Origin of the sequence: Rossellomorea sp. NRS-1567 (genome assembly GCF_050467885.1) — a bacterium.
Classification (GTDB): Bacteria; Bacillota; Bacilli; order Bacillales; family Bacillaceae_B; genus Rossellomorea; species Rossellomorea aquimaris_C.
Genome location: NZ_JBITPL010000027.1, coordinates 1 through 56,392 on the forward strand (window position 1 = coordinate 1; position 56,392 = coordinate 56,392).

Here is a 56,392-nt window from a genome sequence, read left to right on the forward strand (position 1 = left end):
GTTTTCAAGGTTCAATGTGTATGTGCTTCTGTTTGAAGCGACTTTTTAAATATTACATTATCGACTCGTTCAAGTCAATAACTTTTTTTAAAAGTTTTTATTAAGTTTGTCTCCTTTTTGCGGCAACAGATAATACTATACCACCTTCCAAATATGGGCGCAAGAGTTTTTTCAAATCTTTTTTACCACATAATAATTATAAGACAAAAGACATCCGTTTCATTCTTTTTACCGTAATCTTATAGTGTAAATAAGATGACTATAGACCTAAACTGCGCTTTTGCATCATTATTCTCCATATTATTATCAACCCATCATTCATTAAATTTCAAAAAAGAACAGCAGGAGCGTTGAGCCCCTGCTGTTCTTTGACACACGATTAATCACGATGACGCATTAATGGGAAGAGTAAAACGTCCCGAATAGATGGAGAGTTGGTTAACAGCATAACAAGTCTGTCGATACCGATACCAAGACCACCTGTTGGCGGCATACCATATTCAAGAGCCTCGATGAAATCATTATCCATCATGTGGGCTTCGTCGTTTCCTTCTTCTCTTTCTTTCAATTGCGCTTCAAAACGTTCTCTTTGATCGATTGGGTCATTAAGCTCCGTGAAGGCATTCGCATGTTCACGGCCTACGATGAATAACTCAAAGCGATCTGTGAATCGCGGATCTTCATCATTTTTCTTGGCAAGTGGAGAAATTTCCACCGGGTGACCATAGATGAATGTAGGCTGGATAAGTTTGTCTTCCACTTTTTGTTCGAAGAATTCATTTACCACATGGCCGTATTGCATATTGTCTTTGATTTCGATGCCGTGTTCTTTCGCAAGGGCACGTGCTTCTTCATCGGACATTTCTTTCCAGAAATCCACACCAGTCTGTTCTTTAACCGCGTCCACCATATGAAGACGAGTCCACTGCGGCTCCAGATTTATTTCATAGTCTGCATACTGAACCGTAGTAGTGCCGAATACTTCCTTGGCAATATGAGCTACAAGATTTTCAGTAAGAGCCATGATATCTCGGTAATCTGCGTATGCTTCATAAAGCTCGATCATCGTGAATTCCGGGTTATGTCTTGTAGACACACCTTCGTTACGGAATACACGGCCGATTTCGTATACTTTCTCAAGTCCACCGACAATCAGGCGCTTTAAGTGCAGCTCGATTGCGATACGCATGAATAACGGCATATCGAGGGCGTTATGATGTGTATTGAATGGACGGGCAGATGCTCCCCCTGCGATGGCATGCATCATCGGTGTTTCTACTTCTAAGTAACCGTTGTTGTCCAGGTATCTTCTCATCGATTGGATGATACGGCTGCGGGCGATGAACGTCTCTTTGCTCTCCTGGCTCGTAATCAGATCCAGATAACGCTGACGGTAACGCTGTTCAACGTCTTTTAAACCATGGAACTTTTCAGGAAGCGGGCGCAGTGCTTTCGTTAGAAGGTGGAATTCTTTCGCTTTTACTGAAAGCTCTCCTACCTTTGTTTTGAATATTGTACCTGTAACCCCTACGATATCTCCAAGGTCTGCTGTATTGAATAGTTCGTATGCTTCTTCACCAATGGCATCTTTACGCACATAGATTTGGACTTGTCCGGCTAAGTCCTGCAGGTGGGCGAATCCCGCTTTCCCTTTTCCACGCTTTGTCATGATACGACCTGCGATGGTTACTGCAATGTCTTTCTCTTCTAATTCTTCTTTAGAAAATTCATCGAATTGAGATTTGATCTCGGATGAACTGTGGGTACGATCATAGCGTTTACCGAATGGATCCATTCCTTTATCACGGATCGATTCCATTTTTTCGCGTCTGACTCGAAGCTGGTCATTGATTTCTTCGTGACTCATGTGTTTCACTCCTATTCTATCTACTTGCTTTACTAGACTAATACGATTATATACCATACTATTTTACACAATATCTATGTTTGTAACACCCCTAAAGTATGAGTTATTTCAGAAACGTACTTTAGTTCGTGAAAACATATTGAAAAAAATCTAAAAAAGGCCGCTCCAACTTTGTGACAATGTCACGTATTGGTTCCAGCCTTTTCTAGGATAACATAAAAGGATATACAGGTGAATTCACCGGGATTCGCTTGGCTATACTGCCTCAAGCAAAGCCCTTTCCCCCTAATTCATTTCCTACCTATATATTACTCGACTATATTGACATTCACTCACTACGTTCATAATCATCCTGCGGCATCAGATCGTGCAGCGGGATGTTCAGCACTTCTGCAACGTTCACTAAGAAATCTTCTTTCGGTATTCGACTGCCTCTTTCAACTTCTCCAAGGACAGAAACGGAGATGGCTAATTCCTTAGCTAACCCTTCCTGTGTATACCCTTTTAGCTTTCTGAATGCACGAATGCGTCTTCCCCATTTATCTGTTTCCATAACCGAACTCCTTCTTTGTCAGGTATTTCGTCCAGAAATTCAACGAACGGGGCATTAAAAGATGGATGCTCTAAACGTGGAGCAACCTCTAATAACGGGATTAACACAAATGCTCTTTCTTGCATCCTTGGGTGAGGAATGAGAAGGTTCTCTGACTCAATCGTTTCGTGATTATAGAGTAAAATGTCAAGGTCTATTATTCGCGGACCCCATTTGAACTCCCTTTCTCTTCCAAGGTCGATTTCCACTTGCAAGCACTGATGTAATAGAGTTTCTGGACTTAAACTGGTACGAATTTCGATGACCATATTCAAAAATTTACCTTGTTCTGTAAATCCTACCGGGTCTGTTTCATACATAGAGGATCGTTTCGTTACCTCTATCTTACCATGACTACCTAAGATGTTTATGGCTTTTTCTAAATAACCCGCCCTGTCCCCCATATTGGAACCAAGGGAAATATATGCAGTATTCATCCTATCGACTCCTATTAATCTCCACCGCCACCGATTGGTAATGTCCAGGAATAGGTGGATCAGGCTTGATTAGTGTAATTTTACAGCTCTTTACGACTTGGAATGTTTCTAAAATCCGGGAAGAGATGTCTTCAGCGACCGCTTCCACTAAATTCTTCGGTTCTCCCTCAACAACAGTTTTGGTGATGGAATAGATCTCCGCATAGTTTACGGAGTCCTCAAGCTGATCACTTTGACCGGACTTCCTTAAATCTAAATGCAACTCTACACTAACACGAAAACGTTGTCCAAGTTTGTTTTCTTCCTGGAATACACCGTGATAGCCGTAAAACTCCATTTCATTCAATAGAATCTTATCCATACATTTTCTCCTTTCCAACGAGGGCATCCATCATTTTAGCCATGCGGGCCATTTCCTTTACGTCATGAACACGTACGATGTGACACCCTTTTTGAATCCCGTAGCATACCGTCGCTCCCGTGCCTTCCATCCGTTCCTCTACGGGCAGATCCAGGACATGTCCGATGATAGACTTTCGTGACGTCCCCAGGAGCACAGGATATCCTAGGGAAACAAGAACATCCAAGTGTCTCATCATCTCTATGTTTAATTGTACTGTTTTGGCAAACCCGATTCCAGGATCCAGAATGATTTGGTCGTCTTTCACCCCTGCTTCTTTTACTAAGAAGATGCTTTCCTGCAGATCTTGTATCGCATCCCGAACGAAATGGCTGTACCCCTGGTTATCCCGGTTATGCATGAGAATGATCGGGGCACCCGTTTCCGCCGCTACTTGTGCCATTTCAGGATCTTTTTTCGCACCCCATACATCATTAATGATGCTTGCTCCTGCTTCCAAAGCTTTACGGGCCGTCTCTGACTTATACGTGTCGATGGAGATTGGTACGTTCACTTCTTGGGAGATTGCCTCTATAATCGGCACGACTCGTGAAATTTCTTCTTCAGCAGCTACGATTTGGTGCCCTGGCCGAGTAGACTCTCCACCTATATCTATAATGTCTGCCCCCATCTCAACCATTTCTTTCGCACGCTCTACAGCCCGGTTCAATTCATTGAACGAACCACCGTCCGAGAATGAATCAGGTGTGATATTTAAAATCCCCATAATAAGGGTTTTCTCTGAAAAATTAAGTTCGTATTTTCCGCACTTCATTGCACGACTCCCCCTGCTATAATTCCTCTATTGAATTCAAGTGGCCTGTGTATTGGCTGTATCGTTCATGTAACAGCCCGGTATACATTCCGTTGCGACCCGGAAAACTCATAGAGTCAATTCTGTTTACCGGTATGATTTCTTGCACAGAGTTTGTAAAAAAAACTTCATCCGCTCCCAGTAATCGCTCTTGCTCGAACAACCCTTCCCGAACCCCCATTTGTATTCGATCTGCCAGGGCAAGGATGAACTGACGTGTTATCCCGTTTAAGAGCCCGGTCTCTACAGCTGGTGTATACAATTCTGCGTCTTTTACCCAGAAAAGATTGGACGTTATTCCTTCACAGAGATAGCCTTCCTTTGTAAGAAATATCCCTTCCCGTTGAGGAGATAGTCCAATTTCCCGTTTAGCCGCCATATTGTTCAGGTAATGATGGGATTTCAAACGTTCACCGGTCTCCGGTGTATTTCTTCTTAACTGAAGTAACACACCTTCTTTTTCCTTTAATGGCATAGAAGGAGGCAATTCTTTTTGAAAAAGGATCACTGTCGCATCCTCATAGGGAGCCGTTTGTAAACCTATCTCACCTGGCCCACCGGAAACATTGAACCGGCAATAGGCATCTTTCAAGCCATTTTTATCTAAAAGTGTTGTTATTGCGTTCCTGATCTTTTCTTCATCCAGGTCCGTTGCAATATTCAATTCCTTCAATCCATGAGAAAGCCTCTTTAAGTGATCCTTTAGCAAAAACGGATGACCATCATACGTCCGAAAGGTTTCAAACACGCCCAATCCATATAAATATCCGTGATCGAATGGGGAAATGACAGCCTCTGATGCATGAACGATTTCACCGTTAAGATATAGGTACATTTATAAAACCATCTCGATTTTTTTATAAGTCGTTAAAAAGTTAAGGAGCAGCTGTTTCCCTTGTTCCGTCATGATCGATTCAGGATGGAACTGCACCCCTTCGATTGGCAGCTGTTTATGACGGATCGCCATGATCTCCCCTTCTTTCGTTTCGGCTGAAATGTCAAAGCATCCAGGAAGGGTTTCTCTTTTGACAATCAGGGAATGGTATCTTGTTGCCTCGAAAGGATTGGGCATGCCTTTGAAAATGGTTTTCCCATCATGGAGCATAGGTGAGACCTTTCCGTGCATTAACCGTTCCGCACGAACAACATCGCCTCCGAACACCTGGGCAATCGATTGGTGACCCAGGCAAACGCCGAAAATCGGAATCTTTCCGGCAAACGTTCTGATCGCCTCCAGACTCACACCCGCTTCGTTCGGACTGCACGGTCCCGGAGAGATCATCAGGTAATCCGGAGACAATGCCTCAATCTCATCTATTGTAATCTCGTCATTTCGTTTCACGATCAGCTCTTCCCCCAGCTCTCCTAAAAATTGCACAAGATTATAGGTGAATGAATCGTAGTTATCAATCATGAGAATCATAGGGTTTCTCCTTCCGCCCTGGCTTTCGCTACCCAAAGGGCTTTGGCTTTCTTCAAGGATTCTTTGTATTCGTACTTAGGATTGGAATCAATCACGACTCCCGCTCCCGCTTGAATATGGGCTTTTCCTTCTTTCACAAGCATCGTCCGGATGACGATATTCAATTCCATATCTCCATTGACGCCAATCCAGCCAATGGACCCTGTGTAAATCCCTCTTCTAACCGGCTCTAGTTCTTCAATGATTTCCATCGTTCTCACCTTAGGGGCTCCCGTAATGGTTCCACCAGGAAAAACAGATCGGATTAGATCCGCACCCGTTTTAGTTTCATCTAGTGTTCCTCTTACATTTGAAACGATGTGCATGACGTGGGAGTATTTTTCAATGACCATAAACTCATTCACTTCAACTGTCCCGTATTGGCAAACCCTGCCCAGGTCATTTCGTTCCAGGTCCACAAGCATCACGTGCTCTGCTCTTTCTTTTTCATTATTGATCAGCTCAAGAGCAAGTTTCTCATCCTCTTCAGCATCTTTTCCACGGGAGCGTGTGCCTGCAATCGGCCTTGTACTTACTTCTTTCCCTTTTTTCTTTACCAGCAGTTCCGGTGACCCGGAGACAATTTGAAAGTCCGGGCTTTGAATATAACTCATATAAGGGGAGGGATTTAATTCCCTAAGCTTTTTATAAACCGTGTAGGGCTCAGCCTTCAATTCTTGAGATTGTAGGACAGATAAATTCACCTGAAAGACATCACCCTGGGAGATATAAGATTGGATCTTCTTCACAGCCTCTGAGAATTCCTCTTCATCCATCGATACTTGGATGCCTGCTGTCTCGTGCTTCACAGGATCCTTCTCATATTCTTTTATTGAAGACAAGGCATTAGTCCAAGAGGAAGTCCATCTTGATAGCTTATTCTCGGCTGATTCCGTTTCTCCATCAGAAAGAATCATCGTCCACAAACTATTTTCCTGATGATCGTAGACCGCCCATTCCTCCAGGTAATAGAAATAAAGGTCCGGAATCTCCAGATCATCTCGCCCCAGAGCGGGAAGTCTTTCAATCTTCCTTGCATAATCATAACTAAGAAACCCGATTACGCCTCCTTGGAAATCAGGGAGATCCTCTCTTCTTTTCGTCCGAAGGGGATTCATCCATTTTTCCATTTGAATCAATGGGTCTCCATTTATCGTTTTAACCCCTGAAGAGTCTTGTATGCGCAACCCTTCCGGAACACTTTGTAAAATGACGTCAGGTTGTAGTCCAGCAACGCTATATCGTCCACCCCGTCCACTTTCTAACAATATATGATGTGATTGATGTTGACTAAGTTGTTCGTATGCTGCAAAAAATTGTTCTTTGGTTGAATGGTTTTTATGAAAATATAGGTGCTGCACTGACCCTTCACACTCCTATTCTTTATCTACTTTCATGATACATGAACTTCGGGAAGGTTTCATCGTTAAAAACTTGAAATTTATGTGAGGGGGGATGGTGGAGAATGTAGATTTTGATGGGGACTTTTACTACGAAATTTCCAATAGACCACACAAAAAAAACGGATCCTGAAGAGTTCAACCTTCAGGATCCGGCACTTTTAATCATTCTTCATCAAATTGGTAAAGAGGAGTACTTAAATAGCGTTCTCCGTTACTTGGGATGATGGCAAGAACTTTCTTACCTTTCCCTAACTTCTTCGCTACTTCAATAGCTGCATAGATGGCCGCCCCTGAAGAAATCCCACCCAGGATCCCTTCTTCTTTAGCTGCTCTTCTTGCATAGTCAAAGGCCGAATCTTTGTCAACTTGAATGACATGGTTATATACCTCTGTATCTAAAATATCAGGGATGAATCCGGCACCGATTCCTTGGATTTTATGAGGACCAGGCTTTCCTCCTGATAATACCGGTGAATCTGAAGGTTCCACGGCATATAGCTCGATTGATGGGTAATGCTTCTTCAGCACTTCCCCAGCGCCAGTAATCGTACCGCCTGTTCCAATCCCTGAAATGAAGGCATCCAGTTGATCGCCCATTTGCTCGACGATCTCAGGTCCGGTTGTTTCTCGATGAACTTTAGGGTTCGCTTCATTTTTGAATTGCTGAGGCATGAAGTGGCCTTTTTCTTTCGCTAACTCTTCAGCTTTGCGAATGGCCCCTCCCATTCCTTCTGCTCCTGGTGTTAATACTAATTCTGCGCCGTATGCACGTAACAGGTTGCGTCTCTCCATACTCATTGTGTCAGGCATGACCAGTAACGCACGGTATCCTTTTGCCGCAGCTACCATCGCTAAACCAATACCCGTATTTCCACTCGTCGGCTCAACAATCGTATCCCCGGGTTTAATCGTACCTTCTTCTTCCCCTGCTTCAATCATCGCTAATGCGATACGATCTTTTACAGAGCTTCCGGGATTCATATATTCTAATTTCAAGTAAACATCTGCACTATTTTCATCTACTAATCGATTCAGTTTTACCACTGGAGTCTGACCTATTAATTCCGAAATTGAATTGGCTACTCTCACCATTCATTCATCACTCCTAATTCCAAGTAAATTTGTTGGTTTTATAAAAAATGTAACAATATTCAATAAATTTGTCAATTAAAAAGCATACACACTGTTCACACCAACGATTCCTGGTTGGAGGTGTATCATCCATCCCTCATGCTCTCTTAACGCTGGTCTGATGTGACCCATTGCCTCTACCCTAGGTTATATGTATGCATATTTCATTTATCCTATGTTTCGTTAAAAAGTGTATCTCTATGTAAAAGAAGCTGACCTTTTAAAAGGCCAGCCCCCTCTAGTTCTGTTTTCCGTAAAACCAGTCCACTTCAACCTCTTCCCAAAAGGACTCGGGCTGCAGAGGCGTCTCTACTTGCTCTAAAGCAATTTGTCTTCGAATTTGAGATTTTACGTCTTTGAACGAAAAATGTCTTTCTTTCAAAACATCGTCTACATAATAAATAACGTATTCTGAATCCTCTCGAATCGGTTTTGTCCATTCACCTGGTGAGAGAGACTCTATTTCTTCTGACGCTTCTGAAGATAGGAAATCCCCATCCAGTGGAACATACCCAATGTCTCCTCCTAAATGAGCACTTTGCTCATCGCTTGAACGCTCCATGGCCAAAGCTTCAAAGTCCGATCCAGCCTCTAGTTCTTCGAGTGCTTGCGCGGCTTCTGATTGATCAGCTACCTTCAACTGCTTCAGCTTATACATTTTAGAAATAGAGTACAGATGCTCGTTTTGATTATAGAAGCTCTTCAACTCTTTTTCAGGTACTTGGACATCCTTCGTGAGGAGCTCCTCTAATAACAATTCAGATCTGATGTGAGTCTTTAGTGAATCTTCATCTTCAAGATTTTCTTCATCGTATGCATTATAAACAGATTGTATGAAATAATATTCCTGTTCTACTTCTTTATCTGAAACAGAGATATCATATTTCTTCGCTAAATGGTCGATCACTTGTTGATTGATCAGGGCCTTCAGCTCTTCCTTGCCATGCTTTTGCTCAAGGGAATACAACCAGTCCTCCCGGGTAATTGACTCTCCGCCAACCGTCGCCACGACTTCGGGAGTACCACTTACCCCCGAAGAGCGATTCCACACGAGTGTAATGATGTTAGTAACAAGTAGTACCCCAACCATAACGATGAGTACAGACCGTTTAATTCTCATTTCTCCCATTCTCCCTGAATCTGATTTACTGCTTCGTGTTTGCTTTCAGTTCTTCTAATTCTTCTTTAGAAAATACATACGTTTCATTACAGAAGTGACAGCTTGCTTCTGCACTCCCATCTTCATCGATCATTTCTTGTATTTCCTGCTCCCCCAGGCTGATGATGGCATTTGAAAAACGTTCTTTATTACACTGACACTTAAATGCCACCGGAAGCGTTTCAAGTACTTTGACTTCCCCTTTTCCAAGTACTTCTTCTAATACCTCTTCAGGTGTGAGTCCCTTTTCGATTAATTTAGAGATCGGAGGGATTTTAGCTAAGCGTTCCTCAATCTTCGTAATCGTTTCATCATCCGTTCCCGGCATTAGCTGCAGGATAAATCCGCCTGCTGCAAGAATGGAATTGTCAGGGTTCACTAACACACCTACACCTACAGAAGAAGGTACCTGTTCTGAAGTGACGAAATAATACGTGAAGTCTTCTCCAAGTTCTCCTGAAACAATCGGAACCTGACCGGAGAAATGATCCCTCATGCCGATATCTTTTACAATGGATAACGTTCCGGTTGTACCAACTGCACGACGGACATCAAGCTTCCCTTGTTCGTTTAAATCGAAGTGTACATGCGGGTTGGTCACATATCCCCTGACCTCCCCTTTTGCATTGCTATCTACAAGAATGGCGCCGATCGGGCCTCCACCCTCTACTTTGATCGTTAATTTATTTTCCCCTTTTAACATAGCCCCCATCATCACTCCGGCACTAATGCTTCTACCTAGTGCTGCTGACGCAGTTGGCCATGTTCCATGTCTTCTTTGTGCTTCTCCTACTGTATCCGTGCTTTTTACTGCATAAGCACGTACTTGGCCATTATAGGCTAACGCTTTTACTAAATAGTCGCTCATGGTTGAAGCTCCTTTCACTTTAGTTCATGTTTCTCTTGTAGATTAATTTTAATCCTTTTAATGTCAGGAAAGGATCTACGACGTCAATGCTGTTGGATTCTTTCGAAATCAATGTAGCTAATCCTCCCGTTGCAATGACGGTTGGTTCCTTCTTACTTTGTGCTTTCATTCTTTGAACGATACCTTCTACTTGTCCAACATAACCATAGAGAATACCTGCTTGCATAGCCGTTACGGTATTCTTTCCAATGATATGTTCAGGACGGGCAATTTCAATTCTTGGCAATTTTGCCGCCTTCGAGTACAGGGCTTCCGTTGAAATGCCTATACCAGGGGCGATCGCTCCACCCATATATTGTCTTTCCTCATTGATATAGCAATACGTCGTCGCTGTACCGAAATCGACAATGATGAGAGGACCACCGTATTCGTGAATACCAGCGACAGCATTTACGATTCGATCCGCTCCGACTTCCCTTGGATTTTCATACTTGATATTTAAACCGGTTTTAATACCAGGTCCAACGACGAGCGGAGTAATATTAAAATACTTCTCACACATACGTTCCAAACTAAACATAATTGGAGGGACAACGGAGGAAATGATGATTCCGTCAATCTCGTCAAACGTCAGCTTCACATGCTCGAACAGATTCTTCACAAGCATCCCAAACTCATCTTCCGTTTTATGTCGATTCGTTTCAGCTCTCCAATGATATTTTAAATGGTCATTTTCATACACACCAAACACAATATTGGTATTCCCTACATCCATTACAAAAATCAATATCCTCACCTACTAAGCCAATTGTTTTCACACTGCCAACATCATACCATAATTTTTTTAGAATAGGTACAAAAGCGCAAGGGCTTTGAATAGAGGCGACAAGCATAAGGCGAAGCTGCCGGAAAGGCGCTCTTTGCCTTTTTGGCAGCTTTGACTTATGACCTCGAGCCTCTAAGCCCTGGAGCTGGATGAAACAAAAGCGCAACCGGCTTGGTCAGACCCGTCAAGCATAAGATGAATGGGCTTGGAAGGCGTTCTTTGCCTTCTTGGTCCATTTTGCTTATGACCTCGAGGGGCTAGCCGGTGGAGCTGGATGAGTATAAAAGCGCAACCAGCTTGGTCAGGTTCGACAAGCATAAGACGAACCTATTAAATAAGGTGTGTGCTAACTTCATCTCATTATGGTTTAATATGCTGTATTTTGCATTTTAGAGCATTAACTTGTAGCAAAACACACATTTTAAGCTTATAATCCGAATTTTGATGATGAAATCCATGAAGAACTCAACCATAGGGTGGTGTTTCGGGATACTTGTTGAGAAAATCCGGCCGTTTCACGCCTTAATCCGGCCGAAATTGATAATAATCCAGCCGTTTCAATCGAAAACCCAGCCGTTTTACAATCCCTTCCAAAAACTACACATTAAACAATCAAGAATCGTCCTCCATTGGAAGCCAAGATACCCAAAACAAAAAAGGATGCACCCATAAATGGATGCATCCCTCAATATTATGTGCGATCTGAGTTAGAATCGTCTTCTTTTGAAGCCGTGTCTTCTTCGATCACAGTTTCTTCATTTTTCTTTTGGATATTTACTTTCACGTCGCTATTTTCCTGGTCGGATTCATAGACACGTTCCGGTAGTTTACCGTGATCCATTAAATGCTTGATTTGTGCCGCATCTAATGTTTCGATGTCTAATAATGTTTTCGCAATGAGTTCAAGCTTGTCACGATTCTCAGTAAGAATTCGCTTCGCTCTCTCATAGCTCTCTTTAATTAGACGCTGCATTTCCAGGTCAATTTCGTATGCGATGGCATCTGAATAGTTTTGCTCACTATTGATGTCGCGTCCCAAGAACACTTGACCACCTTGAGATTGACCGAACTGAAGTGGTCCAAGCTTTTCACTCATACCGTATTCAGTGACCATTTTACGGGCGATTCCAGTAGCACGTTGGAAGTCGTTGTGAGCACCGGTTGATACATCACCGAAGATGATTTCCTCTGCTACACGACCACCAAGTAAACCGGTAATCTTATCAAGAAGCTCAGGCTTCGTCATAAAGTAACGATCTTCTTTCGGAAGCATAACAGCATAACCGCCTGCTTGCCCACGAGGAACGATGGTCACCTTATGTACCATATCTGCTTCATCAAGGACTAATCCGATAACGGTGTGACCCGCTTCGTGGAAAGCCACGATTTTACGTTCTTTTTCAGATATGACTTTGCTCTTCTTAGCAGGACCTGCAATGACACGGTCTGTTGCTTCATCAATATCGCGCATATCGATTTTCTTCTTATCCTCACGGGCTGCTACAAGAGCTGCTTCGTTCAGAAGGTTTTCTAAGTCGGCTCCAGAGAAGCCTGGTGTTCTCATCGCAATCGCTTTTAGATCCACTGAATCATCAAGCGGTTTGTTATGAGAATGTACTTTAAGAACCGCTTCACGTCCTCTAAGGTCGGGACGATCTACTGTAATTTGACGGTCGAAACGTCCTGGACGTAACAATGCAGGATCCAGAATGTCTGGTCGGTTTGTTGCAGCGACGATGATACCTTCGTTAGCGCCAAAGCCGTCCATTTCGACTAGTAACTGGTTAAGGGTTTGTTCACGCTCATCGTGACCTCCACCTAAACCTGCTCCACGTTGACGACCGACTGCATCAATCTCATCAATGAAAATGATACAAGGTGCATTTTTCTTCGCATTTTCGAATAAATCACGTACACGAGATGCACCGACACCGACAAACATTTCAACGAAGTCGGAACCACTGATTGAGAAGAAAGGAACTCCTGCTTCTCCAGCCACCGCTCGTGCAAGTAAGGTTTTACCTGTACCTGGAGGTCCTACTAGAAGGACACCCTTTGGAATACGGGCACCCACTTCAGAGAATTTGCGTGGATCCTTTAAGAATTCCACTACCTCTACAAGTTCTTGCTTCTCTTCATCTGCTCCCGCTACATCTTTAAAGCGGACTTTCTTCTTCTCTTCGCTATATAGCTTTGCTTTACTTTTCCCAAAGTTCATGACACGGCTTCCGCCGCCTTGAGCTTGGTTAAGTAAGAAGAAGAACAGAATAAAGATAATGACGAATGGAATGATCGTTGTAAAGAAAGATACCCAGCCACTTGTTTCTTTGGCTTGCAATACTTCCACATCAATTCCTTGCTCTGATGCTGCCGCATTGATCTTCTCCATTAACTTTCCATCTGTAGTAAGGACATAGGTTAAGAAGTACTCTCCTTCTTTAGCCCCTTCCATCTGTCCTTTCACTTCATAAACGCCCCTGCCAGGCTGAATTGAAAAAGAAGAAACGTCTCCGTCTTCAAGGTTATTAATAAACGTACTGTACTCGATATTTTTGGTTGGCTCGTTGTTGTTACTGAAATAACTCACCACACCTATAATCACTAAAAAGACCAGTAAATAGAATATGGTGTTTCGAAAGATCCGGTTCATCCCTTACCTCCTCCCACGGTAAACAAACTAAGTAAAATAGTATCATAGAAAATCATGGCATTACAACAAATTGCACTTACAAGATTCCTCTTTAGATTATACTTATTCTCCTGTTGTATACACTCTTGGTTTTAAAACTCCGATATACGGCAGATTACGGTATCTTTCAGCATAATCCAGACCATATCCGACGACGAACTCGTCAGGAACAATGAAGCCCACGTAGTCCGCTTTGATATCAGCTTTACGTCCAGTCGGCTTGTCAAGCAAAGTGACAATGCTGATGGTTTTCGCTTTACGATAACGGAACAGCTCGACCAGGTAGCTTAATGTTAGACCACTGTCGATGATATCTTCAATGATCAGGATATCCCGACCTTCCACTTTCGTATCTAAATCTTTCACAATCTTTACTTCTCCTGAAGAGACAGTAGAGTTCCCGTAGCTGGATACATCCATGAAATCCATTTCCATATGCGTATCCATACGTTTACAAAGGTCAGCCATGAATGGCATTGCACCTTTTAAAACTCCAATTGCCAAAGGAAAACGATCTTGATATTCCTCTGTTAATTGTGCACCTAATGCTTTAATCTTTTCTTGAAGTTCTTCTTCTGAAATTAACACTTTTTCAATATCTTGGTTTAACAATGTTCAACTGCCTCCTAGAAGATGATTGCTCTTAAATTGTAGTACCAAACTATTTTCTTGCTCTTCTCCCAAATCGTAAATAGACTTTTTCATTCCCGGAACCCAAAGTATGTGGTTATTTGCGTCCACTACAATCGGCCACTCGTCACGGAGGTGAACAGGAACTTTTTCGTCAATAAAGAGTGTCTTCAGCTTCTTTGAGCCTTCGAACCCCTTCACTTTCATTCGATCTCCGCTCTTTCTCGTACGCACATATAAAGGCAGGGAAACCTTGTCCGGATCAATGTAGATCCTATCACCTGTACGATCCTCTGCTAACGAGGAAGAAAAATAAAGAAGGAACTGATATCCACCTTGAAGTTCAAGCGTTTCATTAACCTGTATCTCGTGACAATAAGGAGCTTCGGTTAACGCCAGTTCTCCAAAATGAAAATAACATGTATGATACGCCCTCGTTACCTTAAGCCCTTTTGGTAAATCCAAGCTGGCATTAGGCGTTTTTCCCTTTAATATACCCAATACATCGTAAATATGTATAGACGATAAGGAAGATGGTCTAAGTTTGTAAAGATAGTTTAATATTAGATTAATCCCTCTTCTTTGTAAAGGCTGAGGCATTGCAAGAAAACCATCGATATGTAAAGATGAGAAATCCCCAGTGTTATTCCATACCTTATTCAACTTATCCCTTGTTAATTCCTCTAAATATGCCTCATCTTCTGCCAATTCTTCACTAAATCGTTGAAATTGGAGATGAACATGAGGATTCTCTTTTTTCAAAAAAGGAAGAACCTTTTTTCTGAACCGGTTCCTGGTATAATCTTCCTTCAGATTACTGGGGTCTCTCCTCGGGTTTAGATCGTGCCTTTCACAATACGCCTCTATTTGCTCTTTTGTAACAGGGAGAAATGGCCGTATGATCAAACCTGCAGCAATGGATCGTTTCAAGGGAATCCCGGCTCTGCTAGCCCCGGCTGCCCCTCTTGTCAACTTCATCAGGATGGTCTCTACTTGATCATCCCCATGATGGCCAAGAGCTAATGTCGTAGCAGATGCCTCTTCCATGACCTCCATTAAAAATTCATAACGAATTTGACGGGCAGTTTCTTGCAAACTTCCATTCGTCCGCTCGATCTCCAATGATACATCCACTCTGTCACCGTAAAAAGGGATGTTTCGCTTATTGCAGTATTCTTTGACGAACAAGAGTTCCTGAAAGGATTCGTCTCCTCTGAACATATGATCAAGATGAGCCGCCATGACTTCTACTTCCCACTCAGCTTTGTTCGAATCAAGAAAATGGAGCAGCGCTAAGGAATCAGGGCCTCCCGACACTGCCACCATAATACGATCTCCTTTATTAATCAACTTATGGTCTTGAATAAACCTTTTAATCGTTTGCTCTAACATAACGCTTCCTCTTCCTGAAACCATTTCCCCCATTGTATCAATACCTGCTGAATTCTTACACTCTTACGCTACATCAATTCTCCATAGATATACAAAACATATAATAACGAAACAATCATCACCACGAGCACAGTCTCCAAAAAGTGACTGGATTTTTTATTTCGTTGATTTTGATATCTGCTATGCGTAGCGGATGAACTTGCATGAGCGCTTGTTGAAACAGGTTTACTTACTTTAGGCTTCGATTTGGGCTGCTGTACTGACTGAGAGTGAGAAAGTCCATTCAGGAGGCTGACCCTCATATCACTGGCAGATTGAAAATTCCCTTCCAGGGCATCAAGGATCGATCCTTCAAACTTCTTCAATTGGTCTTTGGAACCGATAGCCTGCCTTAATTGTTGCATATTCCCGTTTCCTGCCTTAGTGAAACGCCCTGGATAGGCTAAATTAATGAGGATCATCCCCACAGAGAAAAGGTCATAAGAAGGTTCGGCTCTTCGCGAACCCCCCACCCAGTATCCTCTATCAAAAAACTCCGTAAACTCTTTGATTGCCCGCCCATTGATGGTCGTTCCCCCAACATCAATACAGCGAATTCGGTAAGGAGGTCCAGTGACGATCAAGTTTTCAGGTTTTAAATCCCCAAAGACCCATCCTTCCTTATGAATTCGCTCCAGGTCTGTCAGGAGCTGAGCAATGAGTACACCTGTCCACGAAAATCCTTTCGATTGAACAAATGACAGCAAGTCAGTACCTTGAATATATTCCATCACATAAAAATGTATTTTCTGTCCCCGATACTCCCAATCATCCACATCAAGAAGCTTTGGCCCAAGGGGAGCACCTTGGACCTTGGAGAAAGATTTTAATACATTCACTTCCGAGGTAATGGATACATTGCTGTCACTCATCTTTAACGCCTGGTATCCAGACGAACCTTGTACCAGGTAGACGATCCCATTCGCACCATACCCTAATTCTTTTACAATGGTGTAGATCTGCTTATACCATTTTCCTCTTATAACTGTTCCGGGTGGGAAATTAAATGGTTTCTTCGAAGTATTGTTCATCATCGCCACGAGAGAGCAATCCCCTTAATGAACGTTTTTTCTTAAAGTGGGTGATAGCTTCTGAGATCGCTGGACCTGTTGGAGTAATTCCACCTGGAGACAACTTAGAGAATATACTCGTCAATGTTTCGAGTTTTGGTGTCCAATCCAGCAATTTTTCGACATCTTGTCGTTTCCCGGGAAATACAAAGACGGAAAATTTATTATCACCCATTCTTGCATTCAGGCTCAATGACAGGTCTAATAAGGCTTCCTTAACCGTGGGAAGCTTATGCTTCATGCTCGCAGACGTATCGACAAGAATCAACACTTCCATATCAACCGATTCTCCCAGTTCATCGACAACCTCCATGACCTCCCCGCGTTGTTCAGGAGGAAGTTCCTCCATGGATGCGGATTTCCCTAGAATTTGCTTCAGCTCTTTATTTACAACCCCCTGCAAGGTTTGTGTCATCGCTTTGCGCGTGACCATTTGTACGGTTTGAGAAAGCTGTTGTGCATATACAATCTGACTTACTCCACCCCCCGATAGAGCAATTCCTTCAATTTCCTGCATTCCATTATCATCTATCACATCATTATCCATGACCCCAATGACGTTCACTGAGATTCCCTGCTCCTTCGCAAGAGCCGCCATCGCAATCGGGTCTTCACCTTGATTTGAGCAACCATCTGTAATTAATAGAATTTGACGAAGTGTACCTGGCTTCATCAGACTCCCCTCCTCATTCTAAAGTTGTTACCATCTTCGCCGAATAAGGAGGGATTTATACTCTAGTTAACTATTTTTATAGGGTAAATATACGTCCTAGGAAATTCTCTTTTTATCCTTTGGTTTCGGTTTTTGCACAGGGATAGAGGACCATTTCGGTATATTATGTTTGATTTTTGAAACCACAATGGTCATATCATCTTCTATTAAGCCGGAGCTCGACCTGATCACTTCCTCCATTAGAATATCGGCCACTTCTTGTGGTTCCTCCGTTTCCAGCTCCTTTATCTTCCTCTTCATCCAGAGATCATAATTTTCCACATGTTTCGGTCCTTCAAAGGCACCATCACTCATCATAATGAGAAGATCTCCTGCTTTTAACTGCTCAGACACAACATCCACATCGAAATCCTGCTGAAGCATCCCCATGGGTAAATTGCTTGCCTCTACCTTGATGATTTTATCCCCCCGCTTAATGAAACTCGGGGTTGAACCAATTTTCAAGAACCTCGATGACGCATTCTGCAGATCGATCATGGCTAAATCCAATGTGGAGAAAATTTCATCATTCGTTCTGAGAGATAGAATCGAGTTGATGGATTTGATCGCTACCTGTTCTTCAATCCCGGATTCAAGTATTTTTTTCAAAAGCCTCAGCGTTTCATTGCTTTCATAGTGAGCCCGTTCTCCGTTCCCCATCCCGTCACTAATCGCAACAGCATATTTCCCCCTTCCTAATTCAATCATCGAGTAGCTGTCTCCGGATACCAGTCCTCCCCCTTTCGCTGCATGAGAAGCCCCTGTATCCACTATAAATTTCTTGGCAGATTGGAAAGTCACGTGACATTGACCGTTCTGGAATTGAGCGCACTCCTCCTTTTGAACAATGATATTTTCACCTAATATATCCGATAGCATCGGGGCAATCAGCTTTTCACCCTGTCCATGTCCCCCACAATAAGGCATGGTCATGTCTATATCGACATTTCCTTGTTCCAGGTTATAGATTTCAATGTTTTCAATCTCGATTCCAAACTCTCCAATACTCGATAAGATTTGTTCTTCCTGAATATGATGATTCTCCCTTTCTCTTTGAATTTCTTTCGCGAAGTTCCCCATCACCTCTGATACTCCAAGTAATTGGTCGGCGACCAGTTTCCTGCTTTCCTGGACCTGCTTCTTTAATTTCAGGTTCGCTTGATAGAAGGTCAGCTCCTGATATATGGTTTCTTTCAGTTTTTTCTCTCTCGTACAATGCTTCTCTACTTCTCTAGCAAGTTTTGAAGACAGAGGGACACGGCCCTGATCATACTCGGTCATCACATCTTTCATGAGATTATAGGTTTTATCAAAATTCCTGGCCCAGCACTGATCTTTCTTAAAACAGGTTTGACACGTTTTCTCTGTCACATTGCTTAAGAAATAATCGAACTCCTTATCTTCCTCCTCTTCAAATCGGTCTTCTATTTGTTGAAAACTATTGGACAAAGCTTGAAACACCGAGGAAAACTGTGTGACCCTATTAGCGGTCACATCTCTCACCCTTCGCATGTATCCCTGTTGTTCCTGCTGATATTCTGCTGTTCCAGGAATATGCTTGGCAATTTTAGACGTTAAACTTTGAGGGGTTAAAAATAAGAGTAAAATCGCTACCCCCGATTCATATAAGGTTTTCGTTATGACCGTATCTGTCTCTCCGTACATTCCCATTAATAAAGTAGCGATTAACAAACCGATTGCTGCTCCGAATTTCTTTCCTTCTTTCATAAGTCCGCCCAGAAGCCCCGAGAAAGCAAGCAAGCTCATTTGATAAAAGCTGGATACGTTGGCTAAACTGAAAACAAGCCCAGTGACAACCCCCACTGTGGAGCCCACTGAAGCCCCTGCTATAAAGGAAAACAGCAGCACTAAGTATCTTGATAACACATGTTCCACAGACAGATTGTATACAGACCATCCGATTGTACCTGTCATGATAGATGCCAATAGAATGATCAGACTGACCACTTCTTCTGTTTTCAGCGATTTCCTTCTACGCTGAACGGTTACAAGGGGCACACTTTGAATGAAAATATACGTTAAGAGAAAGGCAAGACTCGCTTCTATTAACGCCATTACTCCGTTATACACCGTCAGTGCTTGCCCTTGCTGGATAAAATCGAATGAAAGCTTTGTTACCATGACTGTGAAGAAGACATAAAAAGCGACGACTCTCAAATTATTCTTGTGATATTTCTGAGACAATCGAAACGCTAATAGGAATATTACCGCACTGACAAACGTATAACTGATACTAGGAAGAGATAAGGTGAGAGCTCCTGCAAGCAATCCGATTAGGGCAATGGGAGATTTCTCTCTTCGAATAAGGTAAACAGAGGCAAAGAACGGCAGTGCAAACGGCGTTAAATGTGAAAGGATCAACGCTCTTCCCAATAAAAATCCGATAACGAATAAGGCGATCCCCTTTTCTACGAACAGCCACTCCAGTTTCGAATAAATAGACTTCATTCTTTTGGATAGTTCCACCCTAGTGTGTTCAATGTCCACGTTCTGAACAGGTTCTATGATCGACTGATCGGCTTTCCCCATGTATGAAACACTCCCCATTTCTTTTTTGTTAAGTATAAATGGTACAAGCTTAAAACTTTGTCAAAATGAGGGAATGCATACCAAGAAAGTTTCGACGACTTTCTATAGATTCCGGTAAAATATTCAGAATATTCTCTTGTCATTCATTCTTCTTTTCTACTTTTTTCGTCCTAAACGCTTATGCGAGTATGCTTGAAGGAATTTTGACAAATTCTTTACTAGATTATATTGACAAGATAATTCTTTCTATGTATCATAGATTTTGTGCCTAAAAGGTGCATAAATATGGCGGTGTAGCTCAGCTGGCTAGAGCGTACGGTTCATACCCGTGAGGTCGGGGGTTCGATCCCCTCCGCCGCTACCATATTTCATGGCCCGTTGGTCAAGCGGTTAAGACACCGCCCTTTCACGGCGGTAACACGGGTTCGAATCCCGTACGGGTCATAGTAAAAAAAGACTATCATTATGATAGTCTTTTTTTGTTCAGCTCTTTTCGTATGAAGAGGCAAATCAAGTTTTTTCTGCAGACACCACTGCTTCAATTTGCTCCTGGTGATGTTTATCATGACCGATAAAGTCTTCAAAAAACTCTTCAAGAGTAAAGCTTTGATCTCCTACTGAGAACGAATGTTGTAAATCATCATCAGATAAGCAATTTACATATGCTATAATCGATTCGCGTGTTTTGATACCCTCTTCAATCAAAGCTTCCTTAGTTACCACGTCATGCGCATATTGTGCAGCTTCTCCATTAAAACGTTGAAAATCCGGAAAAGGTGACAGCTGCGCTCCTTCTGAAACCCTTGGGAGAATCTCTCCTAATGAATATTGGTCCCATTTGATCATGTGAGAAACATTTGCAGCAACCGACCACCTGCTTTCCTCCATTGGCTGAAACCACTCTTTGTCATTGATCCTTTTCAATTCATTAAGCCACAGTTTAAACGCTTCATGATGGTCGATTATCTGTTCTTTGTTCATAATGGCTGCCTCCATAAAATTAGTTAAGACTATTTTATTCGATGAGGGCAAGTCGTTTTCCTGTCTACACATAATAAAAAAACAGGCACACTCATCCTTATGAGTATGCCTGTTTTCCGTTCACAACCTGCTATATGAGTTAATAGACAGCAAGTTAACCTTTTTTCGCCCCTTTTCCACCACGACGAGACTCAGTATTTTTCTTTAAAGATGATAAACGATCCTCACTGTCTTTCAAGAAACGTGCCATCTTTTGTTCGAAACTCTCTTTAGTACGTGTGTCGTTCTGTTTGTTATTATTACTACGCGGGCGTTGAGGACGCTGAGGGCGCTGCGGGCGTTGTGGTTGCTCTTTCGCTTTTCGGATGGACAAACCGATCTTTCCATCTTTCTCAACATTAATAACCTTAACTGTTACTTCGTCGCCAACTTTAAGGTGCTCGTTAATATCCTTAACATAGTTGTCTGCAACCTCACTAATGTGAACTAAACCTGTTGAACCTTCCGATAATTCCACGAACGCTCCGAAATTTGTAATACCTGTTACCTTACCCTGTAACTTGCTGCCTACTTCGATTGACATAAAAGAAATGCTCCTCCTTAAAATGATAAAAGATAAACCTTACTATATATTATAGCCAATTTAAAAAAAGAGTGTCAATAAGACACCTCTTCTTCTTTCTCTTTATCTGGTTCAGGTATGTTGAAAATAATTTCACCTTCGTCTGATAAAAAGTAATCCCGGCGCGCCAGTTTGGCTATATATTCATCGTCGTTAAGCTTCACAATCTCTTCTTCCAACGCGGTTTGCTTATCTTTTAGATGTTCTAACTTTTTTTCTAATTGTGCTTTTTCAGTACGTTTATCTTCTAAAACCTGGGCTCTGGAAATGAGAGTCGAAATTAAAAATCCACTAATTGCCAATACTAAAATTAAAAATACTGCTAATCGACGGACCAAACGCTTTTTTCTCTTAGAAGACGAATGATGCATATGCTCCTGATGACGAACATATTCATTTTCCATTGGTGTCACGTTTTTTCTCATTCCCAAACCTCCTTTACAATATGGAGTGGCAAAGCCTTAAGCCCTATTCTTTGTCTTTAGGTTTCTTTTTGAACTTTTCTACCACTCTATATACTTTTTTGATATATGCTTTAAAAATTCCTGCCACTTTATTATATAACTTCTCGACTCTTTTTGTAAGATTTTTCGGCAATAAATTCCAAATACCCTTCAATATCCACCATATTGGAGCCGTTACGAGCTTAATCGCCCATTGTAACACCTTCCAGATCACCTTTAACAGGAATATTATGACGGATAAGAGCCCTTTTCCTATAGATAAAACCATGGTAATGAGAAGCACAATGATCCATTTTATCGGTGAATAAATTAATTTTTTTACCATTTTCACACCAAAATTATAAAGGGAGATAAAAAATAAGATCACCCGTTCCAAAAAGGCGAGATAAAGCTGCTTGATGAGGGCCTGATAACCAGCGAATCCACACAGCAAAGCAATGAAAATATAAAAACGGATTTCACCAAAATTGACGACAAATAAAATATAAAAAATCGATAGGGCTTGTAATACCCAAAACATAATATCGTTTATGAATACAAGCCACCGTTTTCTTTCAGATCGGTTTAAGAACCGATTGTACGTGTCTAATGTCGCACCAAATAAAGCTCCCATTCCGATCATGGAGAGCATGGTGTAGAACTGGGTTGAGAGTGTCATCGAAACAGCTTGCTAAAGAAGCCTTTAGCCTTCTCCCCATTTTGTTCATCCAGGTAAACGAGATCAAACACCTTTCCTTTAATGGAGACGATGCCTTTGTCCACGTCCAGATTTTTCATTTGTAGATTTTGACCTCTGACAGACAAAAACCCCATTACGGTTTCGAGTAGAAACTCTTCATTATCGAAGCTTTCCACCTGTTTGACACCCGTGATATCGAGAAGCTTGCGGCCCCTCATCATGACGTCATGTTCTTGAAAAGTCGTTTTATCTTTGTTTCCATCATAATATTGATTCATATCCATCCCTCACATTCCCATAGTACAAGCTTTGTAACTATGTTTATGATTTCGGGAGAAAAATAGAACCAAAATAGAGCCTCTTACTATGTAATCCTTATTCCGTTTCTTCTCGAACCCTTTCTTCTGAAAGGACGGAATAAAGTCCACTCGCTTCTTCTTTTTTGGTTGTTTCAAGAAGCCTTTCTATCTTTACCCTCATAATCTTTTGACCAAACCTCACGCTTAATTCGTCTCCAACCTTCACGTTAGAGCTCGCTTTTGCTTGCAGCCCATTCACTGTTATACGGCCCTGGTCGGCAATTTCTTTAGCCATCGTTCTTCTTTTAATCAGCCTTGATACCTTTAAAAATTTATCTAATCTCATGGATACCATTATTCATTTCCCCTTATTCGATATTCATCTTTTTGGCTTCGTTCCAAAATTGGTCTAATTCTTCTAGAGTGAAATCCTCAAAGCTCTTCCCCGTTTTCAAAACCTGTTCCTCCACAAAAGAAAAGCGGCGGTAAAATTTTGTATTGGTCATAGACAGGGCTTCCTCTGGAAAGATCTTATAGAATCTGGCCACATTGATAAGTGCGAATAAAATATCTCCAAATTCTTTTTTGATATCTTTTTCACTATTATTCTCGACCTCGTTTTCAAATTCCTTTAATTCTTCCCATACTTTTTCCCAGGCACCTAGTGGGTCTGGCCAATCAAAGCCTACTTTTGCGGCTTTCTTCTGGTATTCGTATGCCTTCATGAGAGCCGGCATTCCTTTGGCAACGTTCTTAAGCATCGGTTCATGTTCATCCTGCTTTTCCTGCTTCTTGATTTCATCCCAGTTCGCTTTCACTTGTTCCGTATTTTCTACTTGAACCGAACCGAATACATGAGGGTGTCTCCGGACCATTTTGGAAGCAAGGCTTTCAATCACTTCCTCCATGGTGAACATACCTTCATCCTCACCTATTTGGGCATGAAGCATGACCTGGAGCAGGACATCCCCCAGCTCTTCAATCATATGATCAATATCATCTTCCTCGATGGCTTCCAGTAACTCGTACGTTTCTTCGAGTAAGTATTTCTTGAGGGAATGATGCGTTTGCTCTTTATCCCAAGGACACCCATTCGGTCCCCTTAATGTCGAGATGATCTCTCTTAATGTTGCATATTGTTTATACGTGGATGCCCTTTCTTTCACAGCCGGAACGTACAGGCTTGTTAAATTACTGAGGTGGGCCACACGATCAAGTTCAACCAGCGGGATTCTATCCACCTTCTCTTCCTTGCTGCCAGCCGCTGTGACAAGCATGACTTCATAATCATATGGATAGAGCTCCATCAGGGTAATCTTCACCTCAGAAGCGATAAAGGCATCATACACCTGTCCGATGATGAGTTGTTGATTCATATGAATATCGTGAAGCTTTAAATTCGTACCATCCAATAGCTGAAAGCCATCGATCGGATCCGCTCCGACAGAAGCGAAAAGAGCATCAATGAAGCTTTGCCCCCCACCTATCGACACTTGAATCTTTCCTTCTTCCTGAAGGTCCAGAAGCATTTGAACTGCCTTTTCAGCCACTAACGGATGACCCGGAACGGCATAGACGATTGAATGCTTTTCAGATTCCCTAACCAGCTCACATACAATCTCTTCATACACGTGGTCGAACTGATCATGCTTTTCATATACAGCATCGAAGGATTGAAACTCTACTCCTTCTGCCATTAAATCCTTTACGACTGGATGTTCCTTCGTACGTAAGTATAGATGTGAGCTATTCTTTAGTAATCGGTACACTCCTAATGGGAGCTGTTCGATGTCCCCTGCACCTAAACCCACAATTGTTATTGTATGCATATTGATCTCCTCGCTACTTTTTATTCATTGGTTGTATGATATTCATCAGCCTTACCCATTTACTACCAAACGGCAAGAAACCCATTTCTTCTCTGGAGAGGACATTTCCTCTTAATAATACAATCAGAAAGATGAGGGCACCGAGGCAGGCTCCTCCTAAAGAAAAAAAGACAGAAAGCTCTCGTTCAGGCATTCCATTGTTTAAAAGTGTATCATAAATCTGCAGGAAACCCTGTAACACGATGGTCATGGCTGCACCGCTCAGCAATAAGGTTTTATAGAAAGAAAAAGGGAAAAACCGGATAGGGAATAATCTCCTTAGCTTCAAGATCATCATACCGGTAATAACGGTTAAAGATACGACCGTCGCGATGGACGCTCCCATGATACCCATGACGGGAATGAGATAGGCGTTGCCGAAATACTTTAAGAGAATGCCTATCAAAATACAGAATGCCGGGTAATAAATCTTACCGATCCCTTGGAAAATGCCTGCAAACGTAAGAATCAGACAGCTAAAGAAAATGGAAAGACAGAAAACGGCGATCACCTTTGAGCCCAATGCATTTTCGAATAACATCGTATTGGTAGGAACCATGATATTGATGATTCCCAATGTAGCTGCAAATCCGATGGTAATACTGATTTTAAGGGATAACTGACTGTACTTCCTTATCAAATTTTCTTTCTTTTTCAAGTAGGCACTTGTCACCAATGGTACGATGGTGAGGGAAATGGAGGTGGCCACTACTGTCCCGAGCTGGACAAAGGGCTGACCCCGGTCATAAATTCCTTTCCACGTTTTCCCTGACTCCGTATCCATACCTGATGAGGTCAGGAGAGAATATACATTCATGGAATCCACAAACTGAAGAAGGACCAGCAGCATGGCACTTACACAAATGGCTGTTCCGTTCATTAATAACCGTGACCAAATGTGTAAATACTCAGGGGACAACCTCAGGGACTTGCGCGAAAACAGTCTTTCCCTACGTGCAGTCACTATGAAAAGTAAAACCAACAAGCCTCCCAGTCCACCGGTTATCGAACCGAATAGCGCTCCGTTCCCCGCCATATACAGGGAATATCCTTGAGAAACCAAAATGGTTGAAAATACAAGAATCGTCGCCACTCTTATCGTTTGCTCTGTCACCTGTGAAACAGCGGTGGGCACCATATCTTCCTTTCCTTGATAGTAACCTCTCAGAACAGAAAGGGGAGCTAACAACAGGAAGGATAAAGAAATGACTTGAATCAACGGTTTCAGGAGTGGATCCCCCATCCAGCGGGCAATCACCCCTGCTCCAAAGTACACGATTAGAAACCAGCTTAATCCAACGATACATAGAAACATGAAGGAGGTGACGGCTACTTTCTTCGCTCCTTCTTCATCTTCATTTTCTAATTTCTCGGCTACTAACTTCGAGATGATCACAGGGAATCCATAGGTGGATAGTGCAATGGCAATTCCGTAAAAAGGATACACCTGCTGATAGATATAAAAACCAATATCCCCAACAATATTTTGAAACGGCACCCGATATACTGCACTTAATATCTTCGTCACTAGTGCGGCAACCGTTAATACCATTGCCCCTTTCAAAAATTGGTTGGAAGAGTACTTCTTACTCAACCAGTTTTCCTGCCTTTCTGTACCACTTTTTTCAATGCTCTTTGAGTCTGATCAGGCAGAGAAAAAATTCGTTTATGTATGGTCATTTTACCATAAATAGCTGCCTGTTTTCGTTGAACAGCTTCGTTTATCAGGCCAAAAACAAAAAAGAAGAGCGGCTAAGTGCCGCTCCTTTAGGTTATGACTCCATTTGTCTTGCTAAAAAGCCAGCTGCCGTTTCTACTGCCTTTTGTTCCACTTCGCCTACTGTACGTTCCTTCGAGAAGATCGCAACGGCACCAATCGGGTCACCATTTGCGACTATCGGGGCTATCGTATAGGAAGCCAGATCTTCACCGTGTCCATCGACAAGCTCAGCTTGTCCTTGTTGAGTGTGTAATAGAGACGTACGGTCATCCATTACTTTCTCAAGCAGTTCACTGATGTTCTTATTTAAATATTCTTTCTTTGAAGCGCCGGAGATGGCGATTACAGCATCTCGATCACAAATTAACACAGCGCTTCCCAGGCTGTCGTATAATGCTTCGCCGTATTCCTTAGCAAAGTCACCAAGTTCACTTATTGGGGAGTATTTCTTTAAGATGACTTCTCCGTCACGATCGACGAAGATTTCCAGGGGATCTCCCTCGCGAATCCTTAATGTTCTACGAATTTCTTTCGGAATGACGACACGCCCTAAATCATCAATACGACGAACAATACCAGTTGCTTTCATCTATAGTTGCCTCACTTTCATCAGATGATTTTTATTTGGCAATGTACCAACTTGTTATTGAATACTTTACCATTGTTGAGTTTAGTATCTTACAACTTAGAAGTTCTATACACATTCAGTTATTTTTTCTGTAATTTCACTAAAATTCTAATGCAGGTATCTTTTTCCATTGTTGGCAGCTGCATAAATACTAATACCCTTATCATAGTAAAGTAAAACAATCAGCGCGTTTACATTTTGGTTACATTATTATAACGAAGGTAAGAATTTCCGTATTTCATCTGATGAATGTGACGAAGTCCTTATCATTATTATGCGTTTTCTTCTACTTTTAACGCTTCATCTAAGTGCTTGATGATGTCATAGGCTATATTAAACCACTTGGATGATTCCAAGCGTGAGGTATTGATGGATATTTTAAGCTTAGAGCCTTCCATTCCGAGGCCCACAGCCCGGCCGTGTTTGTTGCATAGGTTAAAGACCTTGGATCCATCGATCTGTGCCGTTCCTTCCGGCGACATGAAGATGTTCACTGATTTCTTATCCTGCTTGATGGACTCAAGCTTTGTATTTTTGGCGTATATTTTCATTTCAGAGATTAAGAATAGATAGCCGACTTCCTCTGGATACTCCCCAAAACGGTCAAGGATCTCTTCTTCCAGCTCTTCGATTTCAGGAAGCGAAGAGAGGGAGCGGAATCGTTTATACATTTCGATCTTTTGATGTCCATCTTTAATATAATCATCCGGAATATAGGCATCGATTTCGATATCCACTTCAAAGCTCGACTCCGGCTGCTTCGGCAGATCTCCTTTTCGCTCTTCGATGGCTTCTTTCAGCATTTGAGAGTACAAGTCAAATCCGACAGAATCAATAAAGCCGTGCTGCTGCGCTCCCAGAAGATTCCCTGCTCCACGGATCGTCAGGTCACGCATGGCAATCTTGAACCCGGAACCGAGCTCAGTAAATTCTTTTATCGCTTGCAATCGTTTTTCGGCGACTTCCGTCAGCACCTTATCTTTACGGTAGGTGAAATAGGCATAGGCCACCCTGTTAGAACGTCCTACCCTTCCTCTTAATTGATAGAGCTGAGATAAGCCCATCCGATCGGCATCAAAGACAATCAATGTGTTCACATTCGGGATATCCACACCTGTTTCAATGATCGTGGTAGTGACCAGTACATCATACTCACCAGCAAGGAAGCTTAAGATTACGGCTTCCAGCTCGTTTTCACTCATTTGCCCGTGGGCGTAGGCTATTCTCGCATCTGGCACAAGCATGGAAATTTCATCCGCTTTTCTTTCAATATCCTCCACTCGGTTATAAAGGAAATACACCTGGCCGTTCCTGGCCATTTCTCTTTCAATGGCCTCTTTGATCAGAGCACCGTTGTATTCCATTACATATGTCTGAACCGGGAATCGATTCTCCGGCGGTGTTTCAATGACAGATAGATCCCGTACACCAAGCATCGACATATGAAGAGTTCGTGGAATCGGGGTAGCCGTTAGGGTCAGCACATCAATATTCGTTTTTAATTGTTTGATTTTTTCTTTGTGAGTGACTCCAAATCGCTGTTCTTCATCTATGATCAATAATCCTATGTCCCTGTATTGAATGTCTTTAGATAGCAGGCGGTGAGTCCCCACTACGATATCAACGGTTCCGTTCTTAAGACCCTTCATCGTTTCCTGCTGCTGCTTTCGTGTTCTGAAACGACTTAATAATCCGATTTCAACCGGGAAGTCTTGAAAACGTTCCTTGATCGTTTCATAATGCTGCTGAGCAAGGATGGTGGTGGGTACGAGAATAGCGACCTGCTTTCCATCGGCAATGGCTTTGAAGGCTGCCCGTATGGCCACTTCTGTTTTTCCATAACCTACGTCCCCACATAATAAGCGGTCCATCGGCCGTTCTCTTTCCATATCGTGCTTAATTTCACTTACAGAACGCAGCTGGTCATCGGTTTCTTCGTATGGAAACACCATTTCAAACTCTCTTTGCATGTCACCATCGGGAGAAAATGCATAGCCCTTTGCCGCTTCCCGTTCAGCATAGAGCTTAATGAGATCATCTGCTATATCCTGAACAGAAGACTGAACCTTCGACTTGACCTTCTTCCATTCACTTCCGCCTAACTTATAAAGCTTTGGATCCTTGTTCTCTGAGGCGACATATTTTTGGACAAGTTCAATTTGATCAACCGGAACATAGAGCTTGTCATTTCCCTGGTATTTCACATGGAGATAATCTTTGTGGACCCCATTGATCTCCAATGTTTCAATCCCAAGGAATTTACCGATCCCGTGATTCACATGAACCACATGGTCCCCTACCTTCAGCTCAGAATAGCTTTTGATTCTCTCAGCATTTGAAAGCTTTTGCCTTCTGGGCTTCTTTTGGGTTTTCTTATTGAAAAGTTCCTCTTCTGTAATGACGGCCAGTTTCTGAAGGGGAAGTTCAAATCCGTTCGTCAGGCTGCCGTTGATCATTTGGATCGTGCCCGGCAGCAGCTTATCTCCATCTTCCACAAAGGCAATTTCAATTTCATAATCGTCCAATACCCTTTGAAGTTTCTTAACCCGTTCTTCATCCGGTCCCAATAAGACAACTGTGTATTTCCCTTTTTTCCAGCGGTCCAGTTCAGCCTTTAATACATTCATCTGCCCATGGAAATTCTGCATGGGCTTTGTAGAGACATTAAAGATATTCTGAGGGCTTGTATTTGGAATGTGTCGCAGGAAAAGAGAGAAATACACCTTTGGCAGCTTCGTGTTACTAATCAACTCGGAAAACGCATGGGATACCGGTACTTCATGGATGATCTGTCCTTCTTGCAATAACGAGGTATACCACTCTGCTTCCTCTTTCTCAAGGGACTCACTCATTTCCTGTACACGACTGAATTCGTCAAAGAAAATGACCCCGTCTTCAGGTAAATAATCTAGCAAACTACTAGGATGATCATACGCCAGGGATAAGTACTTGAAAATTTGCTCAGGAACTTGTCCGTTTTCAAGCTGATCCACTTCATGCCCTATGTACTCTGTCATCTTTTCCTTTACAGCTGCCGCTTTCACCTTCTTTAAGCTGGAGGAAAGTCCAGCATTAATTTCGCGGATGAGCCTTTCGATGTTCTCATAATTCAATAAGACCTCTGTGGCAGGACCTATTTCCATAGAGTTAAGTTTATCAATCGAACGCTGGTCCTCAACAGAGAAGATGCGAATCGAATCAATTTCAGTATCAAATAATTCAATTCGGACAGGATTCTGCGACGTTAACGGGAATACATCAACGATTCCCCCTCTAAGACTGAATTCACCAGGGGTGCTGACCATTCCCGTCCTCTGATAGCCCATTTGAACCAATTGACTTAATACTTCATCCAAATCGATATCTTCACCCGTTTTAAAACGGATTTGATTCATTTCCCACATGGATTTCGGAGGAAGGATCTTTCTTAATCCTGCGACAGGAACAATATATACACCCGAGTGATTGTGAGAAAGCTTATTCAACACTTCGATACGTTGAGCTCTCAGTTCAGGACTCGCCACACTTAATTCGGCTGCGATTAACTCATTAGCAGAATATAAATATACTTCATCCTCCGACAGAAACTGAATGAGATCGTCATAGACTTTCTGGGCTTGAAACAAATTATGCGTAACCACTATGGTGGATTTATTCGTTTGTAAATATACATCCGCTATATAAGCTGTTCGGGATGAGCCAGACAATCCTGAGACAAGTTGTTCTGATAATTGCTCCTCCACTCCAGCGATGATGGACTGAATTTCTTCACTTTGGTGAACCTGTTTTAAAATACCTTTCAAGTGTACGCTCCTCCCCTTTGGATCTTTCTATATATCTCAACAGTAAACAGAAAAATGCTTTGGTTCTCCACCAAAGCGTTCTTACTGAATGATATGATCTAATTGATGATAATCAGGGTATCTCTCCAGACTCTCCTGACAATCTTCACAGATGGTCTTCACCTGAATATCTCCGTTGTCCTGATACTGAACCATGTGTAACCGTTCTTCATCTGACAGCGTATGAATCCCGAGCTGCTCTGAATGGACAGATACGTTTGAAAGTGTTCCAACATTTGTACCGCAATGTCGACACTGATAATGGATCGCCATACCATTTCCCTCCATACACATTTATACATTTAGTATGAACCTGATAGAGGGGAGTTATTCAACTTTCCACAGGAATGATGGAAGGTCGCCGGGATTTTTCAGTCCCTGAAAATGTAGTATATGAATTCTTTAGTTAAATTTATTCATCACTTCGAGGAAAGGTTTATCAAACCATGTTTCACATGCTTCCACACTGGCAGAGATGACTTTATCCAACTCTCCTTGATCTTCCTTACTAAACCTTCCAAGAACATAATCCGGGACACTCATACCGTTTACAGGTCGATCAATTCCAATTCTAAGACGATTGAAGTTCTGAGAGCCCAAATGAGCGATGGTTGATTTTATGCCATTATGCCCGCCGGCACTTCCCTTTTGCCTCAACCTTATCTTTCCTACAGGTAAATCCAAATCATCATAAATGACCAGCAAATCCTCATCTTCAATATTAAAATAATCCATTAGCGGAACAATGCTTTCCCCAGACAAATTCATATAGGTAAGCGGCTTTAATAAAACGATTTTTTCCCCTTTATAATGGTAGGTCCCGTATACCCCTTTGAACTTTGACTGGTTCAATGAAACCCCCAGTCGATCTGCTAAAGCATCTATAATAACAAACCCGATATTATGACGTGTTTTCTCATACTGTGATCCCGGGTTTCCTAATCCAACGATTAACTTCATGTCTAACACCTCTTCTGACCTTATACCTCTAGAATAACGTAAAAAGCGCAACCTGCAAAAGGTTACGCCAAAAAATATTGATTTTTATTCTTCCTTTGATTCACTTTCTTCACTGGCCTCTGATTCTCTTCCTTCTTCATTCTCAGGAGTACCAGCTTCCTGCTCTTCACCGCTGTCAATTTCTTCTTCTTGTCGAGGAGCCAGAATGGAAGCAATTGTACGGTCGTCCTCTTCATTAAGAGTGACACTGTATTTATCGCGGATATCACCGATCGTTACCGTTTCTCCAACTTGAAGATCTACAATATCGACTTCAATTGATTCCGGTATATTATTAGGTTTAGCTGTAACAGAAACCTCATGCAACGGCTGCTGTAGTACGCCACCGTCCTTCACTCCTGCCGCTTCTCCTACAAGGTCGATACGAACATCCGCATCAATTTCCTCCGACATATTCACAGCAAGGAAATCTACGTGGGTAACGGCATCCTTCAAGTGATCCTGCTGATAGTCACTTAAAATGACATTTTGTTTATTGCCATCCACATTTAAGGAAATAATACCGTTTCTCCCTACTTCACGAATCGTTTTGATAAACGTAATAGCATCTACCATAATCGATGTATTATCTGCTTTGTAGCCGTACACGACTCCAGGAATATTCCCCTCGTGTCTCAGCTTTGTTAATGAAGAGCGTTTGAAATCTTTTCTCTTATTTGCTTTTAATTCAGTTGCCATGTCTAATCCAACACCTTCCCTAATCTTTTATGTTAGTTAAAGTTCTATATATAGTAATTACCCTAATGTGATTTGAAATAAACATAGAAAAATCAATTTATGACGGGAAGGGTGCTAAAGGAATGTTGTCAGATGGGCGTTTTAAGAAAAGCTATTTTCGTAAAGTTTGTTGATTTAGAAAAGAAAGTAGTAGTTGATTTCCGCTCCAGGATGCTCGCTTTCCGCGGGGCTGGCGGTGAGCCTCCTCGGCAAGCCTCCGGGGTCTCACCTGTCCAGCTATTCCCGCAGGAGTCGAGCATCCTTCCGCTCCAATCAACTTTCTGAGCATGTATCCTTAACGGAAATCAATAATAACAAGAATATTAGCAAACAATCTCATTTAAGGTAAGTAGAGATTGAATTTCATTTTAAGGAAGAAGGATGATTTTTTTCTAGTTACATTGTTTTCTTGCACACCTTGAAGCTCTGTCATGAAAATACTGTTAAAGATGGTGAGGGGAACTGCGCAGACTCCTGCGGAAGTACGGTCGTGCCGAGACCCCGGAAGCGAAGCTGAGGAGGCTCGGCCGAACGTCCGCGGAAAGCGGAGCAGTTCCCCTCTCCATCCAGCACACACTTATTGACAGAGCATTGGCAGATCATATGTTAAAAAAACAAACAAAAAGAAGAGCCTGTCTCAAATAATGGCAGGCTCTTCTTCATATGCACAAACTACAAATATTAATTCTTAATCAAAAAGCGTGCTGACAGATTTTTGTTCATAGACACGGATGATGGCTTCGCTAATTAGTGGAGCCACTGACAGCGACTTCACTTTACCGATCATTTTCTCTTCGCTTAATGGAATAGAGTTCGTCACAACCAGCTCTTTAATATTCGAGTTCTCGATTCGCTCAATCGCAGGACCTGAAAGAACAGGATGCGTACAGCACGCGAATACTTCTTTCGCACCGTTTTCTACCAACGCATTGGCAGCCAGCGTGATCGTACCTGCAGTATCAATGATATCATCGATTAATATGGCGATTTTACCATCAATATTACCAACGATGTTCATGACCTCTGCAACGTTCGGTTTCGGACGGCGTTTATCTATGATGGCAATCGGCGCTTTCAGGCGTTCCGCAAGCTTACGGGCTCTTGTCACTCCTCCGTGGTCCGGGGATACGATGACAAGGTCTTCGTTATTGAATCCTCTTTCTTCAAAGTAATCCGCTAAGATAGGAACACCCATCAGGTGATCGATCAGGATATCAAAGAAACCTTGAATTTGAGGAGCATGCAGGTCCAGTGTGATTACGCGGGTAGCACCGGCTGTTTCCAACAGGTTTGCCACTAATTTAGCCGTGATAGGTTCACGCGCTCTCGCTTTACGGTCCTGACGGGCATAACCATAATAAGGCATTACTATGTTAATCGTTTTTGCAGATGCACGTTTTAACGCATCTACCATAATAAGAAGCTCCATCAGGTTTTCGTTTACAGGCTGACAAGTAGACTGAATAACGAATACATCACAACCACGGATACTTTCTTCAATGTTAATCTGGATTTCACCGTCACTAAAACGCTTAACAGAAGATTTCCCTAATTCAACTCCTACTTCATCCGCAATTTCCTTTGCAAGATGGTAGTTTGAATTAAGGGAGAAAATTTTTAATTTGGAATTAATATAAGAGTTTGGCATTGTGGACCTCCAATTATTTCTTATGATTTAGATTTTGAACGTAGTTTTCTTTATTTACCTGACGAGCTCTTGCAATCGAAAGAGATTCTCCTGGAACATCCTCGGTAATCGTAGAACCAGCAGCAATGTAGGCACCTTTTCCAACTTTAACAGGCGCGACCAGATTTGAATTACAGCCTACAAATACACCATCTTCAATCTTTGTCAGGTGCTTATTCTTTCCATCATAGTTCACCGTGATCGATCCACATCCAATGTTGACGTCACTTCCAACCTCTGCATCTCCAATGTAGCTTAAGTGGGATGCTTTACTCGCTTTACCGAACGAAGCCTTCTTAATTTCAACGAAGTTACCAATCTTCACTTCATCTTCAATAGTAGAATCCGGACGAATGTGAGCAAATGGCCCAATATGAACATCCGAGCCGATCGAGCTGTCATGAGTTACTGATTGCTTCACAACTGTTCGGTCACCGATCCGACAATCCTTCACCTCAGAATTTGGTCCTATCATAGCTTCTTCACCGATTATAGTGTTGCCAGTAAGAACCGTACCCGGAAGGATTACCGTATCTCTGCCAATCGTTACACCGGCATCAATATACGTATTGTTTGGATCCTTTATCGTTACACCATTGCGCATATGGTATTCATTGATGCGCTTTTTCATCGTGATCTCTGCTTGAGAAAGCGCGACACGGTCGTTCACACCCAATGTCTCATCAAAGTCACTTGTTTGGTACGCACTCACGATTTCACCTTCAGACTGAAGAATCTCAATTACATCCGGTAAATAATACTCGCCTTGTACGTTATCATTCGAAACCTTTTTCAGGGCATCGAATAACGCTTTATTATCAAAACAATATGTTCCGGTATTGATTTCTTTCACGCTTAGCTCTTCATCAGTTGCATCCTTATGTTCAACAATGCGTTCCACCAAGCCTTCTTGGTTACGGATGATGCGTCCGTATCCATCAGGAGATTCAGTGTGACCAGTCAAGATGGTCGCTTTCGCACCTTGTCCTTCATGATGCTTCACTAACGCTTCCATCGTTTCCCCTTTAATGAGCGGTGTATCACCACATACCACTAAAGTAGTACCTTCTAAATCACCTAACACATCTTCAGACTGCATAACAGCATGAGCGGTACCCAATTGCTCAGCCTGAAGGGCAAAATCACTCTTGCCTTCTAAATGCGACTTCACAAGTTCAGCACCGTGACCGATGATTGTGACAGTCTTTTCTATATGAAGTGTAGAAATTTGGTCGACCACATGTTCCACCATCGGCTTGCCACACACAGGATGAAGAACTTTGTAAAGCTTCGACTTCATTCTCGTACCTTGCCCGGCAGCTAATATAACGGCATATCGATTTGTCATTTTTGGTCCTCCAATAACCTTTTTATCCATAACGAATATATCCTAAAAACTTTATCATTTCAAGGATTCACACAAAAGTACATATATTTGTCATCAGAAAAGCGGAGGCGGCTTGCTCAGGCCCGACAAGCATAAGATGAATTGACCGGAAAGGCGCCCTTTGCCTTTTTGGTCAATTTAGCTTATGACCTCGAGGGACTAGCCGCCGGAGCTGGACACATAGAAAAGCGGAAGGGGCTCGCCCTGGGGCGACAAGCATAAGACGAGTAACCCGGAAAGGCGCCCTTTGCCTTTTTGGGTTACTTGGCTTATGACCTCGAGCCCCAAGCCCCTGGAGCTGGACATATAGAAAAGCGGAGGGGCTTTGCCCAGAGGCGACAAGCATAAGACGAGTAACCCTGAAAGGCGCTCTCCCGGTTTTCCAGGGTGTTTTCATATATTCAAACAATATGTCGAATTTTCTTTCCCCTTAGAATAAAAAAAATAATAATTATAGGTTTCATCTCTCTAAAAATCGGGGTATACAAAAAACGTATGAATTGCCACTTTTAAACGACCGGCTCTAAAGACAAAAAAAAGAGCCTTACAAAAGTAGGCTCTTGATGTTATAGATCTAATTAGGAAGCCCCAGCTTCTTCTAACTCAACTTCTTCTAGCTCACCTAGACGGTGATACTCAGCTAAGACGGCATCTTGGATCTTGCCGCGAGTACCTGAATTAATTGGGTGAGCAATATCACGAAATTCCCCATCTGGAGTTCGCTTGCTTGGCATCGCTACAAATAAGCCATTGTTCCCATCAATAACGCGAATGTCATGAACAACAAATTCATTATCCAGCGTAATAGATGCGATAGCTCTCATGCGACCATCGGTGTTTACTCGGCGTAATCTTACGTCTGTTACTTCCATTCTGTTCACCACCTTTTTCCCTAGATGAAATCTACTCTATGTATTCAACGAATTATTTACATATTCCTTCTTAAATTGTAAAACTTTTTGAAAAGTTTTATTTTTTATATCCTTTCATCTATTTCATTTGAACTACACTTCTTTTTTGACACAAAAAAAAACCCGTGAATTTTACTTCACGAGTGCGATTACTTCGATCTCAACTAAGGCATCTTTAGGTAAGCGGGCTACCTCTACACAAGAACGAGCCGGCTTATGGTTACTAAAATATTCCCCATACACTTCATTAATCGTACCAAAGTCATTCATATCCTTAATGAATACAGTTGCTTTCACGACTGTTTCCAAAGACGCTCCGGCTTCCGATAGTACGGCTTGAAGATTACGGAACACCTGATGCGTCTGTTCCGCCACATCCCCTTCTACCATAGTACCTTCTGCCGTCAGAGGGATTTGACCTGAACTGTAAAATAAATTATTTACGACAATCCCCTGAGAGTATGGACCAATTGCTGCTGGTGCTTGCTTTGTAGAAACTACACGCATATTAAATGCCTCCCTTTATGGTAGAAATCTTAAATTTGATTGAAAATAATTTCCTTCCGTCAATGAAATCTGTTTATCTTTTTCATTCACATCAGACAATCTTAACAATGAAACATAATCATCCACTAGTCGACCATCGATACTATTGGATTCAACTAAAACGCCTATTCCGGATAAAGTAGCCGAGAACTCTTCCAGTAAATTCTTCATACCGTTGATGGTTCCCCCTGCTTTCATGAAATCATCGACAACCAATACTTTAGACCCTTCCTTCAAACTTCTCTTGGAAAGAACCATGGATTGGATTCTCTTCGATGAGCCGGAGACATAATTAATGCTCACAGTTGATCCCTCTGTTACACGACTATCCCGTCTAACGATGACCACTGGAACATTTAAGTATGAAGCAATGGCATTTGCAATCGGTATCCCTTTTGTCGCTACTGTCATGATGACATCTATATCTTTCTCAGCAAAAGCAGACGCCAGTAATTTCCCGACACTTTTCATAAGTTGAGGGTTACCGAGCAAATCGGTCATGTAAAGGTATCCGCCTGGTAATAAACGATCTGAGCTTTCCAGATGAACACAAAGCTCATCTATCATTTCTTTCGCTTCCTGACTGTTTACCTTTGGAACATACTTCACTCCACCGGCTGCCCCGGGAACTGTTTGAACTGTCCCCACGCCCCGTCCTTCAAATGTTTCCTTTACTATCGTCAAGTCCTCACTGATGGAAGACTTTGCAGAACCATACCGTTCAGAGAAAAAAGTTAAAGGAACAAGTTGGTGGGGGCGTTCTAATAAATAATGCGTCATATCAATTAATCGTTCACTACGCTTAAACTTCACCAAAGAAACCTCCTAAATCCGAATATTATAATGTAAATATATCACTAATATACGGATTTCGGCAAGAGCTCTTAATCTCCCAGCATGCGCACAGCGAACACTTGATCACAAAAACCTCTTAAACCATTATAGATTCGATGAAGTCTTGATTCATATTGCACTAATCCATATACCGTCGGCCCACTTCCGCTCATTAGAACAGCATCGGCACCAAAACGCTCCATTTGGTCCTTGATTTGAGCCACTTCAGGGTGCATATCCAATGTGACCGATTCAAGCACATTCCCAAGATTGGAGCATATATCATGATAATTTCCATGTTCTAAAGCTGAAACCATGGCGTTTGTATTCGGATGTGTAATGTTTTTCAAATCCAAATTTTTATAAACATCGGCTGTCGAAACCCCTATTGTTGGTTTTGCTAATATGACCCAACAATTAGGTGGGGCGGGAAGATGTTTGATTTTCTCGCCTCTCCCTGATGCTAAAGCTGTCCCCCCGTAAACACAGAAAGATACATCTGAACCAATTTCGGAACCAAGCTCTGCCAGTTCATCCATACTGAGACCTAAATCCCATAATCGATTTAACCCTTTTAAGGTTGCTGCTGCGTCACTGCTTCCGCCTGCTAATCCTGCTGCTACAGGTATCACTTTATCAATGGATATGGCTACCCCTTTTTTGATATTCAACCTGGTCTTTAAAAGCTGTGCAGCCTGATAGGCAAGATTTCTTCCATCGTCCGGTACAAATCGATTATGCGAGAGAATCTTAATCGTATCATCAGAAAGATTCGTAAGCTCAATTCTATCTGCTAAATCAATTGTAGTCATAACCATCTCAACTTCATGGTAACCATCTGAACGTTTATGTAAAACATCAAGTGATAGGTTAATTTTTGCCGGCGCCTTCACTAATAACCTCATATCATCACCTTCTTACCAATACTCTTTGTTATATTGTATCATACACTTATTATCGAGAGTGTTAACTTCTAAACATACTCATACAAGTATGTTATTTTATCACGTTAAGTACTGATAGGAAAGATTGTCTTGTCTTTATTAAAACAAGGGCCACCTGAAAAGCACTACACTTTTAAGGCGACCCTGTATATGGTCCTGTATATGGTACTGATAAAAGATGTAATCCTGTATGCGTGAAAAGAGTTAGTGAGGACGATTATCAGATAATTGCTGACTTGCGCGCTCAACTGCGCGCTTCACCATATTACCTGCATCTCGTGACGTGATTCCACCCCAACCATCCTTCTGAACAACATCATAGAATCCCAATTCCTGAGCGATTTCTTCTTTTAATTGATCAGACATGATTCCTCTTCTTCTGCTCATCGTCTACCTCCTTTAGATGTACCACACATTTAGTATGTGTACAAAAGGACAAAACATAACAAAAGGGGAATCCTCTATTTATGTACTTCCTGAAAATTGGACAAATAAAAAAGCAGCAAACGATTGTCTACTGCTGGCTAAAGATGATATTTCCTGTTGCTTCATCATAAAATGTTAATTGAACTGTCTCAGTGAGAACATCTGCATAGCTGTAAGAAACTCGTTCGAACGCATTCTCTTCTTGATCCAGTTGAACCACGAATACAGAAGGATACGTTTCGGCTAGAACACCTGAACGCTCAATTGTTTTTCGACGTCCACCGTTTGCTTTAAGCATTAAACGTTTCCCAAGATTAGAATCAAGGGATCTTTTAATGTCGGCTAATGTTTTTGGCATTTCGCTTCCACCTCACTATAATTAAATATAACACATTATGTAATTTTAGTCAAATAAATTTATTATTTTAACAAGAACAAGGAACACCTGTCAATATATTTTATTCAACAAAAAGTACGTTTTTTCTACACACCTAACATTCCCCATACATTGAGAAATTATGTAAACAATAAAAGCGGAGGCGGCTGGGTCAGGCCCGACAAGCATAAGGCGAGGGTACCGGAAAGGCGTTCTTTGCCTTTTTGGTACCCTTGACTTATGACCTCGAGGGACTAGCCGCCGGAGCTGGATAACAATAAAAGCGGAGGCGGCTTGGTCAGGCCCGACAAGCATAAAACCTAAAAACCACTAAAAGACCCACCTTACTAGTCTATACATCTAAACACCAAACAGACCTTACAATTCACGCAGTAAATTGTAAGGTCTGTTTGATTTTTGTCGAACATTCCCTATTCTTCTTCTGAAATTTTATATGGCATCCCTGTACGAAGGACACCCTTCGTCTCGATTCCCCCAAGCCCTTTGTCCCCTGTTAACGTATTGCGGATGACGTCCCACACATTAACCGAATCCTTAAACCCCGTAAAACAAATCTTAGCCACGATATACACGGGGTCCAATGCATGAATATTGACTCTGGACGGGGAGCTGGCAAAATTGGCTCCAGCATGGATCAGGGATTCAAAGTGGGATTGACAAGCACCTGCAAAAATCACTAACTGATCCAGGTGTGGAGATTTGCTGCGTGCTTCCCGCACTGCCTGAACAAAATATTTAGAATGTCGATAGGCGTTAATATCAGCTTTGGTCCCTTTCGCCTTGGAATAGGCATCGTGACCGGTCAAAACAATAATATTCGGTCTATATTTATCGATAAGGGCCCCAATCTGTTCAGGCATCTCTGTCTCGCTGCAGTGAACACCTTTTACCGGGACACCAATTTTTTCATAAAGATCTAGACACTTTCTTAAATAGCTGGGATCTCCATCAAGATGAAGCACTTTCCCTGGAACCTGGAAATAGTTATAATCGTCTCGATAAGCATTCGTTACCCTATATTCCTGCTTATACTTCAGAAGCTCTATATCCTGACGAAATAGGTCAAGAGATTGTTCCTCTTTTGAACGAAACTCCTGTGTAATACGTTCCTGCTCTCTAGGGTCCATCTTCTTCAAATCATGAAAAGGAGCATCCGCTATTAATCGAAAATCTTCACCATACAGTACTGCCGTTTTTTGGCCATCTATCATGCGGATATCTATTACCCTGAATAAAATATCACATTGATATGAAAGGCGACCTACGACATCATTGATTTCGATATTCACATCAGTCACTCCCGTGGGCTAAACATTCGTTAAATCAAAAAAGGAAATAAATAAGCCGAGGAGGATCAACGTTTGTCATATCCTTCTCAACACGTTCCTTATCCTTAATTAAGTAAATATTCCCTGTGATAACCTATGCAACCCTCTAATATTCGGTGTCAATAAAATGGGAGTTCCCTGCGGAGTACACGGTAAAATAAAAAAATGGCTAAACGCACTTTCACGTTTAGCCATCTATCCAAGCTTTAATTGAAGTTCGGGTATAGCGCATCACTCAACCTGCCGAATTCCTGTATCGACAGTGTCTCACCACGGCGTGTGGGTTCAATCCCGGCTGCAGATAAGGCCTCAAGGATTATGTCTTTCTTTTCCTTTCCTTGAGGAAGCTGACTGCTTAAATTGTTCAGGATGGTCTTTCTTCTTTGAGCAAAAGACGAGCGTGTAATGATAAAGAAGAAGTCTTCGCTGATCACCTCGACAGGAGGCTTCTCACGCTTCGTTAGACGGATGACGGCTGAGTCTACATTCGGCTGCGGCATAAAGACCGTTTTCGGGACAGTCATGACCATCTCGGCCACTGTATAGTACTGGATGGCAATCGAAAGAGATCCGTACGCTTTTGTTCCGGGCTTAGCTGAAATACGGTCCCCTACTTCTTTTTGAAGCATGACACAGATTCCCCTGATTGGAAGACCCTCCATCAACAGCTTAAGAATGATAGGTGTTGTGACGTAATAAGGGAGATTGGCCACTACCATAATATCTTCGAACCCTTCAAACTCATTATTAATAATGGCTTCTACATCCGCCTCTAAAATATCTTCATTGATGATTTTAACGTTTTTGTAAGGGGATAATGTATCATCCAGAATAGGAATGAGTCGCTGATCGATTTCAAATGCGACGACCTTTCCCGAGGTACGCGCAAGATGTTCTGTTAACGCACCGATTCCAGGTCCAATCTCAATGGCTGCGGTTTTCTCGGATAACCCTGCGTATTCCGTTATATTCCTGAGGATATTGGGGTCAATCAAAAAGTTTTGACCAAGGCTCTTTTTAAACGAGAAACCATACTTACTTAATATCTCTTTCGTGCGTATCGGGGTGGCAATATCTTTATGCATTTTCTTCCTCCTGAATAATTTCCATTAAAGCTTTCTTAAACTCTTCTTTTTGAATATTGAACATCCTTAATCGTTTGTGCAGCTGTTTTCCATTAGTGTATCCGATTCTAAGCTTCTCACCAAGAGCAATTCTTCGATCTTTCGCCTGGGAACTGCCAATTAAACCAGCATCAATCAGATCCTCTTTCGAAATGACCTCTTCCTGCTCAACATCCAGTACATGAGCCTCTCTTAAAGACTCTCTTATGATATCTGGTGAAGCATGTTCTACACCTATCCCTCTGCCTGACTTGGGCAGCGCATCCTTCTTATGTACAAAGGCGTGCTTACAACCCGGTACCGCATCACTTACAATCTTCCTGATACGTTCACCCGGGTAGTCCGGATCGGTAAAGATGATTACGCCTCTTTTTTCCTGGGCGTGTTTTATTTTTTCTATAGTAGCCGGAGACACAGCAGAACCATTCGTTTCAATCGTATCTGCATTGACAGCACGTTGAATGGCTACCGTATCATCCTTTCCTTCCACTACGATGATTTCTTTAATTTTCATAATTCCTCCAATAAAGTTGAAACATTTCTGCTTTCATTTTCGTCTAATCATTGAAGACCTAAAGCTATTATAACGGTTTTCACCGATAAATAAAAAAAGCAGGAGAACACCCCTGCTCTTAGTTTAATATTTTTACTTTTATTGTTTTTCTTCCCCAACGATAGGCATCTGATTTAGACGGGAAGAATACATCAATTTTGTTCCCCTTGATTGCTCCACCCGTATCTGCAGCTACGGCATAGCCATAGCCTTCTACATATACCTTTGTTCCTAAAGGAATAACAGAAGGGTCTACTGCGATCACTTTAACATTCGGATTTGATTTCAGGTTGAGTCCTGTAGCTGTATAACCTGAGCATCCGTTACATGATGCAGTGTAAGCTGTAGAGCTCACATAAAACTCTCTTCCTCCACTTGGAGCAGCTGACGCTGTTGCAGATGAATTAGATGATGAACTTCCACGTGAAACTTGAGCCACTAAAACCTTTGTTCCGACATTAATGATTTTATCCTGGCTTTCTTTCACTACTTTTTCACTAACTAATTTTCTGGAAACCTCTTTGCCGTTTTCTTTCACAACTTCAAATTTCTTTTCAACCAAGCCGTTTTTACCTTCCTGAACGACCTTCTCTTTTCCTTTTGAAAGATCGGAATCCTTCTTGGAAATAACGGTGAAATCCTTTGTCTCTTCCACTACATCGGTGACTTTTTCAACTCGAACGACATTTACGACATCATTTGCTTTAACAACTTTGTCTAAACTTGGTTCAACACGGTCTGCATCTTTAAGTGTAATTCCTTGTTGCTTTAAAAAGTCAGCGACCGTAGTCGAAGTAGACCATACCTTTTGTTCTTTTCCGCCGTTCACAAGCTTAAGTGAAAATGCGGGATCAATCTTTACGTTCATGTCCCCTGTTACTTTTTCTGATAAGCCGGGTTTGACCTTATCATGTTCTCCTACTTTAATTTCATTTTCAGAGAGTAACTCTTTTACTGTATCAGCAGTCGTCCAGACCTTCTTCGTCTGATCCCCTACTACTACTTCTACCTGTTTTGCCGGTTCCCAAACAATGTTCATGTTATTTGAGACCTTCGTATTCCCAGAAGGGTACAAATAGTCTTGTGAGCGGGTTGAAATCTCTAATTCTTTTAATATATCTTGAATTGTATTCGCATGCGTCCTAATCTCTTTTTGCTCGCCGTCTAAGGTCAATGCCACAGTGTTTTTGGATCCTTCATAAAAAAGAATTCCAAATACAGCTGCGGATGTTACCAATGTTCCGATTGTAACAATCCATTTCCTTCGACTCAAAGACTTGGAAAACAGGCTTTTCATGGTTTTAAACTTCATGAAAAACGCCCCCTTTTCTCGGAGTGATTATATAGAGTAATCCAGTGACTGTCAACCCTTACTTCTTTTAACTTAATCTAGCAAAATATTGAAACCCAGGGAACACAAACCATATTATGCATAAAAGAAGAGAAAAAGAAAAGAGAGAGTTATCGACATGATTATCCTATGAAAGCAGAAACCTATGTAGAACTTTTTGTTTTCACTTGCTATTAGGACAAGCTCTCTCAATTCTCGACAATATCTGATGTCAGTTTATGTTGAATAACTTTTTTGCATTTTCGGTTGTTATGTTCTCTACTTCTTCTAATGATACTTCCTTAAGCTCCGCAATCTGTTCTGCTACCAGCTTCACATATGCAGGTTCATTTCGCTTCCCTCTGTTCGGGTGAGGTGCTAGATAAGGACAGTCTGTTTCGATCAGAAGCTTTTCCAACGGAATTTCTTTTGCTACTTCTTTTGGCTTTTTCGCATTTTTAAAGGTTACGGGACCTCCCAGAGAAATGTAGAAATTCATATCCACACATTCTTGAGCAATTTCAGGACTTCCGCTGAAGCAATGCATGATCCCTCCAACTTCCTCTGCTCCTTCTTCTCTTAAGATATCCACTATATCTTGTGTGGCATCACGGTTGTGTATAATAATTGGGAGTTTTACCTTTTTAGCTAAATGAATTTGTTTTCGAAACACTTCTTTTTGAACATCTTTCGGTGATTTATCCCAGTGATAATCGAGTCCCATTTCCCCTATGGCAACTACTTTAGGGTGATTTGAAAGCTCTTCTATCCAAGCTAAATCTTCATCCTTCATATCAATTGCATCCACTGGGTGCCAACCGATGCTGGCATATAAAAATTCATATTGCTCAATGAGCTCCATCGCCCGATTAATCGTTGGACGATCAAAGCCGACGACCACCATCTTTTCAACTCCAGCTTCTCTTGCTCTTGAAATTACCTCCTCCAGATCTTCGTCAAATTGTTCAGCATTCAAATGAACATGTGTATCAAATAGCATGTAAGACACTCCTTGTAATAAAGATAAGTTTAATATAAAAAAGCATGACAAGCATCACATTCATGTAACATTCATATTACATATTATGGTTTCTTTGGATATTTTTTATTAATACTGTTCCATTCGCAGTTACTCTTCATTCTATCTATTTTAGCCACAAAACCATAACAATCTGTTTCTTTCTATATTATTGTTTTCTCAATATAGTAATGGGATGAAAAAATAACTAACATAACGATTATCATCCCGAATATTCTTTATCTCAATATACTAAAGGGATGTTCCACGTGGAACATCCCTTTGTAGACAAATGCATGAAAAACCTTACCTATTTAACTTTTGTTCCATTTGGTAAAGACTGGTCGATGGAAGCAAGAGACAGCGTTCCATTTTCTTCACCAGCAAGAATCATTCCTTGTGAAAGTTCTCCACGCAGTTTTACCGGCTTCAAGTTTGTCACACAAATCACTTTTTTCCCAACCAGTTCGTCCGGCTGATAGAATTTAGCAATTCCTGACACAACTTGTCGTTTTTCAAAGCCAAGATCCAATTGCAGCTTCAGAAGCTTATCCGCTTTTTTAACTGGCTCAGCCCCAATGACCTCCGCTACTCGAAGCTCAACTTTCATGAAATCATCGATTCCGATTTCCTCTGATTCTTCTTTAGCAGGCTCCTTCTTTTCTTCAACAACAGGAGCAGACCCTTGCATTTTCTCTTTGATGAAGTTTACTTCTTCCTGAAGTTCAAGTCGCGGGAAAATCGGTTCTCCTTTTTTCACCACTTCAGTTCCTGCTGGAATAGCTCCGAAACTCTCCAGGCTTTCCCATGTGTGCATTCTTTCATCATGAAGGTTCAATTGTTCAAAAATTTTCTTAGGAGTTCTTGTTAAGAACGGTTGTAAAAGAACAGCGACTCTTCGTAATGATTCAGCTAAATGACTCATCACACTGCCAAGCTCTTCTTTTTTGCTTTCGTCTTTAGCAAGGGCCCATGGCTGAGTTTCATCAATGTATTTATTCGTGCGGCTGATTAACTTCCATAGACTGGACAAAGCTACAGAAAACTCCATGTTTTCCATTGCTTCTTCATATTTATTCACTGTTTCTTTGTTCACATCCAGGAGGGCCTGATCGAATTCACCGTTAAAATCAACATATGTTGGAATGACCCCATCAAAATATTTATTGATCATGGCCACTGTACGATTTAACAGGTTACCTAAGTCATTGGCTAAGTCGAAGTTGATGCGTTCAACAAATCCTTCAGGCGTAAAGACACCATCAGAACCGAATGGCACTTCTCTTAACAGATAGTAACGAAGAGAATCAAGACCGTAACGATCAATAAGGGTGACAGGATCGACTACATTCCCTTTTGATTTTGACATTTTTCCGTCTTTCATCAGAAGCCATCCATGAGCGAAAACCTTCTTAGGAAGCGGAAGATCTAAAGCCATTAACATGATCGGCCAATAAATCGTATGGAAACGAACGATTTCCTTTCCGACCAAGTGAACATCCGCAGGCCAGTACTTTAAGTAATTTGTATCTTTTTCACTGCCGTAGCCCAGAGCTGTAATATAGTTGGAAAGGGCATCGATCCACACGTAAATGACATGCTTGGGATCTCCCGGTACTTTCACTCCCCAGTCAAAGGTTGTTCTTGAAACGGCCAAGTCTTCTAAACCAGGCTTAATGAAGTTATTCACCATCTCATTCTTTCTGGACTCAGGCTGAATGAATTCTGGGTTTTCTTCATAATAAGCAAGAAGGCGGTCAGCGTATTTGCTCATTTTGAAGAAGTACGATTCTTCCTTCACTTTTTCAACGGTTCTGCCGCAATCAGGACAGTTGCCGTTTTCTAATTGACGCTCAGTAAAGAAGGATTCACACGGTGTACAATACCAGCCTTCATACTGGTCCAAGTAAATATCTCCTTGTTCCACAAGCTGATGGAAGATTTTTTCCACGATATCCTTATGGCGCTTCTCTGTCGTACGGATAAAATCATCATATGAAATATCCAATTTCCCCCAAAGATCTTTAATTCCACTAACGATTCCGTCTACATATGCTTGAGGAGTAATTCCTTCTTCCTGAGCTTTACGTTGAATTTTCTGTCCATGCTCGTCCGTTCCTGTCAGGTACATGACGTCGAATCCACGCATTCTCTTATAACGGGCCATCGCATCACCAGCAACCGTGGTGTATGCATGTCCAATATGTAAATTTCCACTTGGATAATAAATCGGTGTTGTAATATAGAAGGTGTTCAACTTTTCTTCCACTTTCTGTTCCTCCTCTTTTTTTATCTACCCCCATAAAGCCATAGGGGCCTCCGTATGGTTTATAGTGGCATAATTGTTACGTACATCCATTACCTGCGCCTTACCTATCATCTTAACCTCTTATCTCATCAAAATATACCTAAAATACAGGGTTTCTGCAACTAAACAATGTTGAATCTTAATATTGTCGAAACTAGTGAAGATTTTTGTCTAATTTTGTCGAATCAATAGGTTAAATAAAGATAATTCGACATTTCTCTCACTTATTACTTTCATTACAATAATATTTAATTGGTAATACAATTTTTTACAACAAACCGTAAACCTTATTAAAACAACATTTTTTTATCCATTTTTTCTTAATAATTTACAGATATAATTATTGACGATATTCCTAATCGTTGGTATGATAGAAACAACAAAAGAAATTTGTCGAATATTGACGAACTAGAGAGATATAAATAATATTTATTTGGAGGAGATTTTCAAATGAAGTCTACAGGTATTGTAAGAAAAGTTGATGAATTAGGTCGTGTCGTTATCCCTATCGAATTACGTCGTACATTAGGTATTGCTGAGAAAGATGCTTTAGAAATCTATGTTGATGACGAAAGAATCATCTTAAAAAAGTATAAGCCAAGCATGACTTGCCAAATCACTGGTGAAGTTTCTGATGATAACATCAAGCTTGCTAACGGTAAATTGGTTCTTAGCCGTGAAGGTGCAGATCAATTACTAAAAGAAATCCAGGATTCACTACAAACAAAATAATTTGTTGTTCATATATCAAAGGACCGAGTCTAAATCGACTCGGTCCTTTTTTATTTACTGATTTTGCATCTCTGCACTTTTCTATTCAACATGATAAGCTTGATAAACTTCCCGTTTTGGAAGGGAGCGTTCTTTTGATACTTGTTTGATGGCTTCTTTGGAGGTCATGCTTTTTTCGTTCATGTAATGCTGCACATGATCCAGAAGGGAGTAGTGGCTCCACCAGGCGTCTTCCTCTTCTTTTTCCAACGGACCCGCTCCTTCAATTAATAAGCAGAATTCGCCTCGTACTTCCCCATCGTTTGCCCATTCCATTACTTCTTCCAGGGATCCACGGATGAATTCCTCGAACTTCTTCGTGAGCTCACGACAAACAACGATTTGTCTATTCCCTAAAGACGCATGTAATTCTTTTAATGTTTCTTTTAATCTGTGGGGTGATTCATACAGGATAAATGTATCTTCCACCGATTTTAATGTTTCAAGCTCGGCTCTTTTATCTTTTTTCCCTCTATGTAAAAACCCATAGAAGTAAAATGGCTGGGGTGCCAATCCTGAAGCGATTAAAGCAGTAAGGGCTGCATTAGCTCCCGGTAATGGAATGACAGCAATTTCGTGATCGATTGCTTCTTTCACCAGTTCGTAACCCGGATCTGAAATGGATGGCATACCTGCATCACTTACAAGGGCAACGAGCTCGCCTCTTTCCATACGTTCAATCAGCTTCTGTCCGCTCGTTTCTTTATTATGCTCATGATAGCTGATGATCGGCGTATCAATTTCAAAGTAGTTACATAACTTTTTTGTATTTCTTGTATCTTCAGCCGCAATCACTGCCGCTTCCTTCATCATGCGGATGGCTCGAAACGTCATATCCTCTAAATTCCCGATCGGTGTAGGGACAAGATACAAACTTCCTTTTTCACTATCTTGAAAGCTTTTCTGTTGGTTCATTGAATAGCTCACCTCCTCATTTCTTTAGTCCTTATCTTCATTCTTTCCAAACAGCATATCATATACTTCCCTTGAATATTTGTTCTCTTCATCGTACACATAAAGGGGGGGCAGGATTTTTAGGTCCGGTTTCCCATCTTTTATTCCTTCTATTAAGATGGTGTTGGCTTCTCTTCCCGGCTTCGGATATACGAAGCGCAATCGTTTCGGCTCGAGACGATGCTTCCTCATCAACGAGAGGATGTCCATCAAACGACCTGGACGATGGACGAAGGAAGCCTTTCCTCCTTGCTTCAGAAGATAGCTTGAAGCTTGAATGGTATCCTCAAGGGAACAAAGGATTTCATGACGGGCGATCGCATAGTGTTCGTTTACGTTTCTTTTATCACCGGGTGGAGTATTAAAGTATGGAGGATTACATGTTACGACATCATAGTGTGAATGATGAAGGAGCTGAGCGATCTCCTTCACATCCCCCAGCTTCATGGTTATTTGATTTTGACGGCCATTATACTCGACACTTCTCTGTGCCATATCAATTAATCTTTCTTGAATCTCCACCCCCGTAATGTCAACGTTGGTTCTCGCACTTAGCAATAAGGGGATGATGCCGTTACCTGAACATAGATCAACCACTTTCCCTTTGTGAATCGGTAAATAGCTGAAATGGGCCAATAGTACAGCATCTGTTGAAAAGGAGAAAACAGATGGACTTTGAATGATCCTCATATTTTCAGCCAATAAATAATCTAAACGTTCATCTTCTTTTAACTCGACCATGCCTTTCCTCCACTTTTCCTTCTATTATATATTGTTTCGATATTAATCACTAAAAAGGACCAATCCCATTTTGTATGGATCAGCCCTTTTTAGTCTGTATTCTATTCTATAGAGTGTAGGATATCAGGGATATTTATTCTTTCCTTATTTCTTGTTTAAGAAAGAGAGGCAGAATAAACAATCTTCATCCTTCCGTGGACTTCCGAAATGTATATTACAAATATGAAATCCTTCCTGGTATAATCGAGCAAGGTTGTCATACCCTTCTCCTATATCCAGTGCTTTATCTTCTAAGTCTGACTCACTCGTTGTACCCGCATCGCTGTTTGTTTGTACCTTTTTTGGTGAGTTCTCTGTTTGTTCCAGTCTACGGCGCAAATGCTCATTTTCAAGCTTCAACGAATTATTCTCTTCCAACATTTCAGCTAGACATTGCTTGAGCTCACCTAATTGATGATATAAATGACCAATTTGTTGTTCCATGTTACTGACTGAATCAAAGAACTCTTTTTTATCCACGACACTACACCCCGTTACTCTGTGGCTTGGAATGATACGGCACCCACGTTCATGATTTCATCTAATGTGAATTCCAGAACCCGCTCTTCTTCTTTAATATCCACTTGAAGAATACGCTCCAGAATATTAAGACCTACCACTTTACCTTTTCCATGAGGTGTCTTAATCACTTCTCCGATATCAGGTAATTCCGCTTTCGCTGCTTCATACTCGTCGTTCTCGTATTTCAGACAGCACATTAAACGTCCGCATAAACCTGAAATCTTCGTTGGATTAAGGGATAGATTTTGATCCTTCGCCATCTTAATGGATACCGGCTCAAAATCACCTAAAAAGGTAGAACAACATAGCATGCGGCCACAAGGACCAATACCACCCAGCATTTTTGCTTCGTCTCGAACGCCAATCTGACGAAGTTCTATGCGCGTACGGAAAATGGAAGCTAGATCTTTTACTAGCTCTCGGAAATCAACTCGTCCATCAGCGGTAAAATAGAATATGACTTTGTTACGATCAAATGTATACTCTACATCTACCAGTTTCATATCTAATTGATGCTGATTAATTTTATCACAACATACATTGTAGGCTTCCGTCGCAGATGATTTGTTCTCATCTACGATTAATCGATCTTTTTGATCAGCGATACGAATCACTTTTTTCAATGGAAGCACTACATCATTTTCTCCGACTTGCTTTCTCTCTACGACTACTTTTCCAAATTCGATCCCGCGAACGGTTTCAACGATTACATAAGAATCTTTCTGAATATCCAATTCACCCGGATCGAAATAATAGATTTTACCCGCTTTTTTAAAGCGTACACCTACAACATCGTACAAAGGACCATCACCCCTGCAGTTTTAGCATAAGCTGTTCTACTAGCAGCTGCGAATTCATATTGGCGTTTAACTTGCGTTTTGCTTCAAGTATCGCCGTCATATTAGTAGAAAGACGATTGGTAGATACTTGAAGTGCGTTTGATTTCCAGTTTTCCTTTTGGTCCGGGTACACGAGCTGTTCTTCTTTTCCTAACTGGATATGAAGTAAGTCTTTATATATTAGAAGTAAAAGATCTAATGCTCGATCGACTTGATCTTTTTCTTTGAAGTGCTGTACAAAATCCTCCTGTATTTTGACCATTGCTTGGAAGGGACTTTTCTGGAGGACTTCATATAATTTTAACACTATTATTCTTGCTTGTGCAAACCACTCATTTTGACATATTTCTACAGCTTCCTCATAATGGTTCGTCAAATTGGCTGCCAGCGTTGCAAAATGGGGTGGAATCCCCTCTTCCAATAACTGTTTTGTCAGCTGTTCTTTCGGTAACGGCTTAAAGGAAATCGTCTGGCACCGTGAAAGAATAGTAGGCAATATGCGATGAATATTTTCTGTGATGAGAATCGCTGTGGTATCAGCTAACGGCTCTTCAAGAAACTTAAGCAGGCTATTAGCCGCATTCGCTGTCATTTTATCTCCATGAACAATAATGTAAATCTTCTTCTTGGATTCTACACCTGTTTTCGAAAATTCTTCTTGCAAACTTTTAATCTGATCCTTCTTGATCGAAAGACCGTCCGGCTCTACCAGATGCAGGTCCGGGTGATTCCCATGATTGATCCTTTTGCAGTTGGAGCAGCTTTCACATGCCTTTCCATCTACACGGTTCACACATAGCAATGCTTTGGCAAACAGGAGGCTCATTTCTTTCTTTCGTGTCCCTTTTTCACCCTCGAATAAATAAGCATGAGCGACACGATCCTTTACAATACTATTCTGAAGCATCTGAAGGACGACGGGCTGAAATGGTTGTATCTCTTCAAACAACATGTCTTAACATCACTCTCTTACATATAAAGATTAATAAGCAATCCCTTTATCTCTCCAATTTTTCCCAAAATATCAATGGAGTTCTTTTCTTTATCTAAAACATCTTCCGTCAGGTCAATCAGCTGTTGATCGATGGTTTCTACTATATTGAGCTTTCTGCCTTCACCATACTGATTCCACGTATGAGATTGCTTCAAATCCATCCCGAAATCTACGGCCTCACGCACAAATTTTTTGACCAATGTTTTATATTTAGCAAGATCTTTAAAGGACCTTGATTTGGCTAAACGACTGCCGGCATCTTCTATTGTGACGAGCAGTTTACTGAGCTGGTCCATCTGCATTTTCTGATCGTGCTTATGAACAAGCTGCCCGAATTTAACTTGACCTGTTCCATTAGATTTCTGGTCTTTCGTTACTTTATCTAAGGAAATCCGATGGTCCTGGTTAATTTTCATAGGTTCAACCTCACTTTAAAACTGATGGAATTGCTCTACAGGAAGAACGAATACGGTCGCTCCCCCAACGGCTACTTCAACAGGGTAAGGCACGTATGAATCTGCATTCCCACCCATGGGAGAAACAGGAGCCACCATCTGATCCCGTGACTGACAGTTTTCTTTAATAACCTGTAACGCTTTATCTACACGAATATCTTCTGTACCAATAATGAACGTGGTATTCCCTGACTTCAAAAACCCGCCGGTACTTGCTAATTTCGTCGAACGAAAATTATGTTCCATCAGGGCATTAGACAAACGATTGCTATCTTTATCCTGTACAACTGCCATAATTACCTTCATTAATCAATTCCTCCGTTTTAAAGCCATATACTTCCTTCTATTATATCATTGAACAGTATCTACATACATGTTTCATCCAAAAAAGAGACGGACTTCTTAGCACCAATTTTTGCTTAGAAGTCCGCCTTTTTATTTTAACCAAACTTACTTGTTTAAGTAATCGGTCACGATACCATATGCAGCACCAAATACAGCTTCTTTGCTCTGGCTGGCATCGATGACTTGAATACGATCAGGATATTGTTTTATTAACTTCTGATACCCTTCCCTGACGCGCGTATGGAAATCAACCGATTCCAGATCCAACCGGTTCACTTCTCTCCCATTATGTTTCGCAATTCTCTTTAACCCTTCTTCGGGATCGATATCAAAATATAACGTTAGATCCGGCATCTTATCCTCAATGGCAAATTGATTGATATTCATGACCTCTTCCATACCGATTCCACGGGCATTCCCCTGATAAGCAAGGGAGCTATCAATAAATCGATCACAAATCACAATCTTCCCTTCTACAAGTGCGGGAATCACTTTCTCAACCAAATGCTGTCGTCGCGCAGCTGCATATAAAAGAGCTTCCGTCCGTTTATCCATTTCCGTGTTCCCTGTATTTAAAATGACTTCTCTAATCTGTTCAGCTATGGAAATGCCTCCTGGCTCCCTCGTCTGAATGACATTAAAGCCTTCCTGTAATAATCGGTTAAAAATTTCCGTTAATATCGTTGATTTACCGGCTCCCTCAGGGCCTTCAACTGTAATAAACAATCCTTTTGACATGTCTTTCCCTCCACTTGCTTATCGGTACACAAACAAACGATTTTCATCTAAGCGGTGATGACCTTGAATGTTTGCCTTATTCTTTACATACTCTGTTAAACGCTCAATGGCGTGAGAGGTGATTCGTTCTCCTGGAATCAACAGAGGAATTCCCGGTGGATAAGGAGTGACCATTCCCGCTGAAATTTCTCCTTCTGCTGCGTGAAGGGGAATGAGTGCTTCCTCTTTCTCTTCCATATCCTCAAAGCTTAATGCCAATGTAGTATATAACACTTGGCTATTTGAACGATTTGTTTCATGAATCTTTATCTTTTCTATGATCGGTTCATTCCCTAATGCCATGCGTATTCGATTGATCGCTTCTTGATAAGGAAAAGATCGATCTTTCTTCAGTAATGGAAGAATCAGTAGTACATAATCGGGGTCAGCAAGCTCCGGATAAATTCCCTCTGACTCTAATAACTGTTGTAGAGTATACCCTGACCTTCCCGAAAGCTTCACGACAAGCTTTAGTGGATCATCCGTCCCCTTTACAATGAGTTGAGGATGAACCCCCTCTAATGCTTGTACAAACTTATTGATCTCTTTCAGGTTCTGTTCCTTATCTTCTTTCGTAAAAGTCCCGATATAGGACCTGGCATAATCAAGGGATGCCATAATCGGATACGATGGACTACTTGATTGTAGCATAGTTAAATACTCTTTCACTTTACGCTCGCTCACTCTGGAGCTTGTGATGTGTAAATACGATCCCATCGTCATGGCCGGGAGCATCTTGTGAGCCGAATGGACGACAATATCCGCTCCACATTCAATTGCAGACTCCGGAAAAGGGCTGCCCAATGTAAAATGAGCACCATGTGCCTCATCAACGATACACGTCACATCATGTTTATGTAATTCCTCGATTATCTGATCAATATTATACGTGAACCCATAATAAGTTGGATACGTCAGGACACACGCCTTCACCCGGGGAAGTGCCTTCAATGCTTCTTTCAGAGCGTCTAGACGAATACCAAGGGCGGTTCCCTCGTCATTCCACTCTGTTTCTATTAATATAGGAACAGCCTTAGCAAGCTTGATTCCATTTAATACCGACTTATGACAATTCCTTTGAACGAAAACAGAATCTCCCGGTGAGCATGAAGCAAGAATGGCAGCAATATTTCCAACTGTACTTCCGTTCACTAAAAAATAACTATTCATCGTCCCATATACATCCGTCAGCAAGTCCTCCGCTTCACGTATCGCCTCATGAGGATCATGTAAATCATCCAATCCGCTTAACTCTGTAACATCAGATTGATAAAATGGTTGATCATCCATCAATAAACCGTTTTTATGACCCGGCACATGAAAAGAGATAGGCTTGGCAGACCGATGCTTCTCTATCGCCTCAATAAGAGGGGTTCTCCCCTGATCTCGTTTCATACTCTAAATCTCCTCATAAAAAATATCCACTCATATCGTATCACACCCAGGCTGTTCGATGCTCCAGGGAAAAAGGAAAACTTTTTACCTACTAAAATCAAAAAAAATCATAACCAAATGTACTTCCTGGTTATGAATAGATTTGAGGAGTATTCACTTTTTTTAACCGTTGAACGAATGTTTTATACAAAGGATCATTTGTTTCTGTCTGAACCATTTCTTTCTCACATTCTGTGCAGATAAACGATGTGTATAGATGGATTCCAATCTTCTTTTCAACGTGACAAACGATACACTCTTCTAAAGCCGCCTTACGCTCTGGATTTAACATAGGGCTCTCCACCTCCATACAACCTATTCTGCCTCAAAACCACCAATTGTATACATTATTTCAAACTTTTAAACTGACAGAATAATCAAGTGTAATTTATCTTATGTTACAATCGCCCTGTCTGTGTATGTCTCTATAAAAAAGATTGTGAAAAAAAAGATATTGGGTGGAAGTTGGTGCTGAATTCATTTAAAAGAAGGGTAGATTTTGGTGGGAAATGGAAATGATTTTTGGGTATTTGGAAAGTTGATCATTATATTGGGTTGGGTAATGGATGTGGGATGTCCCATATGTGCGGATAGAAAGCTATGAAGCTTGCAAAATCGTATAAGTTACGTTGTTTTTGTGTGAAAATGTGACGCATCTTGGACGTGTGTGCCTGTTTTAACGGTGCTAGTACTGTATGTTTAGGTATAACTTTGCCTTGATTTGAGATAATTGCGTCGTTTTCGGCCATTATTGCGTCAATTTTTCGTTTTATGCGTCTTTTACCAATTATCACCTAAATACTCAGAGTGATTACCCTCTGAAGTAGATTACCCTCTCAGCTGTATA

57 protein-coding genes and 2 tRNA genes are annotated in these 56,392 nt (G+C 41.5%); 4 read left to right on the forward strand and 55 right to left on the reverse strand.

Annotated features, from left to right (window positions below; all coding sequences use genetic code 11):
• Nucleotides 1–379 precede the first annotated feature (379 nt).
• The 18 genes from lysS to spoIIE form a co-directional block, all read right to left on the reverse strand.
• Nucleotides 380–1,876, reverse strand: a complete 1,497-nt coding sequence (gene lysS / locus ACIFOD_RS19655) for a lysine--tRNA ligase (protein WP_430315971.1) — start codon at nt 1,874–1,876, stop codon at nt 380–382.
• Between the two features lie 319 nt (nt 1,877–2,195).
• The gene (locus ACIFOD_RS19660) at nt 2,196–2,420 is read right to left on the reverse strand and encodes a helix-turn-helix domain-containing protein (protein ID WP_113971070.1); all 225 of its coding nucleotides are present in this window, start codon (nt 2,418–2,420) and stop codon (nt 2,196–2,198) included.
• Nucleotides 2,372–2,896: a 2-amino-4-hydroxy-6-hydroxymethyldihydropteridine diphosphokinase gene (gene folK, locus ACIFOD_RS19665; RefSeq protein ID WP_397554515.1), complete on the reverse strand. Its 525-nt coding sequence runs from the start codon at nt 2,894–2,896 to the stop codon at nt 2,372–2,374. The genes ACIFOD_RS19660 and folK overlap by 49 nt, the downstream gene beginning before the upstream one ends.
• Before the next feature lies 1 nt (nt 2,897).
• Complete coding sequence (gene folB, locus ACIFOD_RS19670; RefSeq protein ID WP_430315972.1) at nt 2,898–3,257, reverse strand: dihydroneopterin aldolase; 360 nt, start codon at nt 3,255–3,257, stop codon at nt 2,898–2,900.
• Entirely contained in the window at nt 3,250–4,071 is an 822-nt protein-coding gene (folP, locus tag ACIFOD_RS19675; protein ID WP_397554516.1) for a dihydropteroate synthase, read from the reverse strand. Before folP ends, folB begins: the two co-directional genes overlap by 8 nt.
• A gap of 16 nt (nt 4,072–4,087) precedes the next feature.
• Nucleotides 4,088–4,945, reverse strand: coding sequence for an aminodeoxychorismate lyase (gene pabC, locus ACIFOD_RS19680; protein ID WP_430315973.1), 858 nt, complete (start codon nt 4,943–4,945; stop codon nt 4,088–4,090).
• Complete coding sequence (gene pabA / locus ACIFOD_RS19685) at nt 4,946–5,533, reverse strand: aminodeoxychorismate/anthranilate synthase component II (protein ID WP_430315974.1); 588 nt, start codon at nt 5,531–5,533, stop codon at nt 4,946–4,948.
• Nucleotides 5,530–6,933 (reverse strand): aminodeoxychorismate synthase, component I, encoded by a 1,404-nt coding sequence (gene pabB, locus ACIFOD_RS19690; RefSeq protein WP_430315975.1) that lies wholly within the window; start codon nt 6,931–6,933, stop codon nt 5,530–5,532. The genes pabA and pabB overlap by 4 nt, the downstream gene beginning before the upstream one ends.
• Before the next feature lie 204 nt (nt 6,934–7,137).
• Nucleotides 7,138–8,067 carry a cysteine synthase A gene (cysK, locus tag ACIFOD_RS19695; protein WP_430315976.1) on the reverse strand — a complete coding sequence of 310 codons (930 nt, stop codon included), beginning with the start codon at nt 8,065–8,067 and terminating at the stop codon, nt 7,138–7,140.
• A 277-nt stretch (nt 8,068–8,344) separates the two neighbouring features.
• Nucleotides 8,345–9,226 carry a peptidyl-prolyl cis-trans isomerase gene (locus ACIFOD_RS19700; protein ID WP_430315977.1) on the reverse strand — a complete coding sequence of 294 codons (882 nt, stop codon included), beginning with the start codon at nt 9,224–9,226 and terminating at the stop codon, nt 8,345–8,347.
• Between the two features lie 25 nt (nt 9,227–9,251).
• Nucleotides 9,252–10,133 (reverse strand): Hsp33 family molecular chaperone HslO, encoded by an 882-nt coding sequence (gene hslO, locus ACIFOD_RS19705; RefSeq protein ID WP_397554521.1) that lies wholly within the window; start codon nt 10,131–10,133, stop codon nt 9,252–9,254.
• A 19-nt stretch (nt 10,134–10,152) separates the two neighbouring features.
• Entirely contained in the window at nt 10,153–10,920 is a 768-nt protein-coding gene (locus tag ACIFOD_RS19710; RefSeq protein ID WP_172655809.1) for a type III pantothenate kinase, read from the reverse strand.
• Nucleotides 10,921–11,650: 730 nt separating this feature from the next.
• On the reverse strand, nt 11,651–13,609 hold the full coding sequence (ftsH, locus tag ACIFOD_RS19715; protein ID WP_430315978.1) for an ATP-dependent zinc metalloprotease FtsH: 1,959 nt from the start codon (nt 13,607–13,609) through the stop codon (nt 11,651–11,653).
• A 102-nt stretch (nt 13,610–13,711) separates the two neighbouring features.
• The gene (hpt, locus tag ACIFOD_RS19720; RefSeq protein ID WP_113971053.1) at nt 13,712–14,260 is read right to left on the reverse strand and encodes a hypoxanthine phosphoribosyltransferase; all 549 of its coding nucleotides are present in this window, start codon (nt 14,258–14,260) and stop codon (nt 13,712–13,714) included.
• A gap of 3 nt (nt 14,261–14,263) precedes the next feature.
• Complete coding sequence (gene tilS / locus ACIFOD_RS19725) at nt 14,264–15,670, reverse strand: tRNA lysidine(34) synthetase TilS (RefSeq protein WP_430315979.1); 1,407 nt, start codon at nt 15,668–15,670, stop codon at nt 14,264–14,266.
• A gap of 68 nt (nt 15,671–15,738) precedes the next feature.
• Nucleotides 15,739–16,743, reverse strand: coding sequence for a protein kinase domain-containing protein (locus ACIFOD_RS19730; protein WP_430315980.1), 1,005 nt, complete (start codon nt 16,741–16,743; stop codon nt 15,739–15,741).
• On the reverse strand, nt 16,712–17,452 hold the full coding sequence (locus ACIFOD_RS19735) for a VWA domain-containing protein (protein WP_044340612.1): 741 nt from the start codon (nt 17,450–17,452) through the stop codon (nt 16,712–16,714). Before ACIFOD_RS19735 ends, ACIFOD_RS19730 begins: the two co-directional genes overlap by 32 nt.
• A gap of 96 nt (nt 17,453–17,548) precedes the next feature.
• Nucleotides 17,549–20,041 (reverse strand): stage II sporulation protein E, encoded by a 2,493-nt coding sequence (spoIIE, locus tag ACIFOD_RS19740; RefSeq protein WP_430315981.1) that lies wholly within the window; start codon nt 20,039–20,041, stop codon nt 17,549–17,551.
• A 287-nt stretch (nt 20,042–20,328) separates the two neighbouring features.
• Between spoIIE and ACIFOD_RS19745 the strand changes: the two genes are divergently transcribed.
• Together ACIFOD_RS19745 and ACIFOD_RS19750 are read left to right on the forward strand one after the other, a co-directional pair.
• Nucleotides 20,329–20,405 (forward strand) — tRNA-Met (locus ACIFOD_RS19745).
• Nucleotides 20,406–20,413: 8 nt separating this feature from the next.
• Nucleotides 20,414–20,485, forward strand: a tRNA-Glu gene (locus ACIFOD_RS19750).
• 66 nt (nt 20,486–20,551) lie between these two features.
• Here ACIFOD_RS19750 and ACIFOD_RS19755 read toward each other — a convergent pair.
• The 13 genes from ACIFOD_RS19755 to ACIFOD_RS19815 form a co-directional block, all read right to left on the reverse strand.
• Entirely contained in the window at nt 20,552–21,022 is a 471-nt protein-coding gene (locus tag ACIFOD_RS19755; protein ID WP_430315982.1) for a DinB family protein, read from the reverse strand.
• Between the two features lie 154 nt (nt 21,023–21,176).
• Entirely contained in the window at nt 21,177–21,605 is a 429-nt protein-coding gene (locus tag ACIFOD_RS19760) for a S1 domain-containing RNA-binding protein (RefSeq protein ID WP_113971050.1), read from the reverse strand.
• 74 nt (nt 21,606–21,679) lie between these two features.
• On the reverse strand, nt 21,680–22,069 hold the full coding sequence (locus tag ACIFOD_RS19765; protein WP_113971049.1) for an FtsB family cell division protein: 390 nt from the start codon (nt 22,067–22,069) through the stop codon (nt 21,680–21,682).
• 43 nt (nt 22,070–22,112) lie between these two features.
• Nucleotides 22,113–22,766 (reverse strand): spore cortex biosynthesis protein YabQ, encoded by a 654-nt coding sequence (yabQ, locus tag ACIFOD_RS19770; RefSeq protein ID WP_430315983.1) that lies wholly within the window; start codon nt 22,764–22,766, stop codon nt 22,113–22,115.
• Nucleotides 22,763–23,065, reverse strand: a complete 303-nt coding sequence (gene yabP / locus ACIFOD_RS19775) for a sporulation protein YabP (RefSeq protein ID WP_044340620.1) — start codon at nt 23,063–23,065, stop codon at nt 22,763–22,765. Before yabP ends, yabQ begins: the two co-directional genes overlap by 4 nt.
• A gap of 97 nt (nt 23,066–23,162) precedes the next feature.
• Nucleotides 23,163–23,432 (reverse strand): RNA-binding S4 domain-containing protein, encoded by a 270-nt coding sequence (locus ACIFOD_RS19780; protein WP_113971068.1) that lies wholly within the window; start codon nt 23,430–23,432, stop codon nt 23,163–23,165.
• Between the two features lie 22 nt (nt 23,433–23,454).
• Nucleotides 23,455–24,915 carry a nucleoside triphosphate pyrophosphohydrolase gene (gene mazG, locus ACIFOD_RS19785; protein ID WP_430315984.1) on the reverse strand — a complete coding sequence of 487 codons (1,461 nt, stop codon included), beginning with the start codon at nt 24,913–24,915 and terminating at the stop codon, nt 23,455–23,457.
• 13 nt (nt 24,916–24,928) lie between these two features.
• Nucleotides 24,929–26,548: a putative polysaccharide biosynthesis protein gene (locus tag ACIFOD_RS19790; protein WP_430315985.1), complete on the reverse strand. Its 1,620-nt coding sequence runs from the start codon at nt 26,546–26,548 to the stop codon at nt 24,929–24,931.
• Between the two features lie 178 nt (nt 26,549–26,726).
• A complete protein-coding gene (gene spoVT / locus ACIFOD_RS19795) occupies nt 26,727–27,263 on the reverse strand; it encodes a stage V sporulation protein T (protein ID WP_397554529.1) in 537 nt (178 codons plus the stop codon).
• Between the two features lie 311 nt (nt 27,264–27,574).
• Nucleotides 27,575–31,105: a transcription-repair coupling factor gene (mfd, locus tag ACIFOD_RS19800; protein WP_430315986.1), complete on the reverse strand. Its 3,531-nt coding sequence runs from the start codon at nt 31,103–31,105 to the stop codon at nt 27,575–27,577.
• 81 nt (nt 31,106–31,186) lie between these two features.
• Nucleotides 31,187–31,417 carry an anti-sigma-F factor Fin family protein gene (locus tag ACIFOD_RS19805; RefSeq protein WP_430315987.1) on the reverse strand — a complete coding sequence of 77 codons (231 nt, stop codon included), beginning with the start codon at nt 31,415–31,417 and terminating at the stop codon, nt 31,187–31,189.
• A gap of 129 nt (nt 31,418–31,546) precedes the next feature.
• Nucleotides 31,547–32,104, reverse strand: a complete 558-nt coding sequence (gene pth / locus ACIFOD_RS19810) for an aminoacyl-tRNA hydrolase (protein ID WP_148971312.1) — start codon at nt 32,102–32,104, stop codon at nt 31,547–31,549.
• An 84-nt stretch (nt 32,105–32,188) separates the two neighbouring features.
• Nucleotides 32,189–32,842 (reverse strand): 50S ribosomal protein L25/general stress protein Ctc, encoded by a 654-nt coding sequence (locus tag ACIFOD_RS19815; RefSeq protein ID WP_397554532.1) that lies wholly within the window; start codon nt 32,840–32,842, stop codon nt 32,189–32,191.
• Between the two features lie 132 nt (nt 32,843–32,974).
• On the opposite strand from ACIFOD_RS19815, the gene ACIFOD_RS19820 reads away from it, so the two are divergent.
• Nucleotides 32,975–33,166 (forward strand): hypothetical protein, encoded by a 192-nt coding sequence (locus ACIFOD_RS19820; protein ID WP_430315988.1) that lies wholly within the window; start codon nt 32,975–32,977, stop codon nt 33,164–33,166.
• Between the two features lie 403 nt (nt 33,167–33,569).
• Here ACIFOD_RS19820 and ACIFOD_RS19825 read toward each other — a convergent pair whose 3' ends face one another.
• From ACIFOD_RS19825 to metG, 14 genes are all read right to left on the reverse strand, one after another.
• Nucleotides 33,570–34,529 carry a ribose-phosphate diphosphokinase gene (locus tag ACIFOD_RS19825; protein WP_430315989.1) on the reverse strand — a complete coding sequence of 320 codons (960 nt, stop codon included), beginning with the start codon at nt 34,527–34,529 and terminating at the stop codon, nt 33,570–33,572.
• A gap of 13 nt (nt 34,530–34,542) precedes the next feature.
• Nucleotides 34,543–35,916: a bifunctional UDP-N-acetylglucosamine diphosphorylase/glucosamine-1-phosphate N-acetyltransferase GlmU gene (gene glmU, locus ACIFOD_RS19830; RefSeq protein ID WP_397554534.1), complete on the reverse strand. Its 1,374-nt coding sequence runs from the start codon at nt 35,914–35,916 to the stop codon at nt 34,543–34,545.
• A 617-nt stretch (nt 35,917–36,533) separates the two neighbouring features.
• Nucleotides 36,534–36,827 (reverse strand): septation regulator SpoVG, encoded by a 294-nt coding sequence (gene spoVG / locus ACIFOD_RS19835; RefSeq protein WP_032085215.1) that lies wholly within the window; start codon nt 36,825–36,827, stop codon nt 36,534–36,536.
• A gap of 171 nt (nt 36,828–36,998) precedes the next feature.
• Nucleotides 36,999–37,373, reverse strand: coding sequence for a RidA family protein (locus ACIFOD_RS19840; RefSeq protein ID WP_044340630.1), 375 nt, complete (start codon nt 37,371–37,373; stop codon nt 36,999–37,001).
• 15 nt (nt 37,374–37,388) lie between these two features.
• Nucleotides 37,389–38,225, reverse strand: a complete 837-nt coding sequence (gene purR, locus ACIFOD_RS19845; RefSeq protein ID WP_397554536.1) for a pur operon repressor — start codon at nt 38,223–38,225, stop codon at nt 37,389–37,391.
• A gap of 71 nt (nt 38,226–38,296) precedes the next feature.
• Nucleotides 38,297–39,151: a 4-(cytidine 5'-diphospho)-2-C-methyl-D-erythritol kinase gene (gene ispE, locus ACIFOD_RS19850; RefSeq protein WP_113971036.1), complete on the reverse strand. Its 855-nt coding sequence runs from the start codon at nt 39,149–39,151 to the stop codon at nt 38,297–38,299.
• 243 nt (nt 39,152–39,394) lie between these two features.
• Nucleotides 39,395–39,577: a small, acid-soluble spore protein, alpha/beta type gene (locus ACIFOD_RS19855; RefSeq protein WP_397554537.1), complete on the reverse strand. Its 183-nt coding sequence runs from the start codon at nt 39,575–39,577 to the stop codon at nt 39,395–39,397.
• 127 nt (nt 39,578–39,704) lie between these two features.
• Nucleotides 39,705–39,974 carry a biofilm formation stimulator Veg gene (veg, locus tag ACIFOD_RS19860; RefSeq protein WP_032085220.1) on the reverse strand — a complete coding sequence of 90 codons (270 nt, stop codon included), beginning with the start codon at nt 39,972–39,974 and terminating at the stop codon, nt 39,705–39,707.
• Between the two features lie 449 nt (nt 39,975–40,423).
• Nucleotides 40,424–41,302: a sporulation peptidase YabG gene (gene yabG, locus ACIFOD_RS19865; protein ID WP_397554538.1), complete on the reverse strand. Its 879-nt coding sequence runs from the start codon at nt 41,300–41,302 to the stop codon at nt 40,424–40,426.
• A 245-nt stretch (nt 41,303–41,547) separates the two neighbouring features.
• A complete protein-coding gene (rsmA, locus tag ACIFOD_RS19870; RefSeq protein ID WP_430315990.1) occupies nt 41,548–42,426 on the reverse strand; it encodes a 16S rRNA (adenine(1518)-N(6)/adenine(1519)-N(6))-dimethyltransferase RsmA in 879 nt (292 codons plus the stop codon).
• Nucleotides 42,419–42,979, reverse strand: coding sequence for a ribonuclease M5 (gene rnmV, locus ACIFOD_RS19875; protein WP_113971031.1), 561 nt, complete (start codon nt 42,977–42,979; stop codon nt 42,419–42,421). Before rnmV ends, rsmA begins: the two co-directional genes overlap by 8 nt.
• A 118-nt stretch (nt 42,980–43,097) precedes the next feature.
• A complete protein-coding gene (locus ACIFOD_RS19880; RefSeq protein WP_258549730.1) occupies nt 43,098–44,330 on the reverse strand; it encodes a G5 and 3D domain-containing protein in 1,233 nt (410 codons plus the stop codon).
• A gap of 250 nt (nt 44,331–44,580) precedes the next feature.
• A complete protein-coding gene (locus ACIFOD_RS19885; RefSeq protein WP_113971030.1) occupies nt 44,581–45,348 on the reverse strand; it encodes a TatD family hydrolase in 768 nt (255 codons plus the stop codon).
• 328 nt (nt 45,349–45,676) lie between these two features.
• Nucleotides 45,677–47,635 carry a methionine--tRNA ligase gene (gene metG / locus ACIFOD_RS19890; RefSeq protein WP_430315991.1) on the reverse strand — a complete coding sequence of 653 codons (1,959 nt, stop codon included), beginning with the start codon at nt 47,633–47,635 and terminating at the stop codon, nt 45,677–45,679.
• Nucleotides 47,636–48,124: 489 nt separating this feature from the next.
• Between metG and ACIFOD_RS19895 the strand changes: the two genes are divergently transcribed.
• Entirely contained in the window at nt 48,125–48,406 is a 282-nt protein-coding gene (locus tag ACIFOD_RS19895; protein ID WP_044340639.1) for an AbrB/MazE/SpoVT family DNA-binding domain-containing protein, read from the forward strand.
• 81 nt (nt 48,407–48,487) lie between these two features.
• On the opposite strand, the gene rsmI is transcribed toward ACIFOD_RS19895, so the two are convergent.
• The 10 genes from rsmI to ACIFOD_RS19945 form a co-directional block, all read right to left on the reverse strand.
• On the reverse strand, nt 48,488–49,360 hold the full coding sequence (rsmI, locus tag ACIFOD_RS19900; protein ID WP_430315992.1) for a 16S rRNA (cytidine(1402)-2'-O)-methyltransferase: 873 nt from the start codon (nt 49,358–49,360) through the stop codon (nt 48,488–48,490).
• A gap of 24 nt (nt 49,361–49,384) precedes the next feature.
• Nucleotides 49,385–50,140, reverse strand: coding sequence for a tRNA1(Val) (adenine(37)-N6)-methyltransferase (locus ACIFOD_RS19905; RefSeq protein ID WP_430315993.1), 756 nt, complete (start codon nt 50,138–50,140; stop codon nt 49,385–49,387).
• Between the two features lie 144 nt (nt 50,141–50,284).
• Entirely contained in the window at nt 50,285–50,659 is a 375-nt protein-coding gene (gene yabA / locus ACIFOD_RS19910) for a DNA replication initiation control protein YabA (RefSeq protein ID WP_113971027.1), read from the reverse strand.
• A 14-nt stretch (nt 50,660–50,673) separates the two neighbouring features.
• Nucleotides 50,674–51,501: a stage 0 sporulation family protein gene (locus tag ACIFOD_RS19915; RefSeq protein WP_397554545.1), complete on the reverse strand. Its 828-nt coding sequence runs from the start codon at nt 51,499–51,501 to the stop codon at nt 50,674–50,676.
• Nucleotides 51,502–51,508: 7 nt separating this feature from the next.
• Nucleotides 51,509–52,492, reverse strand: a complete 984-nt coding sequence (gene holB / locus ACIFOD_RS19920) for a DNA polymerase III subunit delta' (protein WP_430315994.1) — start codon at nt 52,490–52,492, stop codon at nt 51,509–51,511.
• Nucleotides 52,493–52,509: 17 nt separating this feature from the next.
• Nucleotides 52,510–52,950 carry a YaaR family protein gene (locus tag ACIFOD_RS19925; protein ID WP_430315995.1) on the reverse strand — a complete coding sequence of 147 codons (441 nt, stop codon included), beginning with the start codon at nt 52,948–52,950 and terminating at the stop codon, nt 52,510–52,512.
• A 15-nt stretch (nt 52,951–52,965) separates the two neighbouring features.
• Nucleotides 52,966–53,295: a cyclic-di-AMP receptor gene (locus tag ACIFOD_RS19930; protein ID WP_044340646.1), complete on the reverse strand. Its 330-nt coding sequence runs from the start codon at nt 53,293–53,295 to the stop codon at nt 52,966–52,968.
• 144 nt (nt 53,296–53,439) lie between these two features.
• A complete protein-coding gene (gene tmk, locus ACIFOD_RS19935) occupies nt 53,440–54,072 on the reverse strand; it encodes a dTMP kinase (protein WP_430315996.1) in 633 nt (210 codons plus the stop codon).
• A gap of 18 nt (nt 54,073–54,090) precedes the next feature.
• Nucleotides 54,091–55,506: an aminotransferase class I/II-fold pyridoxal phosphate-dependent enzyme gene (locus tag ACIFOD_RS19940; protein ID WP_430315997.1), complete on the reverse strand. Its 1,416-nt coding sequence runs from the start codon at nt 55,504–55,506 to the stop codon at nt 54,091–54,093.
• Between the two features lie 130 nt (nt 55,507–55,636).
• Entirely contained in the window at nt 55,637–55,837 is a 201-nt protein-coding gene (locus ACIFOD_RS19945; protein WP_428976848.1) for a sigma factor G inhibitor Gin, read from the reverse strand.
• Nucleotides 55,838–56,392: the final 555 nt, after the last annotated feature.

Bases quoted from the DNA above. Each gene is read 5' to 3' on its own strand.
- ACIFOD_RS19660 (WP_113971070.1), bottom strand. From the start codon at position 2,420: ATGGAAACAGATAAATGGGGAAGACGCATTCGTGCATTCAGAAAGCTA.
- folK (WP_397554515.1), bottom strand. From the start codon at position 2,896: ATGAATACTGCATATATTTCCCTTGGTTCCAATATGGGGGACAGGGCG.
- folB (WP_430315972.1), bottom strand. From the start codon at position 3,257: ATGGATAAGATTCTATTGAATGAAATGGAGTTTTACGGCTATCACGGT.
- folP (WP_397554516.1), bottom strand. From the start codon at position 4,071: ATGAAGTGCGGAAAATACGAACTTAATTTTTCAGAGAAAACCCTTATT.
- pabC (WP_430315973.1), bottom strand. From the start codon at position 4,945: ATGTACCTATATCTTAACGGTGAAATCGTTCATGCATCAGAGGCTGTC.
- pabA (WP_430315974.1), bottom strand. From the start codon at position 5,533: ATGATTCTCATGATTGATAACTACGATTCATTCACCTATAATCTTGTG.
- cysK (WP_430315976.1), bottom strand. From the start codon at position 8,067: ATGGTGAGAGTAGCCAATTCAATTTCGGAATTAATAGGTCAGACTCCA.
- ACIFOD_RS19700 (WP_430315977.1), bottom strand. From the start codon at position 9,226: ATGAGAATTAAACGGTCTGTACTCATCGTTATGGTTGGGGTACTACTT.
- hslO (WP_397554521.1), bottom strand. From the start codon at position 10,133: ATGAGCGACTATTTAGTAAAAGCGTTAGCCTATAATGGCCAAGTACGT.
- ftsH (WP_430315978.1), bottom strand. From the start codon at position 13,609: ATGAACCGGATCTTTCGAAACACCATATTCTATTTACTGGTCTTTTTA.
- tilS (WP_430315979.1), bottom strand. From the start codon at position 15,670: ATGTTAGAGCAAACGATTAAAAGGTTTATTCAAGACCATAAGTTGATT.
- ACIFOD_RS19730 (WP_430315980.1), bottom strand. From the start codon at position 16,743: ATGATGAACAATACTTCGAAGAAACCATTTAATTTCCCACCCGGAACA.
- ACIFOD_RS19735 (WP_044340612.1), bottom strand. From the start codon at position 17,452: ATGAAGCCAGGTACACTTCGTCAAATTCTATTAATTACAGATGGTTGC.
- spoIIE (WP_430315981.1), bottom strand. From the start codon at position 20,041: ATGGGGAAAGCCGATCAGTCGATCATAGAACCTGTTCAGAACGTGGAC.
- ACIFOD_RS19755 (WP_430315982.1), bottom strand. From the start codon at position 21,022: ATGAACAAAGAACAGATAATCGACCATCATGAAGCGTTTAAACTGTGG.
- ACIFOD_RS19760 (WP_113971050.1), bottom strand. From the start codon at position 21,605: ATGTCAATCGAAGTAGGCAGCAAGTTACAGGGTAAGGTAACAGGTATT.
- ACIFOD_RS19765 (WP_113971049.1), bottom strand. From the start codon at position 22,069: ATGAGAAAAAACGTGACACCAATGGAAAATGAATATGTTCGTCATCAG.
- yabQ (WP_430315983.1), bottom strand. From the start codon at position 22,766: ATGACACTCTCAACCCAGTTCTACACCATGCTCTCCATGATCGGAATG.
- yabP (WP_044340620.1), bottom strand. From the start codon at position 23,065: ATGAATCAATATTATGATGGAAACAAAGATAAAACGACTTTTCAAGAA.
- ACIFOD_RS19780 (WP_113971068.1), bottom strand. From the start codon at position 23,432: ATGAGATTAGATAAATTTTTAAAGGTATCAAGGCTGATTAAAAGAAGA.
- mazG (WP_430315984.1), bottom strand. From the start codon at position 24,915: ATGCATACAATAACAATTGTGGGTTTAGGTGCAGGGGACATCGAACAG.
- spoVT (WP_397554529.1), bottom strand. From the start codon at position 27,263: ATGAAAGCAACTGGTATTGTTCGTCGTATTGATGATTTAGGGCGTGTC.
- ACIFOD_RS19805 (WP_430315987.1), bottom strand. From the start codon at position 31,417: ATGGCGATCCATTATCAGTGTCGACATTGCGGTACAAATGTTGGAACA.
- pth (WP_148971312.1), bottom strand. From the start codon at position 32,104: ATGAAGTTAATCGTTGGATTAGGAAACCCGGGATCACAGTATGAGAAA.
- ACIFOD_RS19815 (WP_397554532.1), bottom strand. From the start codon at position 32,842: ATGGCAACTGAATTAAAAGCAAATAAGAGAAAAGATTTCAAACGCTCT.
- ACIFOD_RS19820 (WP_430315988.1), top strand. From the start codon at position 32,975: ATGGGCGTTTTAAGAAAAGCTATTTTCGTAAAGTTTGTTGATTTAGAA.
- ACIFOD_RS19825 (WP_430315989.1), bottom strand. From the start codon at position 34,529: ATGCCAAACTCTTATATTAATTCCAAATTAAAAATTTTCTCCCTTAAT.
- glmU (WP_397554534.1), bottom strand. From the start codon at position 35,916: ATGACAAATCGATATGCCGTTATATTAGCTGCCGGGCAAGGTACGAGA.
- spoVG (WP_032085215.1), bottom strand. From the start codon at position 36,827: ATGGAAGTAACAGACGTAAGATTACGCCGAGTAAACACCGATGGTCGC.
- ACIFOD_RS19840 (WP_044340630.1), bottom strand. From the start codon at position 37,373: ATGCGTGTAGTTTCTACAAAGCAAGCACCAGCAGCAATTGGTCCATAC.
- ispE (WP_113971036.1), bottom strand. From the start codon at position 39,151: ATGAGGTTATTAGTGAAGGCGCCGGCAAAAATTAACCTATCACTTGAT.
- ACIFOD_RS19855 (WP_397554537.1), bottom strand. From the start codon at position 39,577: ATGAGCAGAAGAAGAGGAATCATGTCTGATCAATTAAAAGAAGAAATC.
- veg (WP_032085220.1), bottom strand. From the start codon at position 39,974: ATGCCAAAAACATTAGCCGACATTAAAAGATCCCTTGATTCTAATCTT.
- rsmA (WP_430315990.1), bottom strand. From the start codon at position 42,426: ATGCATAAAGATATTGCCACCCCGATACGCACGAAAGAGATATTAAGT.
- rnmV (WP_113971031.1), bottom strand. From the start codon at position 42,979: ATGAAAATTAAAGAAATCATCGTAGTGGAAGGAAAGGATGATACGGTA.
- ACIFOD_RS19880 (WP_258549730.1), bottom strand. From the start codon at position 44,330: ATGAAGTTTAAAACCATGAAAAGCCTGTTTTCCAAGTCTTTGAGTCGA.
- ACIFOD_RS19885 (WP_113971030.1), bottom strand. From the start codon at position 45,348: ATGCTATTTGATACACATGTTCATTTGAATGCTGAACAATTTGACGAA.
- ACIFOD_RS19895 (WP_044340639.1), top strand. From the start codon at position 48,125: ATGAAGTCTACAGGTATTGTAAGAAAAGTTGATGAATTAGGTCGTGTC.
- rsmI (WP_430315992.1), bottom strand. From the start codon at position 49,360: ATGAACCAACAGAAAAGCTTTCAAGATAGTGAAAAAGGAAGTTTGTAT.
- ACIFOD_RS19905 (WP_430315993.1), bottom strand. From the start codon at position 50,140: ATGGTCGAGTTAAAAGAAGATGAACGTTTAGATTATTTATTGGCTGAA.
- holB (WP_430315994.1), bottom strand. From the start codon at position 52,492: ATGTTGTTTGAAGAGATACAACCATTTCAGCCCGTCGTCCTTCAGATG.
- ACIFOD_RS19925 (WP_430315995.1), bottom strand. From the start codon at position 52,950: ATGAAAATTAACCAGGACCATCGGATTTCCTTAGATAAAGTAACGAAA.
- ACIFOD_RS19930 (WP_044340646.1), bottom strand. From the start codon at position 53,295: ATGAAGGTAATTATGGCAGTTGTACAGGATAAAGATAGCAATCGTTTG.
- tmk (WP_430315996.1), bottom strand. From the start codon at position 54,072: ATGTCAAAAGGATTGTTTATTACAGTTGAAGGCCCTGAGGGAGCCGGT.
- ACIFOD_RS19940 (WP_430315997.1), bottom strand. From the start codon at position 55,506: ATGAAACGAGATCAGGGGAGAACCCCTCTTATTGAGGCGATAGAGAAG.
- ACIFOD_RS19945 (WP_428976848.1), bottom strand. From the start codon at position 55,837: ATGTTAAATCCAGAGCGTAAGGCGGCTTTAGAAGAGTGTATCGTTTGT.